Raw genomic sequence first — 57016 nt, forward strand, 5'->3', positions numbered from 1 at the left:
CTTGACGTTGCCGGGCAGCGCACCACCCCAGAACCCCACATCCACATGCGCCTTGGACCGCGCCACATCCTGCTTCACCCGCAGATTCCCCACCGTCGTCGTCGGCGGCAACGAATTCAACGGCATGTCCAAAAGCGTCGTCACACCCCCCGCCGCAGCCGCCCGGGTAGCCGTCCAGAACCCCTCCCACTCCGCACGCCCCGGATCATTCACATGAACATGCGTGTCCACCAGCCCCGGCATCACCACATCGCCACCGACATCCACCACACGGGCCCCGGCCGGCACCACCGCGTCGTACGGCAGCACCCCCTCGCGGAGTACCAGCTTCACGTCCACACCGGGCACCTGTGCTCCTTCACTCGGGTTCAACGATTTGTTGAAGGAGTCTTCACTCGGCAAAGCCGCCCGTCAAGACCCCTCCTCCGCCGCGCGACGACCGGTCGAGCACACCCGGCACCTCTTGGATATTTCCACGAAGTAAAAGTTCATTTTCGACAGACGGAACGTAGAATGGACCAGGAACGGCATCGCCGCGCTCCTGGCCGAACACGGGCCGGAGCGCCGACACCGGGACAAAACAGGTCCTGACCGGCAAGGACGCCGCACCGGGAGCAGTGGGCCGATCGGGAACAGCCCGGTAGGCTGCTGCCTTGCCTCCGCTTCGAAAGGACCGTTGACGTGCCGCCGTCCCACGCCAGCACATCCGACTCCAAGCCCGCCGGTCCCAGCGGCGGCGTGCAGTCCCTGGAGCGCGCCTTCGACCTGTTGGAGCGCATGGCGGATGCCGGGGGCGAGGTCGGGCTCAGCGAACTCTCCGCGAGCAGCGGACTCCCGCTCCCCACCATCCACCGGCTGATGCGCACCCTGGTCGTGTGCGGCTACGTGCGCCAGCAGCCCAACCGTCGTTACGCGCTGGGCCCTCGGCTGATCCGTCTCGGCGAGTCCGCCTCCCGCCTCCTGGGCACCTGGGCACGGCCGTACCTCCAGCGCCTGGTCGAGGAGACCGGTGAGACGGCGAACATGGCGCTGCTCGACGGGGACGAGATCGTGTACGTCGCCCAGGTGCCGTCGAAGCACTCGATGCGGATGTTCACGGAGGTCGGCCGACGGGTGCTCCCCCACTCCACCGGTGTCGGCAAGGCGCTCCTCGCGCACACCCCGGCGGACGAGGTACGCGCGCTGTTGGCCCGCACGGGCATGCCGGCCGCCACCGAGAAGACGATCACCACGCCGGACGGTTTCCTCGACGCCCTGGAACAGGTGCGGAGGGCGGGCTACGCGGTCGACGACAACGAGCAGGAGATCGGCGTCCGCTGCCTCGCGGTGTCGGTGCCCGACTCCCCCACCTCGGCCGCCATCTCCATCTCCGGGCCCGCGGGCCGGGTGACGGAGACCGCGACCGAGCGGATCGTGCCGATCCTCCAGGAGATCGCGAAGGAGCTCTCGGTGGCCCTGGCGAGCAGCGGGCCGACCGCCTGAGGCCGGCGACGGACACGACGGGACCGTCGAGGGGGCTTCAGGCCGGGGCGTGGGCCGTCAGCCGGCCGTCCCGCATCGTCACCGTCCCGTCCACGCGGTCGAGATGCGCCCGGTCGTGGGTGACCAGGACCGTGGCCGTCGACCGTTCGCGGGTCAGTGCGGCCAGCAGGTCCAGGACCGCGGCGCCCCGTTCGTGGTCGAGTGCGCTGGTGGGTTCGTCGACGAGCAGCACGGCGGGCTCGTTCATCAGGGCACGTGCGATGTTGACCCGCTGACGCTGACCGCCGGACAGTTCGTGCGGCCTGCGGTCGGCCTTGTCGGCGAGACCGACCGCGTCAAGGAGCTCCCGGGCCCTGGCCCGCGCGGCGCGTGCCGGTCCTGCGGACAGGTGCGCCATTACCAGCACCTGCTCCACGGCGGTCAGCGACGGCAGCAGGTTCGGCTGCTGGAAGACGATGCCGACGCGCTCCCTGCGCAGGGCGGCCTTCTCCGCCCCACCGAGCCCGGTGGTTTCCGTTCCCGCGACGACGACCCTTCCCCGGTCGGGGGTGACCAGCGTCGCCGCGACGGCGAGCAGGCTGGACTTGCCCGAGCCCGACGGCCCGACGACCGCGGTGAGCGTGCCCGCGGCCACGTGCAGGGAGACCCGGTCCAGAGCGGTCAGCCGGGTGCCGCCGTCGGGGTAGGTGAGGGTGACGTCGGTGAGGGTGAGGGTCATCGTGCGCTCCCGAGTGCGACGAGGGGGTCGACGGCGGTGATCCGCCTGATGGACAGGGCGGCCCCGAGCACGCCGAGGACGATCATGACGGCGGCCGGCACGAGGACGGTGGACGCGTCGAGGACGAACGGCACGGCACCCTCCCCGCCGCCGAGCAGCGCGCCGATGCCCGCGGCGAGCGCGGTGCCGACGCCGGTTCCGGCCGCCAGCATCACGACGGCCTGCCCGAGGGCGTCCCGCAGCAGGTACGGGGTGGAGGCGCCCAGCGCCTTGAGCACGGCGACGTCGGCGCCGCGTTGGATGGTCCAGACGGTGAAGAAGGCCCCGACGACGAGGGCGGAGATGGCGAAGAGGAAGCCCCGCATCAGCTGCAGTGAGCCGTTCTCCGCCTGGTAGGAGCCGATCGCGGTGAGCGATTCGTCCAGGGTCAGGGTGCGCGTGCCGGCCGCCTCGTCACCGGCGGCGAGGTCGGCGCCGTGCGTGCTCAGCGCGATCACGGTGGCCCTCCCCCCGTCCGGTCGGTCCCGCTCGCTCCCGCCGAGGTGCTGCCAGTCGTCGAGCGAGGTCCACACCACCGGGGTGTGGCTGTACGAGGCGTCGCCCGCGACCGCGCCGACGGTCATCTCCGAGCCGCCGAGCCGCACCGTGTCCCCGGGTGCGGCACCGAGGCCGTCGGCGGCCGGCCGGGAGAGCACCACGCGGCCCGTGGCCACCGTCCCGGGCGCGAGCCCACCGTCCGGCCGGACACCGAACGCCGAGACGGCGGCCGTGCGGCGACCGTCACCGGTGGCGGCGTCCAGCGTCCGGATGCCGACGGGCTCGGCGGCGGTGACTCCGGGCCGGCCTGCCCAGGTCCGCCAGGCACGCTCCCCCACGGCGGAGTCGGTGAACGACACCGGACGGCCGTCCGGCGGGGCGGCGAACGCGAGGCGATCGGCCTCCAGCCCGGTGACGGCCGAGGTGTTCTCCCTGGCCAGCCCGGCCGTCAGACCGGACAACAGGCCCACGAGCAGCGTGATCAGCACCACGACCGTGCCCATGAGCGCGAAACGGCCCTTTGCGAACCGAAGATCTCTCCATGCGACGAACATGACTCCAGGCTCGGCCCCCGGCCGCGCGCGGACATCGCCCTCGGGACGGCCGAGACATCAATCCTTCGGTTGACCGGCCGCGCACCTCGCGCCTCTACGCTGGACGGACCATGGATTCGCGTTCGCACACCCCCGTCACCACCGCGCTGCGGCTCTGTCTGCACGCCCTGCTGGTCGGACTGCTGGCACTCACCGCGCTCCGCCCGACGAGCGGCACCGAGGTCGTCGTCCTGGCCGGGCTGATGGCCGCGCTGTACGGCGCGGGCGCCCTGGCCCCGTCCGTGCAGCCGCACACCCGGGCCGCCGGGGTCTGGCTCGTGGCGCTGGGCGCCGTGTGGCTGGCCCTGCTCGTCCTGTCGCCGGATGCCCTCTGGGTGGCCTTCCCGCTGTACTTCCTGCAGCTGCACCTGCTGCCGGTGCGACGGGGGCTGCCCGCCGTGGTGGTCACCGCCGCCGCCGCCATCGCCTGCTTCGTGCTCCACCACCAGGCGGTCACCCCGGGCACGTTCATCGGCCCGCTGCTCGGGGCGGCGGTCGCCGTCGCGACCGTACTCGGTTACGACGCGCTGTTCCGCGAGAGCGAGCGGCGTCGTGAGCTCATCGAGGAGCTGGTGTCCACACGGGCGGAGCTGGCCGAGGCGGAGCGTGCCGCGGGCACGCTGGCGGAGCGGGAGCGGCTGGCCCGCGAGATCCACGACACCCTCGCGCAGGGCCTGTCCAGCATCCAGCTGCTGCTGCGGGCCGCCGAGCACACCCTCCCGGTGGACGCACCGGCCACCGCCCATGTGCGCCGGGCCCGTGAGGCCGCCCAGGACAACCTGGCCGAGGCCCGCCGCTTCGTGCGGGCGCTGAGCCCGCCGGACCTGGAGCACGGCTCCCTGGCGGCGGCGCTGTCCCGGCTGGCGTCCCGCACCTCGACGCCGGAACTCACCGTACGGTTCGCGGTCAGCGGTACGCCGGTGGGACTGCCCACCCCGTACGAGGTGGCGCTGCTGCGCACCGCGCAGTCCGCGCTGGCCAACGTGGTGCGGCACGCGGGCGCGCGGCGCGCGGGGATCACCCTCAGCTTCATGGAGACATCGGTGTCCCTGGACGTCGTGGACGACGGGTGCGGTTTCGACCCGGGTGCCACGGACCGGGGGCGGCGGAGCCCGGGGAGCGGGGGCTTCGGGCTGCCGGCCATGCGTGCGCGGGCGCGTTCGCTCGGCGGCACGCTCAGTGTGGAGACGGCGCCGGGGCAGGGCACCGCACTGGCTGCCACCCTCCCGCTCCCGGTCGCCGCGGAAGGGCGTACCCCCGGAGAGGGACGTGCCACCGGCGCAGGGCCTTCCACCGGGGAACGCGGTTCCGTCGCGGGAGAGAGCGGCGGGAAGCTCTTCGAGGGAGAGGAGGCGGTCGCATGAGCGCCCCGATCAGGCTGCTGCTGGCCGACGACCACCCGGTGGTCCGGGCGGGCCTGCGCGCGGTCCTCGACGCCGAACCGGACTTCGAGATCGTCGCCGAGGCGGCCACGGCGGAGCGGGCCGTCGCCCTCGCCGCGACCGGTGCCTGCGACGTCGTCCTGATGGATCTGCAGTTCGGCGAGGGGATGCACGGGTCGGAGGCCACGGCGGCGATCACGGCGGCGGCGGACGCACCGCGCGTCCTGATCCTCACCACGTACGAGTCGGACGCGGACATCCTGGCCGCCGTCGAGGCGGGGGCAGGCGGCTATCTGCTCAAGGACGCCCCGCCCGAGGAGCTGGCGGCGGCCGTCCGCACGGCCGCCGCGGGCCGCTCCGCCCTCGCCCCGGCGGTCGCCCACCGTCTGATGGACCGGATGCGCACGCCCGCCCAGGCCCTGACCAGACGCGAGCTGGAAGTCCTCCAACTGGTCGGCGAGGGCCTGTCGAACCAGCAGATCAGCAAGCGGCTCTTCCTGAGCCAGGCGACGGTGAAGTCCCATCTGGTGCACATCTACGCCAAGCTGGGCGTCGACTCACGCACCTCGGCCGTCGCCGCCGCCACCGCGCGCCGGCTGATCCGCCGCTGACCTCAGGGGCGGCGCGGTGGCTCCCCGAACAGGTCGACGGCGCTCCGCACGTCCCGCAGGCCGGGCGACAGCGCGCTGACCGAGCCGATCGCCCCCGCGACGAGCAGCAGCGAACGCCGCAGCCGGGGGCTCTCGGGCCGCCCTCCCGCCGCCATGGCGTCCAGAGCCGCCAGCTCGTCCTCCGCGATCCCCCGGTCCGGGAACTCGGCGGGGTGTCCGGCGAGTTCGCGGCGCAGTCGTGAGACAGCCGTACGCAGCTCCGTCACCCTCGGGTCCTCGCCGCTTCCCGTCAACCGCTCCCGCCCCACGCTTCGCAACAAAGCACTCCCCCTCGCACGCCGCTGTGCCGGCTTCGAACTGCCCCCGGTCGGTGGTCAAGTGCCCGGGGACGTCCGCGGATCAGCGCCGTCAGAGGTGGCGTGCGCCACTGTGCGGACAAGGAACGAGGGTACCCCTGAGGGGTGACAATCAATCCGCCGGTGCGGATCCGGCGGTGGTATCCAGGGCACATGGCTCACACACAACGGATCCCCGTGGTCGCCGGTGTCCTGCTCGCCGCAGGTGGCGGCCGTCGTCTCGGCGGGCGGCCGAAGGCCCTGCTGGAACACCGCGGCCGCCCCCTCGTCGAGCACGCGGTGCGCGCGCTGCGCAACGGCGGGTGCGGCCCCGTCCACGTCGTCCTGGGCGCGGCGGCCGAGGAGGTGGGGGAACTGGCCGAACTCTCCGCGTGCGAGGTGACGGTGAACCCGTCGTGGGAGGAGGGCATGGGCTCCTCGCTCCGGGCGGGACTCGCCTCCCTCTCCGGTTCGGACGCGGACGCCGCACTCGCCCTCCTGGTGGACCAGCCGGGCATCGGTGCGGAGGCGGTGGCCCGCGTCCGCTCGGCGTACCGCTCGCGGTCGAGTCTGGCCGCCGCCGCGTACGACGGGGAGCGCGGGCACCCCGTGCTGTTCGGGGCGGACCACTGGGAGGCCGTCGCGGCGGGCGCGGTCGGGGACCAGGGGGCACGGGCCTACCTGCGGGCGCACCGCGACGCGATCACGCTCGTCGAGTGCTCCGACGTCGCGCGGGCACACGACATCGACACGGCGGCGGACCTGAGACACCTGGAGTGAACGGAACGTATCGGACCTGGCACGCCGCGCCACCGTGACGGCGCGTCCCTCGACCCGGAGAATCTCGACATCAACAAACCATTGAACTTCCACCATGAGGAAACTAATATCCACTGATCAGAAGCCCATGGTTCCGCTTCCGGTCCTCGGCGGTGCCCATGGCCGTATCCCGGAGCCCTGGCATCCCGTGCCGTCCCGGGCGACCCGGCGGCCGTGGACGCCGTCGTACCACCCGCTGAAGGAGTGACAGCTCATGTCCGCACCAGCGCCGTCCCCGCTGGCCATCGTCGATGCCGAGCCCCTGCCGAGGCAGGACGAGGTCCTGACCGATGCGGCCCTCGCGTTCGTGGCCGAGCTGCACCGGCGGTTCACGCCCCGGCGCGACGAGCTGCTCGCCCGCCGTGGCGAACGCCGCGCCGAGATCGCCCGCACCTCCACGCTGGACTTCCTGCCGGAGACGGAAGCGGTCCGCGTGGACGACACCTGGAAGGTCGCCCCGGCCCCGGCCGCGCTGGACGACCGCCGGGTGGAGATCACGGGCCCGACCGACCGCAAGATGACCGTCAACGCCCTGAACTCGGGCGCCAGGGTCTGGCTCGCCGACTTCGAGGACGCGTCCGCCCCCACGTGGGAGAACGTCGTCACCGGCCAGCTCAACCTGATCGACGCCTACACCCGGAACATCGACTTCACCGACCCGAGGTCGGGCAAGTCCTACGCGCTGAAGCCCGCCGAGGAGCTCGCGACCGTCGTCACGCGTCCGCGCGGCTGGCACCTCGACGAGCGGCACCTCCAGCTCGACGGCACCCCGGTGCCCGGCGCGCTGGTCGACTTCGGCCTCTACTTCTTCCACAACGCGCAGCGGCTGATCGACCTCGGCAAGGGCCCGTACTTCTACCTGCCGAAGACGGAGTCGTACCTGGAGGCCCGCCTCTGGAACGACATCTTCGTCTTCGCCCAGGACTACGTCGGCATCCCGCAGGGCACCGTCCGCGCGACCGTCCTGATCGAGACGATCACCGCCGCGTACGAGATGGAGGAGATCCTCTACGAGCTCCGCGACCACGCCTCCGGGCTGAACGCCGGCCGCTGGGACTACCTCTTCTCCATCGTGAAGAACTTCCGTGACGGCGGCTCGAAGTTCGTCCTGCCGGACCGCAACCTGGTGACGATGACCGCCCCGTTCATGCGGGCGTACACCGAACTCCTCGTCCGCACCTGCCACAAGCGCGGCGCGCACGCCATCGGCGGCATGGCGGCCTTCATCCCCTCGCGGCGCGACGCCGAGGTCAACAAGGTGGCCTTCGAGAAGGTCAAGGCGGACAAGGACCGCGAGGCCGGCGACGGCTTCGACGGCTCCTGGGTGGCCCACCCGGACCTGGTGCCGATCGCGATGGCGTCCTTCGACGCGGTCCTGGGCGCGAAGCCGAACCAGAAGGACCGCCTGCGCGAGGACGTCTCGGTGGCGGCGGGCGACCTGATCGCCATCGACACCCTGGACGCGAAGCCCTCCTACGACGGGCTGCGCAACGCCGTCGCCGTCGGCATCCGCTACATCGAGGCGTGGCTGCGGGGCATGGGCGCGGTCGCCATCTTCAACCTGATGGAGGACGCGGCCACCGCCGAGATCTCCCGCTCGCAGATCTGGCAGTGGATCAACGCGGACGTGGTCTTCGAGAACGGCGAGCACGCCACCGCGGACCTCGCCCGCAAGGTCGCCGCCGAGGAACTGGCCGCGATCCGCGCGGAGATCGGCGACGAGACCTTCGAGGCCGGCAAGTGGCAGCAGGCCCACGACCTCCTGCTCCAGGTCTCGCTGGACCAGGACTACGCGGACTTCCTGACGCTGCCGGCGTACGAGCAGCTGGGCTGACCGGAACGGAGGCGCCGCGCCCCGTCCTCACCGGACGGGGCGCGGCGCCTCCGTGCGTGCGGGCGTCGGGCGCGCGACCGCTCAGGAAGGCATCGGGCGCAGGGTGAGGATCTGCTGGGCGTGCCCGACGGGGCCCGCCGTGTCGTGCAGGACGGTGCTCGTCACACCGCTCCCGTCGGGGCCGAAGGTGACCGAGGTGTCGAGGCCGGTCCACCGTCCTCCGGGCCGCCGGTGGAGGTGGATGGTCAGATCGACGTTGGGGAACATCCAGGCGGTGGGCGGCTGCCGTACGGCGATCCCGTTGGCGGTGTCGACCAGCGCGACGTACGAGGCGAGCGGGCTGCTCCGCTCACCGGCCACGAGGTCCAGGCCGGTGGAGATCCAGGCGACGGCCCGCCCCGGCCGCGGGGGTGAGACCGGACGGACGTCCAGGGACCTGATGTAGCCGCCGGGCCACTCGGAGGCCAGTGGCCAGGACGCGAGGGTGTCGGGAGCCGGGAGGGGGCCGGTGTCGCCCCCGGCGACGGCGGTGGTGTCGCCGGAGGCCAGGAGCCAGATGCGGGCCCTGACGACCGGGCGGCCGGCGATCAGTGCGACGGCTTCGAGGAGTTCGATGGTGCGGCCGGGCCGGATCGTCTCGACACGGATCTCGCATTCGTCGAGGGCGAGCCGGCCGAGGATGTCGAAACTGATCCGGGACATGATCAAGCCGGTCCCGGGCCGGTCGGCCAGGTGCCGCTCGACGGCGTGCACGACGAGGCCGCCGAGAGGGCTGAAGTGCTGCTCGTCCGGGTCCCAGGCACCGCCGGCGTGCACGGTGGGCTTGTAGCGGTGGGTGTCGACGGGTTCGTAGTAGCTGCCGGCGCTCAACGGACTTCCCTCTCGGTCTCACGGACGTGCGGTGGGCGGCCGGCGCGCCACGCGGGTGGAGGGGCCACCGAGGGCGGGGCCTCCCGGGGCGCACCGGGCATACCCGCAACCAGCGTACTGGCGTGCGATTTCGAGCCGGCCGCCGCTATGATCACGCGTGGCAAGGCTGTAGCGCAGAGGTCGTCGCGCCCACGCATCAAGCTGGAGGACGCCGGTTCGAATCCGGTCGGTCTTGCCACCTTTTCTCGGAGGGATGGCGTCGGCACGCCGGGTGGGCGGTTGGGCGTGGTCGTCCTCCGCGGCCGGAGTACCGGCAAGGGACTGGAGAGTTGTGATGTCGCAGCCGATGCCCGTGCGCTGCCCGGCGATCGAGCACCCTGACATCCCGCTCGCCGACCCCGCCCTGCTGGAGCCGCTGCTGAGGCGGCTCGCGGTGGAGCGGCCGGTCGGGGCGGACGAGGTGTTCCCGCTGGGGACCCTGCGGGGTGACGGACGTGTCGATCTCTGCAAGCAGGGGCTCGGGCCGGCCGGTGCGGCCGGGGTGATGCCCGCGCTCGCCGGCTCGCCGCACGCCGTACACGCCCTGCTCGGCACCAACTCCCTCGGCGACGAGGGGGCCCGCTCGGTCGCGGACACCCTGCGGGAGGGCGGCCACGGGCTGCGGACGGTCTATCTCGGCTGCAACCGCATCGGGGCCGAGGGCGCCGCCGCACTCGCCGGGGCGCTCGCCGGGGACGGCACGGTCCGGGCCCTGTGGCTCAAGCGCAACCCCCTGGGCGACGCGGGTGTGCGGGCGCTCGTGCCGATGCTGGCCGGCGACACCGTCCTGCGCACCCTCGACCTCGTCAACAGCGGGATCACGACGGCCGGTCTGAAGGCCCTGCTCGGCGTGCTCTCCAGGCGCGAGCGGCCCGTGGAGAGGCTGTTCCTCGGCGGCAACGGGTTCGGCCCGGAGGCCGCCCCGCTGCTCGCGGCGCTCGTGCGTGACGCCGGGGTGCGGGAGCTGTATCTGCCGGCCAACCACCTCGGCGACGAGGGGGCCTCCCTGCTCGCCGCCGCGGCGGACCCGGCGCGTCCGGTGCGTCTGGGCCTCGGCGGCAACGGGATCGGGCCGGCCGGGGCGAACGCGCTGGCGGACGCCCTCGGCGGGATCGAGGCGCTGGACCTCGGGCGCCCGATGTCCGAGCGCAGCCTCGGGGCGACGGGCAACGCCACCGGCGACGCGGGGGCGCACGCGCTGGCCGCCGCCCTGCCCGGCAGCCCCCTGCGCCGCCTCGAACTGGCGCACACGGGCCTGACCGGCCGGGGCGCGAAGGAACTCCTGGGCGCCGTCGGAGCGGATTCGCGGCTGGAGTACGTCGGTCTCGGCCCCGGGCTGCCCCGCAGGGTCAAGCGGTCCTTCGCCACGCGGCTGCGGCCCGACACCGGCGCCCACGCGGACCTCCGGGCGATACGGAGCGTCTACCGGTGAGGCCCCGGTCCACGAACGGTGTCCTAGAGGCGGAGGAGGCGTCGAGCCTGCTCAGGACCCGCCGGTACGCCGTGCCGCGCGGGATGATCGAGCGGGCGACGGAGCGGCGACTGGCCGGTGACTGGCGCGGCGCCCTCGCGGCGGCCGGCGTCGACCCCGCGTTCGACCTCGCGGAGGTGACCGCCGCGTACGGTGCGCGGGTGGCCGGAGCTCTCGCCTCGGACCTGCGCCATCTGGTACCCGACCTGGTGCACTGGCACCTGCCCCGGCTGCTCGGAGGCCGCTCGACGATCGCCACCGACCGCACCGTGGTCCTGGCCGGCTACGCGGACGGGCTGCCCCTCGCGCCGTATCTGCATCTGCGTACGCCCCCGATGTTCGACGGGCCGCAGCGGCTCGTGCTGCGTTTCGGTGCCGTGCCCGGCGAAGAGGCGCCCGGCGTCTTCGGCGCCGGCACCGAGGACTGGCGGGCCGATCGGTGGCTGTGGGACGCGAGGCACACCGACGGTCTCCGGGAGGCCGTAGGCGCCGCCGGCCGGATTCCCTTCTTCCACGACGACGGTACGCCGCTGACGCCGCAGGAACTCGCGGCGGCCGATGACGCGGCGGCCCGGGCGGAGCGGGTGACACAGCTCCTCCAGGAGGGCCGGGTCGCAGACGCCTTCGCCGCCGCCGGCATCGCGTGGGATCCGGTCCTGCCGCCGTCCCGACGGTCGTGGCGCGGCGCGGACGTCGAGGAGAGCGTACGCAGGATGGCGCTCGACATCCCCCGCCTGGAGGCGGCGGTGCGGCGCGCGACCGCCACGATCGGCAGGGAGCACTTCCTGGTCGCCGTCGGCTGGCGGATCCACGTCCTGTTCGACCTCACGGACCACAGCACGGGTGGGCGGCTGCGGGCCCGTGCCGTCGAGAGGGAGAACCCTGACGCGGTGGCCGCACGGCTCCCGGAGGCGGCCTGGCGCCGTCTTCCCGACCTCGACCTGCTGAGGACCGGTGCCATGCCGCCGCGGTGGCTCCATCCGCTGGTCGCCCGGGCCCTGTTCCCCGCCCTCGAAGGGCCGTTCGGGCCCCCTGGGCCTTCGGCGCCGCGCCCCGTGCGGGTGAGGTGCCGGGGCGAGTGGCACGAGGTCGTGTTCCGGGACGGCGCGCTCCGCTCCCCGCACACCGAGGAGGAACGGCAGCGCGAGCGTGCCATGCGGGCCTTCGGCGGGGCCGTCTCCGGCTGCTTCGCCGTGGAGCACTCCTGCACGTCCGGCACGGGGCGGCTTCCGAAGGAGCTGCGCGCACAGGTCCGCGAACTCTTCCTGCACGCCCAGCACGGGGACACCCCCGCGGTCCTGGAGCTGATGGCCGCCGGTGTGGACCTCCGGGTGAAGGACGCGAGGCGGCGGGGTCTCCTGCACGTCCTGCCCCTGCTGGATCACGAGGCCCTGCTGCCGGGACTCCTGGCGGCGGGCCTCGATCTGGAGGCCAGGGACCACCTGGAACGGACCCCGCTGGGCGTCGCGGTGAGCGAGAGGGGCTCCGCCGCCCTGGTACGCGCGCTGCTCGACGCCGGGGCGCGGATCGACGTGACCGACGCGACCGAGCTGTCGCTGTCCCAGCTGGTCCGCCGGTACAAGCGCGAGGACCTCGCCTTCCTCGCGGAGCGCGTGGAGAGGGAGCACCCGGGCATCGGGTCCGCCTGGTACGACAAGTGGTTCCCCGAAGCCACGGAGGACGAGGAACAGTGAGCACCACCATCCGGTCGGCCTCCGTCGCGCCGGGACCGCTGGAGGCGGCCGACGAGCTCAACCGCCGCCTGCGCACCACCCGTACCGAGCCCGCCCTGAGCCCTCAACTGGAGGCACTGGCACTGGCGGTGACGGCCAATCAGCCCGTGCTGCTGTGGGGCGAGCCCGGGATCGGCAAGTCCGCCGGTATGGAGCAGCTCGCAGCCGGTCTGGGGCTCGAACTGGAGACGGTCATCGCGAGTGTCCACGAGCCGTCGGACTTCGCCGGGCTGCCGGTCGTGGGGGACGACCCGGCGGTGACCGGGGTGCCGATGGCGCCGCCGGACTGGGCGGTCCGGCTCGCCCGTACCGGCCAGGGGCTCCTCTTCTTCGACGAGCTGTCGTCGGCGCCGCCCGCCGTGCAGGCGGCGCTCCTGCGGGTCGTGCTCGAACGGCGGGTGGGCAGCCTGCGGTTGCCGGAGGCCGTACGCGTCGTGGCGGCGGCCAACCCTCCGTCGAGCGCGGCCGACGGGTGGCACCTCAGCCCGCCGCTGGCCAACCGCTTCGTCCACCTCCCGTGGACGCACGACCCGCGCACCGTCGCCCGCGGCATGGCGGGGACCTGGCCCGCACTGGGTGTACCGGTCGTCGACCCGGCCCGGGTGCCGGGTGCGGCGGCGCGGGCCAGGGGGGCGGTCTCCGGGTTCCTGACGGCACGTCCCGGCCTGGTCCACCACATGCCGGCCGACGCGGAGAGCCGGGGCCGCGCATGGCCGTCCCCGAGGACCTGGGACATGGCACTGCGGCTGCTGGCCACCGGTTACGCGGCAGGCGCAGGGCGGGAGGCCGTCGCGTCCGTCCTCACCGGAGCGGTCGGGGACGGTGCGGGCATCGAGCTGCTGTCCTACCTGGAACACCTCGACCTGCCCGACCCCGACCGGGTGCTCGCGGACCCGGACGCGTTCGCGCTGCCGGGGCGCGGGGACCGGCAGCTCGCCTTCCTGATCGCGGTCGTCGCCGCGGTGCAGGGCGACCTGACCAGGGAGCGCTGGGAAGCGGGGTGGGCCGTGCTCGCCAAGGCCGTCGACGCCGGTGTCCCGGACGTGGCCGCCCGGGCGGCCGTGGACCTCGCCGCGATGCGGAACCTCGACTGGCCGGTGCCGCCGGGCATCGACGGCTTCCTGGACCTGCTGCGGCAGTCCGGGGCCCTTCCTCGGGGCGACTGAACTGGACACCACGAAGCTGCTCGCGGCGCGCTACCGTGCGGCCGCCGACCGCCCGTACCTGGCCTCGGCCCTGTACGCCCTCACGGTGGTGGCGAGCGACGAGGTGCCGACCATGGGCGTGGACCGGTACTGGCGCTGCTACGTCTCGCCCGGGTTCGTCGACCGGACGCCGGTGGCGGAGCTGGCGGCGGTGTGGGTGCACGAGGTGGCGCATCTCCTGCGCGACCACCACGGGCGGGCGGAACTGCTGCCCCCGGCCGACCGGCGCGACCGGCACCGGGTGAACGTCGCACAGGACTGCGAGATCAACGACGACCTGATAGCCGACGGTCTCCCCCTGCCGGCGGGACGGATGGAGCCGCGCCTCTTCGGCCTTCCGGAGGGGCAGTTGTTCGAGGCATACCTGCCCGCGCTGCCGCCCTCCCCCGTCACCCACGACTGCGGGTCGGGCGCCCACGGGCAGCCGTCCGACTGGGAGTCGGGCGACCGCGCGGGTCCGGCGGGCGTCGGCGCGGTCGAGGCGGAGGCGCTGCGGCGCCACACCGCGGAGGCGATGCGCGCGCACGCACGCGCCAGGGGAGCCCTTCCCGGCGGCTGGAAGCGCTGGGCGGACGAGGTCCTCGAACCCACGGTCGACTGGCGGCGGGCGCTCGCGGGCGCCGTGCGGGACGCGGCAGCCTGGGCCTCCGGGGCTATCGACTACACGTACCGCCGGCCGTCCCGCCGGAGCGCGGCGCTGCGCGGGATCGTGCTGCCGAGCCTGCGGCGCCCGCTGCCCAGGGTGGCGGTGGTCATCGACACCTCGGGCTCGATGGGCGAGACCGAGATCGCCGCCGCGCTCGGCGAGGTGACGGGCGTGCTGCGCGAGGTCGGTGTCCGGGGCAACCGGGTGACGGTCCTGGCCTGCGACGCCGACGTCCAGGCGGTCTCCCGGGTGACGGCCACCGGGCAGATCACGCTGGGCGGGGGCGGTGGCACCGACATGCGGGTGGGGATCGCCGCGGCCCTGGCGGGACCGGAACGCCCGTCCGTCGTGGTCGTGCTGACGGACGGACTGACCCCGTGGCCCGACGAGACCCCCTCCTGCCGGCTCGTCGCCGCCCTCGTCGGCCCGTCCGCCCCGGCCCCTCCCCCGTGGATCGAGACGGTGCGCGTCACGTAGGACGGCCGCTGCCCTCACCTTCGGCGTGGGCACCGCACCGGGGAGGATGAGTGCGGCTACTCAGGCTCCGGGCGGTTCCCCGGCCGAGGATGAAGACCGCCATCAGATCGAGTTCAGGAGTCCTGACATGCTCAGCCGCCTCGCCGACGTCCTGGTACCCGCCTTCGGCCGCCTCACGGTCACGGCCGACGCGGGCGCCGTGCTGGCCCCGGGCAGCATCATCGCCGCGAACCACACCTCGCTCGCCGACCCCGCCGTCGTGCTCGCCGCACTGCACCGCCTCGGGGCCCGTCCGGTCGTGATGGCGGCCGCCGGACTGTGGCGTGTCCCGGTACTCGGCGGTGCGCTCGCGCGGGAGGGACACATCCCCGTCCACCGCGGCGACCGGCGCGCGGCGGACGCCCTGGACGAAGCCGTGGAGGCGCTCGGCCGCGGACGGCTGGTCCTCATCTACGCCGAGGGCGGCCTCCCGCGCCGCACGGACGCGGCGGAAGCGGCTCCCGAGGCCTTCCGCAGCGGCCTGTCACGGCTCGCCCGGAAAAGCGGGGCCCCGGTGGTTCCGGTCGGCCAGGCCGGCGCACGCCGGGTGACCTCGGGAAGCGTGCCCAAGCAGCTCGCGGGCCTGTTCACGGCGCCGCTGCGCCGGCCGGACCTGCACGTGCACATCGGAGCACCGCTGGATCTGTCGGCGGAGGGCATCGACCGGACCGAGCGGGCCCGCACCGCGGTGACGGCCGCCTGGCGGACGGCCGCCACACGGCTCGGAGAGCCCGCCGCGCTCGCCGCCTGAGGCGCGGTCCCACCCCGGGCGCCCGTCCTCTCTTCCTCCACGGCCCCGGCGACACCGCCGGGGTGAGGGGCCGTCAGCCGGGCAGGACCACCGTGCGCTGGGCCGAGAAGTCGCCCCACTTCCCGTCGGGGAGCTTGGGCCGGATCTTGAGCGAGTAGCGGGTGCCGGGCGGGTCGGTCAGGGTGAGCCGGTAGGTCGCGCGGCCTTCGGGCGGCGTACCGCCCCAGACGATGGTGGTGGTCAGCCTGCCGTTCAGGAACAGCTGGTAGGCGGGAATCGTTCCGCCGGTGTCCGGCTGGTCCCAGGAGAGGTCGACCAGGGACTCCTCGCCCCGCACCGTCGTCTCCGTCCGCAGCCCGGTGGGCGCGGTGCTCGCGGGGGCGCCCGGCGCGGACGGGGTGGTGAGGTCGAGCGCGTTGCTGTCGGGTGAGGAGCGGTCGGCCGCGTCGCGGGCGCGGACGGTGAAGGTGTACACGGTGCCGGGCCGCAGCCCGGTCAGGCGGGCCGTGGTCCGCGTGCCGGAGACGCTGTGGATCCTGGAGTCCTCCTGGTAGATGTCGTAGGAGGTGACTCCCACGTCGTCCGTGGAGCCGCCCCAGGACAGGGAGACCGTCCGGCCGCTGTCGGCCCTGCCCCGCAGCGCCGTCGGCCCGCTCGGCGGTTCCTTGTCCGCGGGTGCGGCCGCGGGTGTGGTGACGGGGACGGCGGCGCTCGGCTCGGACCGGTTCCCGGCGGCGTCCCGGGCCCTGACCGTGAAGGTGTACGCCGTCGAGGCGGTGAGACCTCCGACGTCGGTCATGAGCTTCGCCGCGTCCACCGAGGCGGCCTTCTCGCCCTCGCGGTAGACGTCGTAGCCGGTGATGCCCTCGTCGTCCGTGGACCGCTCCCACATGACGTGTACGGAGGTGGCGCTGCCGGCCTGCGCCGTCACTCCCTCGGGGGCCGCCGGCTTCTCGGTGTCCGCTTCCGCTGATGCGCCGCACACGGTCAGCGCGGCGAGGAGCAGCGCGGCGGAGCAGGCCGACGCGGTGCGTACGTGGGGGCGTTGCACGGTGATGCCTTCCGTCCGACAGCAATGGTCCAGACCTATATGCCACGTGGGCGGGGTCCCCGACAAGGGGGTGGACGGGAACGCTCCGCGATGTCCGCGACGGGTTCCGGACGCGCGGAAGCACGCCCGGCGGCGATGAGTTCCGGCCGCGGGAAGGGTCTGAAGGATATGGACACTTCTGACGGAACCACGCCCGGTCTCGACCTGGAGCCGGCCGCGCGGCCGATCCGCGAACTGATCGGAGCCGTCGACGACCGGCAGCTGGCCGGCCCGACCCCCTGCCCGGACTACTCGGTACGGGAGCTGCTGGGGCACATCCTGGGGCTGACCGTCGCCTTCCGCGACGCGGCGCACAAGAAGTCCGGCCCGACGACCGGCACCCCTCCGACGGCGGCCCTGCCGGTACTGCCCGAGGACTGGCGCACGGCGCTGCCTCCCCTGCTGGACGAGCTGGTCGCGGCCTGGCGGTCCCCGGACGCGCTGGAGGGCATGACCCGGGCCGGCGGCGTGGAGCTGCCCGGGCAGGTCGCCGGGCTGGTGGCGCGCAACGAGCTGGTCGTGCACGGCTGGGACCTGGCCAGATCCACGGGGCAGGAGTTCCGGGCGGACGAGGCGAGCCTGCGTTCCTCGGAGGCGCTGCTGGCACCCGGGGACGACGACAGGTCCGGCCCCGACGCGATCTTCGGTCCACCGGTCCCGGTGCCGGGCGACGCCCCGCTGGTCGACAGGGTGATCGCGCTGAGCGGGCGCCGGCCGGACTGGCGGCCGGGCGGCTGACGGCCCCCGGTCGCCCTCCCCGCGCCGCCGGAACCGGCTCTCCGGGCTCGGCGCCCTCGGCTCAGGCCCCTTCGCCCGGTTCCCGGAGCGCCCGGAGCACCTCGCGCGCCCGCTCCTGGAAGCGTTCGTCCGCGGACGCGGTCGTCCCCTCCACGCGCGAGGCCGTGACGCGCAGATCCCGCTCGGCCAGCTCGGTCAGACGGCGGCGGTGGCCTCCGGTCATCGCCGCCGGGCCGAGTCCGATCAGCGCGTCCAGCGCCGTGAAGGGGTCGGCGTCCTGTTCCACCGAGTCCAGCAGCAGCCCCGCTGTCACTGGCCCGTCCAGCGTCTCCGGGGCGACGGCGCACAGGGCCAGCACGGCCACCGGTGTCTGGACCGGTTCGGGCAGCAGCCGCAGCAGCGCCTCCGTGAGGGGCCGGCCCGCGTCACCGAGCTGCGCGGCGACGCGGGCGGCCCGGGAAACCGTCCACCGCATCCAGCTCGGTCCGGCCCCGGACAGCGGGCCCCGCAGCAGGTCGACGGCCTCCTCGGCCCGGCCCGCGATCCGCCACAGCGCCTCCGCGACGGCGATGTCGGCGTCGAGCTCCGGGGTGGTGCGGTCCGCGGCGGGGTCGCTCACGGCAGCGGACAGCGCGGGCAGCAGGACCGCCGCGCGTGGCCCGAGGCCGGCGGCGAGCGACGCGGCCTCCCGCCTCCCGTGCGGGTCGCCGTCCTCCAGCCGCTCGGCCAGCACGGTCAGCAGGGGCTCGGCCTCGTCGGTGAGTTCGTGGAGGGCCTCGGCCGCGCCGAGTCTTCCCTCCCGCCGCCCCGAGCGGGCTTCCCCGCGCAGGGCCTCGCCGGCCGCCGCCCGGTCCTCGGGGGTGCGGACCACGGCCAGCGCCCTCGTCATCTGCTGAGGGAACGTCCCGAGCGCGGCCAGCACGTCGGGCAGCGCGGACGCGGCCTCGCTCCCCCATGACTCCAGCAGTGCCGCGAAGCGGTAGGGCTCCTGGCCACCGAGCGCGCCGGGCTCGGCCAGCCGGGCGCGCACGGCCGCGAGCAGGTCGGCGTCGCAGGGCACACGGGGTGTGCCGAACGCTCCCCCGCAGGCGGCGTCGAGGGCCCGGGGCCGGCGGGCCAGATCCCTGGCCAGGAGCGGCACGGCCAGCCCGGGATCGACGTAGACCAGCGCCGCGAGTGCCTGGTCCGCCCGGTCGTCGTCCCGCGCGGCCATCTCCGCCAGCACGGGACCGGCCTGGGCCGCGTGTCCGCCGAGCAGCCGGAGGAGCGGCAGCACCGCCTCGGTGATCTCCGGGTCCCGGAGGACCGCGTCGCACAGCGGGCCCGCGAGCCGCTCCCGCGCACTGCGCGAGATCTGCACGGCGGACTCGGAGGCCCAGGCGGCCTCGGCGAGCACCTCGGGCCGCCCGGTGCGCAGCGCGGCGGCCAGCAGCGCGTACGCGCCCTCCCGGTCCGCGGGGGTGTTCCGCAGCAGCAGGGACGAGACGACGTACTGGAGGGGCTCGCTGCGGTCGAGGTCGACACGGCCGGTGACCAGGGGGTCGGCGGGCAGCAGCGCGAGCATGGCGTCGTGGTGGCCGGGTCCCCAGTCCGCACCGGCGTCCACGCATCCCATCAGGGCTGCGACACGGACCTCGGCCGGCTCGCCGGGTCCGGTGGCCGCGGTGGCGAGGGCGGCCGCACGCGCGGGATCCAGGTGGACCAGACCCCCCAGAAGTTCGGCCCGGACCTGCGGATCGGTCTCCACCGCGAAGCGGTCACGGAGCGTCCCGTACGCCTCGTCGGCCGCGCCGGTCATGGCGGCGGCCCAGGCCGCCGCCTGGCGTACGTCGCTGTCCTCGGCCTCCACCGACGCCAGCAGCAGCGGAAGTTCGGCGGTCACGGCACGACGGGCGGCGGCCTCGTCGCCGTCCCCGTCGTCGGCGCCGCTCTCCGCGATGCCGCCGAGGAAGGCGAGGACGTCCGCGGCCCGGACCCCGGCGGCGGCTGTCCGTGCGAGGAACGGCACGGCGTGTGCCGTGGCCTCGTACACCGACCCCTGGTGCAGGATGCTGCCGTACAGCTCGGAGAGGGCTTCCGCGGCCTTCTCGTCGTCCTCCCCCGCCAGCGCCCGCAGGCAGTCGGGCACATCGGCGGCACTGCCGTAGGCGTGGGTGAGGGCGGCCCACGGACGGGCGTCGACCTCGGCGGAGAAACGGATGGGGTCCATGCCGTGGATCATGGCACCCGCCACTGACAGCGCCCTTGGGTGCGCGGGCGTCAGCTGGTGAAGAACTCGCTGATCTGCTGGGCCACCTGGTCCGGGTGTCTCTTGTGCACGTGGTGACCGCCGCCCAGGGTGATGAGCCGGCAGTCGGGGATGAGCGAGGCCATGTCGGACAGCCTCGCCTGCGGCATGGTGCTCTCCGGCCCACCCGCGATCATCAGCGTCGGAGCGACGATCTGGCCGAGCTCCTCCGCCCACCGGGGATCGGGGTCGGCGACCTGGGCCCTGACCTCGTCAACGGCGTTCTCGTCGTAGTCCACCGGCCCGCCAAGCGGGCCTTCGGCGGCCGGTTGTCCCGGGAACGGCGGCGGGGTCTCAACCAGCACCAGCCGCTCCACGCGGTCCGCGTGCTCCTCCGCGAGGAGGTAGGCAACCACCCCGCCCATCGAGTGGCCGACCACACCGACCCGGTCGAGCTCGCAGGCGTCGAGGAACTCCAGGACGTCGCCCCGCATCTGCTCGAAGCCGTACTCGTCGGGCCAGTCGCTCTCGCCGTGCCCGCGCAGGTCGATGGCGTACACCCGCCACTCCTCGCCGAGCAGGGTGGCCACCGCCTCCCAGCTCAGGGACGAGCCGCCGAGGCCGTGCAGGAGGACGACGGGCGAGCCGAAGGGGTCCCCCCAGGTCCGGTACGCCAGCCGCACATCGCCGACGTCCACAACAGACTGATCTTCCATGCACCGAACGCTACAGGCGCCGCAGCCCGGGAGGCTCCCGGGCCCCGCCCCCTTCCGGCCTGGCAGGCTGGGCGCGTGCAGCACAGACGTCTCGCCCTCGCCGCGGTCGCGGCCCTCGTACTGACCGGCTGTTCCGGTTCCGGTTCCCCCGAGAAGGGGCTCGACGACCCCGCGAAGAAGGACATCGCCATGCAACTGGTGTCGAGCGCGGAGAACTCCACACTCGACTGGAAGGCCCGGTACGGCTACATCGAGGACATCGGCGACGACCGCGGCTGGACCGCCGGGATCATCGGATTCTGCTCCGGCACCGGCGACATGCTGAAGGTCGTCGAGCGCTACACGGCGAGGCGTCCGGGCAACGCGCTGGCGGTTTTCCTGCCGGCCCTGCGCGCGGTGGACGGCAGCGACTCGCACGAGGGGCTGGAGGACGCGTTCACCACCGCCTGGGCACAGGCGGCGGCGGATCCCGCGTTCAGGTCGGCGCAGGACGCGGAGCGGGACGACTCGTACTTCGACCCGGCGGTCGAGCGCGCCGAGGCCGACGGGCTCAGCGCGCTCGGGCAGTTCATCTACTACGACGCCTACGTGATGCACGGGTACGCCGACGCCGTGGGGACGGTCGGCTTCCGGACGATCCGCGCCCAGGCCTTGGCAGAGGCCGGACCGCCGTCCGAGGGCGGTGACGAGGAGGCGTACCTCGACGCCTTCCTGGACGCCCGGGTGGCCGCGATGCGCACGGAGACCTCGCACGGCGACACCAGCCGGGTGGAGACCGCCCAGCGCGTGTTCGTGCGTGAGGGCAGGCTCCAGCTGGAGACCCCGCTGGTGTGGAAGGTCTACGGCGAGAGCTACCGCATCGACGGGAGCTGACATCCTTCGCACCGCGATCCGGGAGGAACCGGGCCGGTCCGTGCACGGGGGGTTACCACCCGCCCCGAGCTCTGGTAGGAAAGTTTCCTAACAGAACATCGGAACGACGAACTCCTTCTGGAGGACCGGTGCATCACCCCCACACCAGCACCTCGCGTCGCACCACCCGGCTCACCCGCACCGCCGGACTCGCCGTACTGGCCCTCGGGCTGACCTTCACGACGATCCCGGCCACCGCCCAGCCCGGCGTCCCCACGTCGTCGGCCGCACACCTGGAGGCAGCCGCGACCGGTCTCGACGACCCCGCGAAGAAGGACATCGCCATGCAACTGGTGTCGAGCGCGGAGAACTCCACACTCGACTGGAAGGCCCAGTACGGCTACATCGAGGACATCGGCGACGGCCGCGGCTACACCGCCGGGATCATCGGATTCTGCTCCGGCACCGGGGACATGCTCGACCTGGTGGAGCTGTACACCGAGCGCGAGCCGGGCAACGCCCTGGCGTCCTACCTGCCCGCCCTGCGGGAGGTCGACGGGACCGACTCGCACGAAGGGCTGGACCCCGGATTCACCGACGCCTGGGCCGAGGCGGCCTCGGACCCCGCGTTCGAGCAGGCCCAGAACGACGAACGCGACCGGGTGTACTTCGACCCGGCAGTGCGTCAGGGCAAGGCCGACGGCCTCGGCACGCTCGGCCAGTTCGCGTACTACGACGCCATCGTGATGCACGGCGGCGGCACCGACGCCACGAGCTTCGGCTCGATCCGGCAGCGCGCCCTGGCCGTGGCGTCGCCGCCCTCGCAGGGCGGCGACGAGACCGCCTACCTCGACGCGTTCCTGGACGCGCGCGTCTGGGCGATGAAGCAGGAGGAGGCCCACTCGGACACCAGCCGGGTCGACACGGCGCAGCGGGTGTTCCTGCGGAACGGCAATCTGGACCTCGATCCGCCGCTCGACTGGAAGGTCTACGGCGACAGCTTCCACATCGGCTGACCCCGGCCGTCCCGAGGCGCGCGTACGGGCCCCCTTCCGGGGTGCCCGTACGCGCGGAGGCGGTTCAGTGGGCGACGGGCAGGGCCATCGGATCCTTGGGCTGCTCGCCGTCCGCGGCCTCCGTCTCCGGGTCCGACGGCACGTCAGGCGTGCGGCCCCAGTGGTTGAAGGCCAGGTTCAGCACGATCGCCACCACGCAGCCGGTGGAGATGCCCGAGTCCAGGACGACGAGCAGGTCCTCGGGGAACGCGTGGTAGAAACCGGGCGCGGCGATCGGGATGAGGCCGACGCCGACGGCCGCCGCGACGATCAGGGCGTTCTCGCCCTTCTCCAGGGCGGCGGTGGCCAGGGTCTGGATGCCGCTCGCGGCGACCGACCCGAAGAGGACGATGCCGGCGCCGCCGAGTACCGGGAGCGGCACGAGGGCGATGACGGACGCGGCCACCGGGACGAGACCCAGCAGGACGAGGATGACGCCGCCCGCGGCGACCACGAAGCGGCTGCGGACCCTGGTCATGGCGACCAGCCCGATGTTCTGGGCGAACGCGCTGCACATGAAGCCGTTGAAGAGCGGGCTGACGGCACTGCCCAGGGTGTCGGCGCGCAGCCCGCCCTCGATGGTCCGCTCGTCCGCGGGGCGGCCGACGATCTTTCCGAGGGCCAGCATGTCCGCGGTGGACTCGGTCATGCAGACCAGCATCACGATGCACATGGAGAGGATGGCGGCGATCTCGAACTGCGGTGCGCCGAAGTGGAACGGCGTCGGGAAACCGACCACGTCGGCGTCGCCCAGTGCCCCGAAGTCGGTGATCCCGGCGGGGACGGCGATCAGGGTGCCGACGACCAGGCCGAGCAGGATGGCGATCTGCTGGAGGAATCCCCGCAGCAGTTTGCGCAGGGCGAGCACGATCACGAGGGTCACGGCGGCCATCGTGATGTTCGTCGTCGAACCGTAGTCGTCGGCCGTGGCGTTGCCGCCCTGGGACCAGTTGAACGCGACCGGCAGGAGCGAGACACCGATCAGGGTGATGACGGTGCCGGTGACGACGGGCGGGAAGAACCGCACGAGTTTGCAGAAGTACGGTGCGAGGACGAAGCCGAGGAGCCCGGCGACGATGATGGCTCCGAAGATGACGGCGATGCCGTCGTGGCCCCGGTCCTTGCCTATCGCGATCATCGGGGTCACCCCGGCGAACGAGACACCGTTGACGAACGGCAGCCGGGCGCCTATTCGCCAGAAGCCGAGGGTCTGGAGCAGGGTGGCTATCCCCGCGGTGAAGAGGCTCGCCCCCATGAGGAAGGCGGTCTCCTTCGCGCTGAGGCCGACCGCGGGCCCCACGATCATGGGCGGGGCCACCACGCCCGCGTACATCGCGGCCACGTGCTGCAGGCCGCTGGTGAACATCCTGAGGGGCGGGAGCTTCTCGTCGACCGGGTGTTTCCGGTCCGGCCCTCCGACGGCCCCGCCTCCTTCGTGCGCGCGTGCTCCGGGTACGGGTGCTTCGGGTGCGGTCCCGTCGACTGCGTTCTTGCGAAACCTGGGCGTAGCTGCCACGGCTTCCTCCGGTCGGGTACACGTCGGGCGACGTGGGTGTCAGGGAGGTGGTGCTGAGTGGTGCGTTGGTGCAGGTCGTGCAGCTGGTGCGGGCAGCTTGGAGCTTCACCCGTGCCGGGTGTGCGCACGGAAGCGCGCACACCGGGCACGGGCTGCCGTGGACCCGTGGGTGCACGGCGGCCGGCCGAGGGCCGTCCCCCTCGGCCGGCCTGTCAGGGGGTGCGGAGCGTCAGGCGCCGGCGGCGATCCGCGCCAGTCGCCTGGCCTCGTCGCGGGTCGCGCGGGCGATGGCGTCCTCGTCCACCGTGGTGAGGTGGTTGTCCTCGACGACGGTTCTGCCGTCGACGAGGGAGAGGGTCACGGGGGCCGCGGCGCCGAACACCAGGGCGGTCACCGGGTCGGCGATGGAGGCGTGGGCGAGGGTGTCCAGCTTCCAGAGCACGAGGTCGGCGAGCTTGCCGGGTTCCAGGGAACCGATCTCGTCGGCCCGGCCGAGGACCCTGGCGCCGCCGTGCGTACCCAGACGCAGGGCCTGACGGGCGTTCAGGGCCTTCTCGCGGTGGGCGCCGAGCCGGTTGACGAGGAGGGCGTTGCGCAGTTCGGTGTGGAGCTCGCCGGACTCGTTGGACGCGGTGCCGTCGACGCCGAGCCCGACCGGGACGCCGGCCGCGAGCATGTCGGGGACGCGGGCGATGCCGGCGGCGAGGCGGGCGTTGGAGGACGGGCAGTGCGCGACACCGGTGCCGGTGCGGGCGAAGGCGGCGATGTCGGAGTCGTTCATGTGGACGCAGTGCGCCATCCACACGTCGTCGCCGAGCCAGCCGGTGGACTCGAAGTAGTCCGTCGGGCCCATCCCGAACAGCTCCTTGCAGAACTGTTCCTCCTCGACCGTCTCCGAACCGTGGGTGTGCAGCCGTACGCCGCGCCGGCGGGCCAGTTCCGCTCCCTGCCGCAGAAGTTCGGTGGAGACGGAGAACGGCGAACAGGGCGCGACCGCGATCTGCGTCATCGCTCCGAACGAGGCGTCGTGGTGCTCGTCGATGGTCGCCTCGGTGGCGGCGAGCGCCCCGTCGAGGGTTTCCACGGCGAAGTCCGGCGGCAGTCCCCCGTCCTTCTCGCTGCGGTCCATGGAACCGCGGGCGAGAGTGAACCGTACGCCCGTGTCGCGGGCCGCGCCGATGATCGCGCCGGACAGGTCGCCGGAGCCCCGGGGGTAGACGTAGTGGTGGTCCATGGCGGTGGTGACCCCGCCGCGGGCCATCATCGCGAGGGAGCCCTGGGCCGCGGCGCGGGCCATCGGCTCGTCGATGCGCGCCCAGGTCGGGTACAGGGCGACCAGCCAGTCGAAGAGGTTGTGGTCGGTCGCCAGCCCCCGGGTGATCCACTGGTAGAAGTGGTGGTGGGTGTTGACGAGCCCGGGGGTGGCGAGGTGCCCGGTGCCGTCGACACGGCGCACGACACCGGTGAGGCCCTCCGGGGCGGTGCCCGCGCCGACGGACTCGATGCGGTTGTCCGCCACGACGATGTGCCCCGAGGCGTACTCGGTGTCGTGGGCGTCGACGGTCGCGATCGAGCAGTTCTCGATGACGATGCGCCGGGTGGTCCTTGGATCCGCCGAAGCTGCCATGGTGCTTCCCTCTTCTGTCTCTGGCGATGTGGGCACGGCAGGACCCTAGGAGGATTTGAGTGCCACAGCGTGACGGCTGTGGGTGCCGAGATGGTGGAAGAACAGATTGAGCAGGACCGCTACGAGCGCTCCCGCACTGATCCCGGATCCGAGCACGGTCTGCGCCCAGGACGGGAATCCGGCGTAGAAGGCGGGTGCCGCGAGCGGGATGATGCCCGCGCCGAGTGCCACCGCGACGAGGACGATGTTGGAGCTGTCGTCCAGCCCTGCCTCGGACAGCGTCCGGATGCCGCTCACCGCGATCGAGCCGAACAGGACGATGCCGGCGCCGCCGAGCACGGGCATCGGGACCAGCGACACGACCGCGCCGAGCACGGGGAAGGCGCCGAGGACGAGCAGCGCACCGCCCGCCGCGGCGACCACGTAGCGGCTGCGGACCCGCGTCAGGGAGACGACACCGACGTTCTGGGCGAAGGCGCTGGTCGGGAAGCCTCCGAAGACCGGGCCGAGGAGGGTGGCGATGCCGTCGGTGCGCAGTCCCCGGCTGAGGGTGGGGCCGTCGGTGCGCCGCTCGCAGATCTCGCCGAGGGCCAGCATCCCGGCCGAGGACTCCGTCATCAGCACCAGCATCACGATGCACAGGGAGAGGATCGCGGCGGGCTGGAACTCGGGGGCGCCGAAGGCGAAGGGCGTGGGCAGGGCGGCGACGGGCGCGGAGCCGAGCGCGGAGAAGTCGGCGAGGCCGAAGGGCAGGGCGGCCAGCGTGCCGACGAACATGCCGGCGAGCAGGGCGGTCTGTCTGACGAAGCCGCGCCCGAAGCGCTGGATGAGCAGGATGACGACGAGGGTGAACGCGGCGAGCGCGAGGTACTTCATGGCGCCGAAGTCGTCCGCGGTGGCGTCGCCTCCCTGGGCCCAGCCCACCGGCACCGGCATCAGGGTGACACCGATGAGGGTGATGACCACCCCGGTGACCAGCGGCGGGAAGAAGCGCAGCAGCCGTCCGAAGAACGGGCCGACGGCGAGGCAGAAGACACCGGCGACCATCACGGCCCCGTAGATCGTGGGGAGTTGGTGACCGGGGGCGCTGGTCTCGGCGATCGCGAGCATAGGCGCGATGCCTGCGGAGGAGGCCGCGTTGACGAACGGCAGCCGGTTGCCGGCGAAGCGGCGGAGCCCGATGGTCTGGAGCAGGGTGGCGAGTCCCGCGATGAGGAGACTCGCGGCGATCAGGCGGGTCATGCCGGCCGTGTCGAGGCCGACGGCCTGCCCGATGATGAGCGGAGGGGTGACGACGCCCGCGTACATGGCGGCGATGTGCTGGAGTGCGGCGGGGACGAGCCGCGCGGTCGGAAGCTTCTCGTCGACCGGGTGAACTGCCGTGTCGGCAGCGGTCGGTGAGGCGGTACATGGGCCTTCTGCCGGCCCCGTTGCAGGCTGTGCCATGGGGGTTCCCTCCGGGATGACCGGTCCCCGCCCGTCCGGGGGCGGACGGGGACCGGTTCAGCTCCGCGTCAGAGGTTGGTCATGTCGACCGGGATCTTCGGCTCGACGCCGTCCCGGAGCACCGTCGCCTCGATGAGGCCGTACGGGCGGTCCGCCGCGAAGTACACGGCACCGTCGGCCGTGTCGTTCTCCAGGCCGAACGGTTCGAGGTCCACCAGGAAGTGGTGGTTGTTCGGCAGGGAGAAGCGGATCTCGTCGATCTCGCTGCGGCTGTTGATGATGCGCGAACCCATCTGGTAGAGGGTCTGCTGGAGCGAGAGGGAGTAGGTCTCAGCGAAGGCCTGGAGCATGTGCTTGCGCGCCTGCTCGTAGGACTTCTCCCAGTTGGGCATGCGCTGTTCGTCGCCGGTCCAGTTGTAGCGCCACCGGGCGGAGACGTCGGTCGCGAGGATGCGGTCGTACGCCTCCTTCAGCGTCGTGTACCTGTCCTTGACGTAGCCCCAGAACTCGGAGTTGGTGGAGTTCATCACCGTGAGGTCCTTGAGGCCCGAGATGACCTCCCACTTCTCACCGTCGAAGGTGATCTGTGTGGTGCGCGTCTCCTGGCCCTTGCGGACGAAGGAGTGCTTGACCTCGTCGGCGCCGATGAACTTCGAGTTGCCGTCGGAGGTCGCGATGCGCTCCCAGGCGTACTCCTCGATCCTGATGCGCGCCACCTCGATCGGCTCCTGCGAGGTCACGAAGTGCCGGGCCAGGTGGATGCCGAACTGCTCGGCGGACTCTATGCCGTGTTCCTTGGCGAAGGCGTACACCGTGTTCTTGGTGGTGTCGGTCGGCAGGACGTTGGCGTTGGAGCCCGAGTAGTGGACGTCGTCCATGTCGCCGGAGAGGGCGACCGAGACGTTGAGGTCCTTGATGTGGTGGGTGTCGCCGTCCCGCGTGATCCTGACGACGCGGTTCTCTGCTTTGCCGTACTGGTTCTGGCCGAGAATCGTGGGCATTGTCTGCTAGCTCCCTCGGTAAACGGAGTAGCCGAACGGGTTGAGCAGCAGCGGTACGTGATAGTGCTCGCCCGGGGTGACGGCGAACGCGATCGCCACCTCCGGGAAGAACGCGCCGCTGTCCCTTACGCGGGGGGCGTCCTGCTGCGCCTCGGCTTGCTTCTTCGCGGTGAAGTACGACTCGGTGTCGAAGACGAGCCGTACGTGGGTGGTTCCTTCCGGCAGGGCCGGCAGGTCTTTGCAGCGCCCGTCCGCGTCGGTCGCGGATCCGCCGAGCGCCGCGTACTGTGCGTCGCCGCCGCTGCGGGCGGCGAGGGAGACGGTGACGGCTTCGGCGGGACGGCCGGTGCTGGTGTCCAGGACGTGGGTGGACACCGATGCGGTGGTGTCGGTGCTCAAGACCGTCACGCTCCTTGTTCTCGGAAGTGCAGTACGGGCCTCAGGAGTCCTGTACGAGGCGGGTCAGCCGGATGCGGTTGATCTTGCCCAGTTCGGTGCGGACGATCTCGCGTTCCCGCTCGGGCGGGTTCCCGATCCGGGCCTGCACCGCGTCGCGCATCTGCTCACCGGTGGCTCCGGTGGCGCAGATCAGGAAGACGTGTCCGAACCGCTCCTGGTAGGCCAGGTTGAGTTCGAGCATCTCCGCCTTCAGCTCCTCGGACGCGCCGGCCATCCCCCGCTGCTCACGGGCGGAGGCCGGGTCCCCGGGCGCGGGGCGGCCGATCGGCGGGTGGCCGGCCATGGCCTCGGCCAGGTCCTCCGCGGAGAGCTCGGCCAGGGCGGCGTCGCTCGCGGAGAGCAGGGCTTCGGTTCCGGCGTACGGCCGGTGGGCGAGGACGAGGTCTCCCCACGCCGCGCTGGCACAGACCTCGTGCAGCGCCGCTGCGGCCTCGGGGGCCGCCAGGGTGTTGAACCGGGTGAGGCCCGGTGTGGAGCTCGTAGTCACGGGAGCCTCCGTGGCTTTTTCGCTGTGCGTTGTCGGGCTGCGGATAGCTAACGCCCTTCGCAACACCACGTCAACAGTTTGTTGAAATTCCACGAACAGATGATGCCGCCGCCCGAGTTCCCGGACGACGGCATTGGACCCGCATTGCTCTCAGCTACTCACCCTTGGATGGATTGTCCCGGTTGAGATAGTTGTAGACGGTGAAACGGCTGACGCCGAGCGCGCCGGCCACGGTCTCCACCCCGTGTCGCACGGAGAAGGCACCGCGTGCCTCCAGGCTGCGCACCACCTCCTGCTTGGCCTTGCGGTCCAGCTCGGCCAGCGGCATTCCGTGCCGCCGCTCCATCGCGGTCAGGATGTGGTCGAGCGATTCGGAGAGCTGCGGGAGCCGCACCGCCATGACGTCCACGCCCTCCCACGCGAGCACGACGTCCTCGGTGGTGGCCTGCCCCGGGTCGAGCAGTTCGGCCCCCATGGCGTCGACGAGCGGCTTCACGGCGGTGACCAGCGGGTGGTCGGCCGGTCCGGTCACGGGGTGTCCTCCCCGATCACGTTGAGCTGGAGGGAGACGCGGGTGGCTCCCGAGGCGAGGGCCCGGCGCAGCAGCGAGTCCACCGCGGTGAGGACCTGGCCGGCGTCCCCCTCGGCGGTGTTCCCGAAGGGGCCCACGTCCACGGCGTCCAGATCGGCGGCCTGGATGACGTCGCGGGCCACCACCGCGTGGGCGGGTGCCTCGTCGAGATCGAAGGGCTCGGTGGTGAATTCCACCCTCAAGCGCACGGTGCCTCCCTCATGTCCCGCCGCGTCGGTCGGCTCGCACGGCTCGCCCCGACCCTAAGCCACCGGCCCCGCGACCCGGCGGGGCCCGGCGGAGCCCGGGCGACCGGGGCCGCGCCTCACGCCCCGGCCTGGATGTCCCCGCGGGTGGACGACGCGATCGGATCGCCGTGCGCGAAGTCCCCGGGCGGGATTCCCGGGTGGTGCCCGTCCCTGACCAGCGGGGCGGTGGCGGCGGCCGGGCCGAGCGCCAGCCGGGAGACGATCCGGTAGCGGTCGCCCCGGTAGAGCGAGTGGACGTACTCCACGGGCAGCCCGGCGGTGTCCGAGGTCAGGCGTTCGAAGAGCAGGGCCGGCGACAGCTCGGGGACCTCCAGGAGTCCGGCCTCGGCGCGTGTGACGACGGTGGGCTCGATGGCCTGGACCGCCTCGCGCACGTGCACCCCGTGGGTGTGCCGCAGGTGTTCGTAGAGATCGCCGTCCTCCAGCTCCTGCGCCGACAGGCCCGGCACCAGAGCCGCCCTGATGTGCAGGTGCTCGACGGCCATCGGGGCGCCGTCGACGAGGCGCAGCCGGGCGACGTACACGATCTCCTCGGCGGGCGACATCCGCAGCTTGCGGCCGACCCGGGCTCCGGCCGGGAGGGTCGTGAACTCCAGCAGCCTGCTCGACCACGCTCCGGCCGCCTGCGGCACGCTCAGGGAGAGGTCGGCGGAGACGAGTTCCTGGGTGATCTTCTCCGGCGCCACGAACATCCCGCGTCCGTGCTCCCGGACGAGCAGTCCGGCGGCCACGAGTTCGTCGACGGCGGCGCGCACGGTGGGGCGGGACACGTCGAGCAGGGCGCACAGGGCCCGCTCGGACGGGATGGCGTCCCCGGGGCTCCGGCTCTCGATCAGCTCGAGAACCGCGTCACGTGCCCGCTCCCGCTTGAGCAGGGTCCCCGGTACGTCGGCTTTCATGCTCGTCCCTCCGCGCGTCCCACCACCTTTACCAGTTGAGTCACTGGTCAGGGAGATTCTAACCACCTCCATCGAGATGAACAGAGGCCGGATGGCTCCGTTTCGCCCAAATTCCCTTTGTGCGCGCGGGGTTGACGGCCCCATTGGTCTATGCCACCTTCATCCACCACCGAGAGGTGAGCTGTCCAGTGGACTTCACTGGTCAGGTGGTCAGGTCTCTGCTCCCGTTGAGGTGAACCGTGAAGTACCGCTTGCTTGCCGGTGTGTCCGCGCTCGTGACGGCCGCCGCTCTCAGTGCCTGCAGCTCCGGTGGCGACGGTGCCGGCGAGGCCGGGGGCGCGACGACGGTCGATGTCTGGCTGATGCGGGACAGCGTCTCCGCAGCCTTCCAGAAGGAGTTCACCGAAGGCTTCGAGGCCGCGCACCCGGACATCGACGTGAAGATCCAGATCCAGGAATGGGACGGCATCGGCCAGAAGATCACCGCCGCCCTGGCCGGCAACGACGCCCCGGACGTGATCGAGGCGGGCAACACCCAGGTGGGGCAGTTCGCGGAGAGCGGCGGGCTGCTGGACCTCAGCGACAGGAAGGACGAGCTGGACGGCGGCGACTGGCTGAAGGGGCTGGCCGAGCCGGGTGCGTACGACGGGAAGCAGTACGGCATCCCGTACTACGCCGCCAACCGGGTCGTGGTCTACCGCAAGGACCTCTTCGAGAAGGCCGGCGTCGACCCCGCGGAGCTCACCACGCGCGAGGAGTGGATCGCCGCCACCACGAAGCTGAACAGGGGCGGCACCCAGGGCATCTACCTGCCCGGACAGCTCTGGTACGCGCTGGCCGGCTTCGTCTGGGACGAGGGCGGGGACCTGGCGACCGAGTCAGGCGGCCGGTGGAAGGGGGCGCTCGACACCCCGGAGGCGCTGCGCGGCATGGCCTTCTACGCGCGGCTCCAGGCGCTCGGCAAGGGCCCCCGGGACTCCGACGAGGACGACCCGCCCCAGGCCGAGGTGATGGCCCAGGGCCAGGTCGCCCAGGTCATCTCCACCCCGGGCGGCGCCAACGTGGTCGTCGAGAACAACCCGGAACTCAAGGGGAAGCTCGGCTTCTTCCCGATCCCGGGGAAGACGGCGGGCACGCCGGGCGCGGTGTTCACCGGCGGCTCCGACCTGGTCGTCCCGGCGGCGGCCGGGCATCCGGACGCGGCGCTGACCTTCATCAAGGAACTGACGGGCGACGCCTGGCAGAAAAAGCTCGCGGTGGCCATGAGCTACGTCCCGAACCGGACGTCGCTCGCCCCGGCCGTGGCGGACGACCCGGGCGCCTCGGCGATGGCCGTCGGCGCGGCGCACGGACACGCGACACCGAACACCCCGGGCTGGGCGGCCGTGGAGGCCGAGAACCCGGTCAAGGACTACATGACCGCGGTCCTCACCGGTGGTGACGCGAAGCAGGAGGCGGCCAAGGCCTCCGCCGACATCACGCGCGCCATGAACGCCGGTTCCTGATCCGGCCCCGTCCATGTCCCGTCACCGAGAGGAGGCCCGCCGTGCCGGCTGTCCGTGAAAGACCCGCGCCACGCGTCCACCGCCCGCCGAAGGCGCCGCCGGGGCGGCGGGCCGGAAGACCCCCGCGCGACCTCTGGCCCTACGCCCTGATCGCGCCCGCGATCGGCGGCATGCTCTATCTGCTCGTGTACCCGCTGGTGCGCGCCGTGGTGATCTCCCTCCAGGACTTCCGGCTCCGCCAGCTGATCAGCGGGGGCGCCGAGTTCGTGGGACTGCGCAACTACCGGACGCTGCTGTCCGACCCGCGCTTCTGGGAGGTGACCGGCCGCACCTTCGTCTTCATGGCCGTCGACGTCGTCCTGATCATGGTCATCTCGACGCTGGTCGCACTGATGACGGAGCGGCTGCACCGGGTCGGCCGGACTGTCGTCCTCTGCTCGCTGGTGCTCGCCTGGGCCATGCCCGTGGTCGCGGCGACGACGGTCTTCCAGTGGCTGTTCCACTCGGAGTTCGGCATCGTCAACCAGACGCTCACCGGCCTCGGTTTCGGGTCCTTCGACCGCTACCCGTGGTTCGCGAACGGCACGGCGTCCTTCACGATCCTGGTCCTGCTGATCGTCTGGCAGTCGGTGCCGTTCGCGGCGGTCACCCTCTACTCCGCCCTGACCACGGTCCCGGCCGAGCTGTACGAGTCGGCGCGCCTGGACGGCGCCTCCGCCTCCCGCGTCTTCCGCTCGGTCACCTTCCCGATGCTGCGGCCGATCTTCATGCTGGTCCTCTCCCTGGAGGTGATCTGGACCTTCAAGGCCTTCGTCCAGATCTGGGTGATGACCCGCGGCGGTCCCGGCGACGCGACCACCATCCTGCCCGTGTACGCGGTCCAGACGGCGCTCTCCAGCCAGCGCTACGACCTGGGATCGGCCGCGTCGATGATCACCGTGGTCCTGATGTCCGGGGTACTGGTCCTCCACTTCCGCCAGATGTTCCGACAGGAGGACGACCCGCGATGACCTCACCGCGCTTCCGGATCCGGCGGATCCCGCTGAACGCCGCCGCCGTCGTGACCGTCGTGGTGTGCCTGTTCCCGGTGTACTGGATGATCTCCACCGCGTTCAAGCCGTCCCGGGACATCCAGTCGGCCGAGCCACGGCTCGTCCCCCGCACCTGGACGCTGGACCACTTCCGCCGGGCGGTGCAGGCGGACGGCTTCGAACTGTTCTGGCGCAACAGCGTCCTGGTCACCCTCGGGGCCGTGCTGCTCTCCCTGCTCGTGGCGCTCGGCGCGTCGTTCGCCGTCGCACGGCTGCGGTGGAAGGGCCGGCGGCAGTTCATGCTGCTGGTCTTCGTCGCCCAGATGGCGCCCTGGGAGTCGCTGATCATCCCGATCTACATCATCTCGCGCGACACGGACATGCTCGACCGGCTGCCCACCCTCACCCTCGTCTACTTCATGATCACGCTCCCTTTCACGATCGTGGTCCTGCGGGGGTTCCTCGCGACGATCCCGCCCGAGCTGGAGGAGGCCGCCCAGGTCGACGGCTGCACGAGGACGGGGGCGTTCGTACGGGTGGCCCTGCCGCTGCTCGCCCCCGGACTGATGGCCACCTCGCTGTTCGGATTCATCACCGCCTGGAACGAGTTCGCCTACGCCAACTTCCTGATCATCAAGCAGCAGGACAACCGCACCCTGCCCGTCTGGCTCTCGTCGTTCCAGAACACCTTCGGCACGGACTGGGGCGCCACCATGGCCGCCTCGACGCTCTTCGCCCTGCCCGCGCTCGTGATCTTCCTGCTGCTCCAGCGCCATGTGACCTCCGGCTTCGCGGCCGGCGCGGTCAAGGGCTGAGCCCGCCGGGCACCCCGCGGACCCGTCCACGCGAACCGCCCGACTCCCCGAACCCGGAGGCACCCGTGCCCGCATCACGTCCCGAGCTCTCCCTCGTCCCCCGGCCCCGCACGCTCTCGCCGCGCCCGGGCCGCCTCACCCTCGGTAAGGGCACCTCCGTACGGGCCCTTCCGGGCGCGGAAGCGGCGGCCGGGCTGCTGCGGACGCTCCTCGGCCCGACGACCGGGCTGCCCCTTCCCCCGTCGTCCGAGGGCCGCGTCGTCCTGGCGCTCGACCCGCAGCTGGGCGGGCTGGGCGACGAGGGGTACGGCCTCACGATCGGACCGGAGACCCTGCTGCTGAGGGCCGCCCGGCCCGACGGCCTGCTCCGGGGTGTCCAGACGATCCGGCAGCTGCTGCCGCCCGACGCGCTGTCGGGCGGCGCGTCCGACCGGTCCTGGGAGCTGCCGTGCGTCGAGATCAGCGATGTGCCCCGGTACCGCTGGCGCGGCACGATGCTCGATGTCGCCCGGCACTTCCAGCCGGTCTCCTGTCTGCGCCGTTACGTGGACCTGATGGCGCTGCACAAGCTCAACGTCCTGCATCTGCATCTGACGGACGACCAGGGCTGGCGGATGCCGGTCGACGCCCTCCCCCGGCTGACCTCGGTGGGCGGGCACCGGGCGCAGTCGCTGTCCGACGGTGTACCGCACGCGGGGGCGTACACCAAGGCCGAGCTGCGCGACCTGGTCCGTCACGCGCGGGAGCGGGGGGTGACCGTCGTGCCGGAGATCGAGATGCCGGGACATGTGCGCGCCGCTCTGGCGGCCTACCCCGCGCTCGGCAACCGGCCAGGGCGCCAACTGGACGTCTGGACCAGGTGGGGCGTCTGCGACACCGTGTTCGGCGTCCACGAGGAGGTCTTCGACTTCTGCCGGACCGTGCTCCAGGAGGTCATGGACGTCTTCCCGTCCCCCTACATCCACCTCGGCGGCGACGAATGCCCCACGGGCGAATGGGAGGACAGCCCCGCGGCCCGGGACCGTGCGGCGGCCGCGGGGCTCTCCGGCCCCGGCGGCCTGCACGGCTGGTTCATGGGCAGGGTCGGCTCGTTCCTCGTGGAGCAGGGACGCCGGCCGGTCGGCTGGGCCGAGACGGGGGGCGAACTGCCGCCCGAGTTCACGGTGATGACGTGGCGCGACCCCGCGCTCGCGGCGGCGCGGCGCGGGCACCAGGTGGTGGCCGCGCACCACCGTGCCACGTACCTGGACTACGCCCAGTCCACGGATCCGGACGAGCCCCCCGGCCAGCGGGGCGCCCTCGTCCCCCTGCACGCGGTGCACGCCGGCGACCCGGTGCCGCGGGGCGCGGGACCGGAGGAGGCGTCCCGTGTCCTGGGCACCCAGGCCCAGTTGTGGACCGAGTACGTGAGGACGCCGGAGCAGATCGAGTACCTGGCCTACCCCAGGCTGTGCGCGCTGGCCGACCGCGCCTGGTCCGGCGGGCGCAGCGACTGGCCCGGCTTCGTCGAGCGGCTGCGCGACCACACCGCCCGGCTGGACGCCCTCGGCGTCCGGTACCGGCCCCTCACCACGCGGTCCCTGGCGACCGCGTCCGCAGGTACAGCGCGACCCCCTCGGTAAGTCATCCCCCACCGTTCCGGAGAGGAACACCGCCATGAGCACATTCCGCAGGAGCCGTATCCGCGCGGCGGCGGCCGCCGCCGTGACCCTGGCGCTGGGCTGCACGGCCCTCGCCGCCCTGCCCGCGACCGCCGGTGCCGCGGCGGCCGGCGGGCTCGTCGTCCAGTACCGCACGAGCGCGTCCGGGGCCACGGCCGACCAGAGCGAACCGTGGCTGAAGGTCCGCAACACGGGCAGCACGAGCGTGCCGCTCGCGGACGTCAAGGTGCGCTACTACTTCAAGGGCGACTCCGCCTCGGCCGCGTACCGTTTCGCCTGCTCATGGGCGGTGAAGGGGTGCGCGAACATCACCGGGACGTTCGGAACCCTGCCGAACCCGACCGCCACCGCCGACCGGTACCTGGAGATCGCCTTCACCCCGGGTGCGGGCAGCCTCGCTCCGGGTGCCGACACCGGGGACATGCAACTGCGCTTCCACCGCGCGGACTGGCAGACCCTGAGGCAGAGCGACGACTACTCGTTCGGCGCCGAGCGGAGCACCTACGCCGACTGGTCCCGGGTCACCGCCCGGCTGGGCGGGGTCACGGCCTGGGGCGAGGCTCCGGGCGGTGACGGCCCGACCGATCCGACCGATCCCCCCACCGACCCGCCGGCCGACGGGCCCACGCTGTTCGACGACTTCAACTACACGGGTCACGCGGACCCGAGGATCGCGGCGAACGGCTGGAGTGTCCGTTCGAACTCCGGTGGCCCCGGTGTGCCGGGAGCCGTCTGGGCGCCCGAGAAGGTCACGTTCGCGAGCCGGGACGGCAACTCGATCATGAATCTGGAGACGTCGACCGCCGGTACGGGCGCCTCCACGGTGCAGACGGAGATCCTCACGAAGTCCATGAAGTTCCGCAACGGCACCTATGCGGCCCGCGTGAAGTTCAGCGACGCCCCGAGGTCGGGCCCGGACGGCGACCACCTCGTCCAGACCTTCTTCACGATCAACGACCTGAAGGCGCCGATGGCGGACGACTACGCGGAGTACGACTTCGAGTACCTGCCCAACGGCGGGTGGGGCGAGCCGTCGAACATCCTTTACACCACGTCCTGGGAGACCTACCGGCCCGATCCCTGGGAGGCGGTCAACCAGCACAGTGAGGCGCGCGTGAGCTATGCCGGGTGGCACGACCTGGTGGTGACGATCGACGGCGGCGCCATCACGTACTACGTCGACGGGCAGCTCTTCGGCACGCACGGGGCGGCGTACCTCCCGGAGCGGCCCATGTCGATCAACTTCAACCAGTGGCTGATCGACCTGGCCGGTCGGACCAGCACCACCCCGCGCGCGTACGACCAGCAGGTGGACTACGTGCTGCACGTGAAGGACCAGGTCCTCACCCCGGCCCAGGTGTCGGCTCTGGTGAGCGGTTACCGGGCGGCGGGCACGACCTTCCGGGACACGGTGCCAGGGGTCTGACCAGGGAGATGTGAACGGGGGCGGGGTGGAGGCCGGGGTGGCCTCCGCCCCGCTCCCGTCCGCCCCGGAATCGGGGCGGCCTCTTGACAGCCCCCTCACCGGCCGGGCAATCTTCCGTTGAGCAGAAACCAACTTCCGCAATACGGAAGGAGCGCATGATGGGCTTCTCGGACCAGCGCTTCGATGTGAACCTCTCGATCCTCTTCACCGAACTCCCGCTCCTGGAGCGCCCGGCGGCGGCAGCCGCCGCGGGGTTCACGGCGGTCGAGCTCTGGTGGCCCTGGATCGAGACCCCCACCCCGGCGCAGACCGAGCTCGACGCCCTGAAGAAGGCGCTCGACGACGCGGGAACGCAGCTGGTGGGGCTGAACTTCTACGCGGGCCGGCTCCCCGGCCCCGACCGCGGGGCGCTCTCCCTGCCCGGCGAGGAGTCGGACCGCTTCCGCGCCAACATCGACGTGGCCGCGGACTTCGCCGCCTCGGTCGGCTGCAAGGCGCTCAACGCCCTCTACGGCAACCGCGTCGAGGGCGTGGACCCGGCCGTCCAGGACGAACTGGCCCTGGAGAACCTGGTCCTGGCCGCCCGCGCGGCCCACCGGATCGGGGCGACCCTGCTGATCGAGACCCTCAACGGCACGGAGTCGCCGCTCTACCCGCTGGTGAGCGCACCGGCCGGCGTCGAGGTCGTCGACCGTGTCAACGAGGCGACGGGCCTGGGCAACGCCACCTTCCTGCTGGACCTGTACCACCTGTCGATGAACGGCGAGGACCTCAGCCAGGTGATCAAGACGTACGCCGCGAGGACCGGCCACGTCCAGATCGCCGACAACCCGGGGCGCGGCGCGCCCGGCACCGGCTCGCTCCCGCTGGAGCGGCTCCTCGACGAGCTGACCGAGGCCGGTTACGACGGCCGGGTCGGCCTGGAGTACAAGCCGGGCGACCGCCCGAGCGCGGAGGCCTTCGACTGGCTCCCCGCCGAGGCCCGGCCGGCCCGCTGAGGCCACCCGCCCCACGTACACACGCTCAACGGAAGGCACCCTCATGAGCAGCAATCTCCCCACGGTCGCCTGGATCGGCCTCGGCATCATGGGCTCGCCCATGTCCGAGAACCTGGTGAAGGCCGGTTACCAGGTGACCGGTTACACCCTGGAGCAGGACAAGGTCGACCGGCTCGTCGCGGCGGGCGGCCGGGGTGCCGCCTCCATCGCGGAGGCCGTCCGTGACGCCGACGTCGTCATCACGATGGTCCCGGCGTCCCCGCAGGTCGAGGCCATCGCGTACGGCCCGGACGGCATCCTGGAGAACGCCCGCGAGGGCGCCCTGCTGATCGACATGTCCTCGATCACGCCGCAGACCTCCGTGGACCTGGCGTCCCACGCGAAGGAGAAGGGCATCCGCGTGCTGGACGCCCCCGTCTCCGGCGGTGAGGCCGGAGCGATCGAGGCCGTCCTGTCCATCATGGTCGGCGGCGAACAGACCGACTTCGACAGCGCGAAGCCGCTGCTCGACGCACTCGGCAGGACCATCGTGCTGTGCGGGCCGCACGGCTCCGGCCAGACGGTGAAGGCGGCCAACCAGCTGATCGTCGCGGTCAACATCCAGGCCTGCGCCGAGGCCGTCGTCTTCCTGGAGAAGTCGGGCGTCGACCTGTCCGCCGCGCTCGACGTGCTCAACGGCGGACTCGCCGGCTCGACGGTCCTGACCCGCAAGAAGGAGAACTTCCTCAAGCGGGACTTCGCCCCGGGCTTCCGGATCGACCTTCACCACAAGGACATGGGCATCGTCACGGACGCCGCCCGCAACGTCGGCGCGGCGCTGCCCGTCGGCGCGGTCGTGGCCCAGCTCGTGGCCTCCCTGCGCGCCCAGGGCGACGGCGGCCTCGACCACTCGGCTCTGCTGCGCTCGGTCGAGCGGCTCTCCGGCTCCCAGGTCTGACACCCCGGCCCGCCCCAGGGCCCCCTGAACTCCGGGTCGCGGCGGCGCTGACACCTGTCCTGTCGCGCCCAGGCGTCGCCGCGTCCCGGAACCCTCTCCTCCAATTTCAACAAACTGTTGACGCGCTGATCGTGGCGAATCTACTCTCCTGAAACCGTCAGCAGCTCCGTACGGAAGGCCTCCATGTCCCAGCGTGTGCTCACGACCGAGTCAGGCGCCCCGGTCGCCGACAACCAGAACTCCGCCACGGCCGGCGCCGGCGGGCCGCTCCTCATCCAGGACCAGCACCTGCTGGAGAAGCTCGCCCGCTTCAACCGTGAGCGCATCCCGGAGCGCGTGGTCCACGCCCGCGGCTCCGGCGCGTACGGCTACTTCGAGGTGACGGACGACGTCACCGGGTTCACCCGCGCCGACTTCCTCTCCGAAGTGGGCCGCCGCACCGAGACGTTCGTCCGCTTCTCCACCGTCGCCGACTCGCTGGGCGGCGCCGACGCCGTGCGCGACCCCCGCGGTTTCGCGCTGAAGTTCTACACGAACGAGGGCAACTACGACCTCGTCGGCAACAACACGCCGGTCTTCTTCATCAAGGACCCGCTGAAGTTCCCCGACTTCATCCACTCGCAGAAGCGCGACCCCTTCACGGGGCGCCAGGAGCCGGACAACGTCTGGGACTTCTGGGCGCACTCCCCCGAGTCGACGCACCAGATCACCTGGCTGATGGGCGACCGCGGCATCCCCGCCTCCTACCGTCACATGAACGGCTTCGGCTCGCACACCTACCGGTGGACGAACGCGCAGGACGAGGCCTTCTTCGTGAAGTACCACTTCAGGACGAACCAGGGCGTGCGCTCGCTCTCCGCCGAGCAGGGCGCCGAACAGGTCGGCAAGGACGCCAACTCGCACCAGACGGACCTGCTCCAGGCCATCGAGCGGGGCGTCAACCCGTCCTGGACGCTGCACGTCCAGGTGATGCCCGCCGCCGAGGCCGCGGACTACCGCTTCAACCCGTTCGACGTCACGAAGGTGTGGCCGCACGCCGACTACCCGCTCCAGCGGGTCGGCCGCCTGGTCCTGGACCGCAACCCGGACAACGTCTTCGCCGAGGTGGAGCAGGCGGCGTTCTCCCCGAACAACTTCGTGCCCGGCATCGGCCCGTCCCCGGACAAGATGCTCCAGGGCCGGCTGTTCGCCTACGCCGACGCGCAGCGCTACCGCCTGGGCGTCAACCACACCCAGCTCCCGGTCAACGCTCCGAAGGCGGCGACCGTCGACCACTACGGCCGCGACGGGCTGCACGCCACCCGCTACGGCTCGCGCCAGGACAAGAACTACGAGCCCAACTCCTACGCCGGTCCCGCGCAGACCGGGCAGGCCCTGGCGGCCCCGCTCGCGGTCGACGGCTGGACGGGCACGCACGAGGCGCCCGCCCACACCAAGGACGACGACTTCTTCCAGGCCGGCGAGCTCTACCGGCTGATGTCGGCGGACGAGAAGGACCGTCTGGTCGCCAACATCGCCGGTGGGCTCTCGCAGGTCACCCGTGACGACGTCATCGAGAAGAACCTCGCACACTTCCACGCCGCCGACGCCGACTACGGCAGGCGCGTGGAGGAGGCCGTCCGCGCCCTGCGCGAGGACTGAGCCTCCCACCGGACCCTGCCCGTGCCACGCACCCGGATGAGGGGTGGCGCACGGCACCGGCAGGACGGGGCCGCGGCGGCGGACGACGCCAGTGCGGTGGCGAAGGGCCGGGCGGCCCGGTTCCGGACCTGAGGGAACCGCTCCGCCCGCCGCCCGCGTCCACCGTCGCGGTCGCCGTGGAACACAGGGCAGCAGGGGTGCGGTGCAGGCCGGTTCGGCCTGCACCGCACCCCTGCTTTCATGTGCGCCAGCCGCCGGCCACGGGGAGCGGGGTCACCCCGTGTCCGGGAGATCCTCTCCGGGGAGGTCGAACAGGCGTTGTGTGCGCTGCCCGTTGTGGTGCCGCAGGGCCGTCACCCACGGCCAGTGGTCCTCGGGCTCCAGACACGGACAGGCGATGCGGTGCGGGATGCGGCACATCGCGCCGGGCAGCGGCTCCGCGTCCCACAGGTTCATGGCGGTACCCGTCGAGGTGATGATCCACCGCCGCCGGGGCGGGACGGTGTGGGCCGGGACGAGGATGCGGGGCTCCAGCAGGATCCAGTGCCCCGGATAGCCGGTGGCGTACCGGTCCTGCGGGAGTTCGCAGAACGGGCACTCGGGTGGCGCGGGTGGTCGTGGGGCGGTGGCACCTTCGAGGAGCGCGTGGAAGGCTGCCGTCAGATGGTCGGAGTCGCCGTCGGGCCGGTCCGGGCAGGACGCGTGGTACTCGGTGTCCCCCATGGGCCAAGGATCCGGGCGGGGACCACGGTTCGGGTAGGACGCGATCCGGCCGCACCGCGTGGGACGGATGCCCCGCGGTGTGCCGGAGGACGCCCCGTGAGGCACCCGCGGACACCGGAGCCACGGAGAGCGGGGCCGGACCCCGCCCCTGCCGGCTCCACGACGCGCGCGGACGACACCGGGGCCCGGCCCGCGCACGCCTCCCGGTCGGGAGGAGTGGGCGGGCCGGGCCCCGGTGGGCTTCCGGCGGTGGCCCGCGAGGTCAGGAGACCGCCAGCGGGCGGATCGCGGTCGGGGCGTGCCCGGGCTCGGTCGCCACGTCCTCGAACTCGTTGACGGACGCGATGTCCGTCCCGCTCATCGAGATGTTGGTGACCCGCTCCAGGATCGCCTCGACGACGACGGGCACCCGGTGTTCCACCGCGAGCTTCTTCGCCTCCTCGAAGGCGGGCAGCAGCCGGTCCGGCTCGGTGACCCGGATCGCCTTGCAGCCCAGCCCTTCGACGACCTTGACGTGGTCCACGCCGTAGACGCCCAGCTCCGGGGAGTTCTGGTTCTCGAACTCCAGGTTGACCTGGAAGTCGATGTCGAAGGTGCGCTGCGCCTGCCGGATCAGCCCCAGGTAGGAGTTGTTCACCAGGACATGCACGTACGGGATGCGGTGCTGGGCGCCGACGGCGAGCTCCTCCAGCATGAACTGGAAGTCGTAGTCGCCGGAGAGGGCCACCACGGAGCCGTCCGGGTCGGCCGTGGCGACGCCCAGCGCGGCGGGGATCGTCCAGCCGAGCGGTCCGGCCTGGCCGCAGTTGATCCAGTGGCGGGGCCGGTAGACGTGCAGCATCTGCGCGCCCGCGATCTGGGAGAGGCCGATGGTGGTGACGTACCGGGTCTCGGGGCCGAACGCCCGGTTCATCTCCTCGTACACCCGCTGGGGCTTCAGCGGTACGTCGTCGAAGTGCGTACGGCGCTGCAGCGCGGCCCGGCGCTCCTGCGTGGACGCGGCCCAGACCGAGCGGTCCTTCAGCTCGCCCGCGTCCTTCAGCTCCCGTGCCACCTCGACGAGGAGCGCCAGCGCGGCCTTGGCGTCGGAGGCGATGCCGAGGTCCGGGGCGAAGATCCTGCCCAGCTGGGTGGGCTCGATGTCGATGTGGACGAAGGTGCGGCCCTGCCGGTAGACGTCCAGCTTGCCGGTGTGACGGTTGGCCCAGCGGTTGCCGACGCCGAGGACGAAGTCGGACTCCAGGAAGTTGGCGTTGCCGTAGCGGTGCGACGTCTGGAGGCCGACCATGCCCGCGTTCAGGTCGTGGTCGTCGGGGAGGATGCCCCAGCCCATCAGGGTGGGGACGACCGGGACGCCGGTCAGCTCGGCGAACTCCACCAGGAGTTCCGAGGCGTCGGCGTTGATGATGCCGCCGCCCGCGACGAGCAGCGGCCGCTCGGAGGCGTTGAGCATCTGGATCGCCCGCTCGATCTGCTTGCGGCTCGCGGCGGGCTTGTGGACGGGCAGCGGCTCGTACAGTTCCGGGTCGAACTCGATCTCGGTGAGCTGCACGTCGATCGGGAGGTCGATGAGGACCGGCCCGGGCCGTCCCGTGCGCATCAGGTGGAAGGCCTGCTGGAAGACGCCCGGGACCTGCGCGGCCTCCAGGACGGTGGTCGCGGCCTTGGTCACCGGCGCGGCGATCGACGCGATGTCGACGGCCTGGAAGTCCTCCTTGTGGAGGACGGCGGTCGGCGCCTGCCCCGTGATGCAGAGGATCGGGATCGAGTCGGCGACGGCCGAGTAGAGGCCGGTGATCATGTCGGTGCCCGCCGGCCCCGACGTACCGATGCAGACACCGATGTTCCCGGCGCGGGCGCGGGTGTAGCCCTCCGCCATGTGGGAGGCGCCCTCGACGTGCCGCGCGAGTGTGTGCCGCACCCCGCCGGAGGCCTTGAGGGCCGCGTAGAACGGGTTGATCGCCGCACCCGGCACGCCGAACGCGTTGCTGACACCTTCGCGCTTGAGGATCTCAACTGCCGCTCGGGCAGCGGTCATACGAGGCATGAGAGCTCCTGCTCGGACTTGGTGGAGTCGGGCTCTGTCGCGCCACCTGAGAGCACCAATTCCGTATTACGGAAAAGTAGTTCTGCTATACGGAATCAACTTAGGGCGGCTCCGCACGGCCGTCAAGGGAGGGGGGTCAAAGGGGCGGAGAGGGACTGCTCAAACATGCGATTCACTCCCCCGGGCGTCGCTCCTGGTGGACGATGGACACACGGAACGCAGTCGCCGCCGCGAGGCGGAGGAGAGGGGCAGCACGTGGAGTCCGTACCGGTGCGCTGCCCGGTCTGCCACCGCGACCACGCCTACGTCACGCCGGTCTACCCCTGCCCGTGCGGCGCCCCGACCGCCCCGCCGCTGATGCGCGGAGCGCCGGCCGTGGTCATCACGCACCGCACCTGGAACGACGACTGGGTCAGCGTGCGGTGCCATTCCTGCGGGCGCCGCGACCAGTGGCCGCACCCCGAACTCTGCTGCCCCTGCGGCTCCGTACTGCGGGTTCCCGTACGGCCGGTGGCCACCCAGGGGACCACCGCGCCGTCCCCCACCGGGGGTGCGGCGGGCCCGCCCCACATACCGCCGCCACCCACGGCCGCACACCCGCGCCCGTCGTTCCGGCCCCTGGTGATACGCACGGCCCGTGACGCGGTGAACACCGCGGCTCTCTACCTGAGATGGCTGGGCTTCCGCGACGTCGTCCAGCCCGAGGTGCGGACCGGCTCCAGGATCGACCTCCGGGCGGACGGACTCATCGCCCAGGTCGACGCGACCACCCGGCCCACCGTCCTGCGCGACGTCGAGTGCCTCTGGCTCAACGCACTCAACACATCGGTGTCCGGCGCGCTGTTCTCCCTGGCCGGCTACACGGACGAGGCCCGTTCACGCGCGGACGGCCTCGCCATCCCGCTGTTCGCCCTCGACCTCACCGGCACACCGCAGCCGGTGAACGGCCCGGCGGACGAGTTGGTCAGCACGGGCCCGTGACCGCCGGGCGCCTTCGCATGATTTCGGTCACCTGTGCCCTGCCAGCCGCATATGTTCGAGCTGTTGTCAGTATGAGGACGTACAGTGAAGGCATGGTCTTAACTCCTCGGCTTCCCACCCACTCCGGCTCGGTTTTCCTGACCCAGCCCGCCCACCCGTCCGCCGTCGAGGCCAACGAGGCGATCCGCGCGCTCGTCGACTCGCGGGCAGGCCAGGACTGGACGCCGATGGAGGCAGCGGAGTACGAGGTGCTGCTCATCGAGTGGGCGGCGGCGACCCAGGGCATAGGCTCCGGCGTCATCGAAGCAGCCTGACCCCGCGCCCTCCGGCTCGGGCTACGCCCCGTACCCCTCCCGCAGTTCGACCTTGCGGACCTTGCCGCTGACGGTCATCGGGAAGGCCTGAAGGATCCTCAGTTCACGCGGAATCTTGTAGTGGGCGAGCCGCTCGCGGCAGTACACCGTCAACTCGTCGAGCGTCGGCGGGTCGGCCGGGTCCAGGGGAATGACGCAGGCCAGGATCTCCTCGCCGTACCGCGCGTCGGGCACCCCGACCACCTGGACGTCCACGATCTTCGGGTGGCCGTGGAGGAACTCCTCGATCTCGCGCGGATAGACGTTCTCCCCGCCACGGATGATCATGTCCTTGATCCGGCCGACGATCTGCACGTACCCGTCCTCACGCATCACCGCGAGGTCCCCCGTGTGCATCCAGCGTCCCGCGTCGACGACTTCGGCGGTCCGCTCCGGCTGGTCCCAGTAGCCGAGCATCACGCTGTAGCCCCGGGTGCACAGTTCACCGGCCTCACCGCGCGGCAGGGTCACTCCGGTCACCGGGTCGATCACCTTCACCTCGATGTGCGGCATGACCCGGCCGACCGTGCCCGTCCGGCGCTCCAGGTCGTCGTCCCGGCGGGTCTGGGTGGAGACGGGCGAGGTCTCCGTCATGCCGTAGCAGATGGACACCTCGTCCATGTGCATCTCGGCCACGACCCTCTTCATCACCTCGACGGGGCAGGGCGAGCCGGCCATGATCCCGGTGCGCAGCGACGAGAGGTCGTACGAGGCGAAGCCGGGGAGTGCGAGCTCCGCGATGAACATCGTGGGCACGCCGTAGAGCGAGGTGCAGCGTTCCCGCTCGACGGCGGCCAGCACGGCGGCGGGCTCGAAGGCCGGTGCGGGGATCACGATGCAGGCACCGTGCGAGGTGATGCCGAGGTTGCCCATGACCATGCCGAAGCAGTGGTAGAAGGGCACGGGCAGACAGACCCGGTCCTCCTCGGTGTAGGCGACCATCTCGCCGACGAAGTAGCCGTTGTTCAGGATGTTGTGGTGGGAGAGCGTGGCTCCCTTGGGGAACCCGGTGGTCCCGGAGGTGTACTGGATGTTGATCGGGTCGTCGCACGACAACCCGGCTTCCCGCAGAGCCAGTTCCTCCGCCGTGACGGTGTCGGCGGCGGCCGTGAGCTCGTCCCAGGAAGGGTCGCCGATGTAGTGGACGGACCGCAGTGCGGGGCAGTCGGCGCGGACCTCTTCGACGAGCGCGCGGTAGTCGCTGGTCCGGTGGGCGAGCGAGGCGACCAGCAGGGAGATCCCGGCCTGTTCGAGCACGTAACTCAGCTCGTGGGCCCGGTAGGCCGGATTGATGGTGACCATGACGGCGCCGATGCGGGCCGTGGCGTACTGGACGAGGACCCATTCCGGGCAGTTGAGGGCCCAGATGCCGACCCGGTCGCCCTTGGCCACACCGGATGCCATCAGCCCGCGGGCCAGTTCCTCGACGGCCGCACCGAACTCGGTGTACGTCCAGCGGCGTCCGGACACCACGTCGACCAGTGCCTCACGCTCCCCGAACGCCTCGACCGCCCGGTCCAGGTTGCGTCCGATGGTGTCGCCGAGCAGCGGGGTGTCGCCGGTGCCGTGTGCGTAGGACAGGCCGCTCATCGCAGGTCCCCCTCGTCGAACTCGGTGCCGGTCCCCTGCGCCGTGCGCTCGCGCAGCTCGATCCTGCGGATCTTCCCGGAGACGGTCTTGGGCAGCTCGGCGAACTCCAGCCGGCGGATGCGCTTGTACGGGGCGAGGACCGACCTGGAGTGCTCGAACAGCACCTTGGCGGTGTCGGGCCCCGGCTCCCAGCCCTCGGCCAGCACCACGTACGCCTTCGGGACGGACAGCCGCACCGGGTCGGGCGCGGGCACGACCGCGGCCTCGGCGACCGCCTCGTGCTCCAGCAGGGCGCTCTCCAGCTCGAACGGGGAGATCTTGTAGTCGGACGCCTTGAAGACGTCGTCGGCCCGGCCGACGTAGGTGATGTAGCCGTCCTCGTCCCGCGCGCCGATGTCACCCGTGCGGTAGTAGCCGCCCGCCATGGCCTCGGCCGTGCGGTCGGGGTCCCCGTGGTATCCCGTCATCAGCCCGACGGGGGCGGCTGCCAGGTCGAGGGAGATCTCGCCCTCCGCCGCGCCCGGTTCACCGGTGACCGGGTCCAGGAGCTCGACAGCGAAACCGGGGCTGGGCCGCCCCATGGAACCCGCCTTGAGGAGCTGTCCCGGTGTGTTGGCCACCTGCACGGCGGTCTCCGTCTGCCCGAAGCCGTCCCGGATCGTGACGCCCCAGGCCCGCCGCACGCTCTCGATCACCTCGGGGTTGAGCGGCTCGCCGGCCGCGACGACCTCGCGCGGCGGCGTCCTCAACTGCGTCAGATCGGCCTGGATGAGCATTCGCCACACCGTCGGCGGGGCGCAGAAGCTGGTGACCGCCGAACGGTCCATCTCCGCCATGAGCCGGGCGGCGTCGAACCGGGTGTAGTTGAAGATGAAGACGGTGGCCTCGGCGCTCCACGGAGCGAAGAGGTTCGACCAGGCGTGCTTCGCCCAGCCGGGTGAGGAGATGTTCAGATGGACGTCCCCGGGCTTGAGGCCGATCCAGTACATCGTCGACAAGTGGCCCACGGGATAAGAGACATGGGTGTGCTCGACGAGCTTGGGGCTGGCGGTGGTGCCCGAGGTGAAGTAGAGCATCAGGGGCTCCCCGGCATCCGTCTCCCGGTCCGGGGTGAAGGTCTCCGGCGCCTCGTCGGCCCCGCTGTAGGAGAGCCAGCCGTCGACGTCGTCGCCGACGGCGATCCGGGTGTAGTCGCCGGGCACCTCGTCGAACTTGGCGGTGTCCGCCGACCGCACGAGGACGTGCCGGACCTTGCCGCGCCCGACCCGGTCGCGCAGGTCGGCGGGCCCCAGCAGCGGAGTGGCGGGGATGACGACGGCGCGCAGCTTCATCGCGGCCAGCGCCGTCTCCCACAGCTCGACCTGGTTTCCGAGCATGACGAGGATCCGGTCGCCCGCGGCCACGCCCTGGTCCCGCAGCCAGTTCGCGGCCCGGTCGGAGCGGGCCGCCATCCGGGCGAACGAGACCTCGGTGCGGCCGCCGTCCTCCTCCACGATGTGCAGGGCGGTGCGGTCGTTGTCCGCGGCGATGACGTCGAACCAGTCGAGCGCCCAGTTGAAGTAGTCGGGCCGGGGCCAGCTGAAGCCCGCGTACGCCGTGGCGTAGTCCTCACGGTGCTCGATCAGGAAGTCCCGGGCCGCCCGGAACGTCTCCGTCGCACTCGTTGCCGGCATGTGCCCTCCTCGTCGCGAACCCGTCCTTTAACATCATGTGAACAGTGACCCAGATCTCACCACCCCCGAACGGGGGTGGGCCGACAGGAGCGGGGAGTCATCGGCGTGCCGGAACCGGGCGAGGCCACCGAGCTGCGGACGGCCCTGCTCAGGCTGCGCCGCACGAGCGGGCTGCCGGTCGTCTTCGGCGGGCTGTCGTCCGACGCCCGGCACGCCCCGATCGCCGAGCTGAGCGGGGCGCGGACCTCGGCCCTGCGCGGGCTCGTCATCTCGTCGGGGAGCGGTCTGGGCGGCAAGGCGATCGCCCTGGCGCGGCCGTGCGCGGTCTCGGACTACCCCTCGTCGCGCCACATCAGCCACGAGTACGACACGGCGGTGGCGGCGGAGGGCCTGCGTTCGGTCGTCGCGGTGCCGGTCGTCGTGCGCCGGACCGTGCGCGGTGTGCTGTACGGGGCCCTGCGCGAGCCCCTCACCCTCGGCGACCGTACGTTCGACGTGGCGGCCTCCGCCGCCCGGGACGTGGAACAGGCCCTGGCCGTCCGGGACGAGGTGCAGCGGCTCCTGGCGGCCACCCGGGAGCAGGTCAGTGACCCGGGCGCGGGTCCCGGCACCTGGGAGGACGTCCGCGAGGCGCACCGCGAGCTGCGCGCCCTGGCCCCGCGGATCGTGGATCCGGTGCTGCGCGACGAACTGCTGGCGGTGTGCGGGCGGCTCGCCTCGGCCTCGGGGCCGGAGCGGGGTCCGGCGGCCGGGCGGTCACGGCTGGCGCCCCGCGAGGTGGACGTGGTCGCCTGCGTCGCGTCGGGTGCGACGAACGCCGCGGCGGCCGAACGTCTGGGGCTGCGGCCGGAGACGGTGAAGAGCTATCTGCGCTCGGCGATGCGGAAGCTGGGGGCGCACACGCGGCTGGAGGCGGTGGTGGCGGCACGCCGCGCGGGGCTGCTGCCGTAGGCACGCACGCACCGGCCCGCCGGGGGCGGTGCGGCTCAGTCCTCGAAGTCGACGAACGTGGCGAACCGGACGTCGTACGCGGGCGCCGGTGACATCACCGTCAGCAGCTCCACGGCCTCCCGGGTGATCTCCTCACGGGTGGCCCGGTCGAGCCGGCCCAGGGCCTGGACGGTGACGACCGCGGTGTCCCCGGTCGCGTCGAGCCGCCAGAGCGCGGCCAGGAAGCCGTCGGCGAGGACGGTTCCGTAGGACTGGTTGCCCACACCGTTGCGCCCCTTGAAGGCGGGTGGGATCACCCGGGTCCGGTCGGCGTGCCCGAGCAGCAGGTTGTCGAACTCGGGCAGGAAGCGCGCCGGTGCCGGTGTCCCGGGGTCCGGGCGCGGGGCGTCGGGCAGGTCGAAGAGTTCGACTCCGTGCTCGTCGCGGAAGGTGACGAGACCGGGCCGCAGGCGGTCGAACACCTCGCGCATCCGGGTGAGCCCGGCCCACGTCTGCATGTCCTTCACCGAGGCAGGTCCGAACGCCCGGAGATAGCGCAGCACGGTCGCGTCGGGGGTGGCCGCCGGCTGCGGAGGGCGGTCCAGCCAGTGCTCGGCGGTCGTCAGCGCCACCTGCCCGCTGCGGCCCCAGAGCCCGCGCGGGGTGACCTGGACCAGCGGCAGCCGGCACCGGGCGGCGACGGCGAGTGCGCGGGGGTCCGCGTCGGGCCAGTGGACGAGCAGTTCCTCCCGCAACTCCTTCATGGTGCGAGGCCGTTCCTCGACGAGCTCCCGGGCGAGCGAGGCGAGCCGGTCCAGGTCCACACCCGTGAGCCCGCTCCGGAACATGTGCAGTTCCCTGTCCCGCGCGGGCTGCACCAGGGGGCGCAGGGTGAGGGCGTCCTCGGCGGTGTGGGTGTGGATGGTGGACCGGAGGGTGACGATCCTGACCACCTCGCGCGATTCCATCAGCGCCGAGAGCGCGGCCGGGTCGAAGCCGTCCAGCCGGGAGAAGAGCTGGAAGTACGGAGGCCTGGTGTTCTGGGCCTGCAGGCCGACCAGCCGGCCGACGGCTTCCCGCACCGGGACGGCGGCCCGGCGCAGCAGCAACTGCCGCTCCAGTGTGGCCCTGTTGAGCGCACGGGTGGAGAGCACGGGAGTGTTCGTGGCGGCCATGGTCCGCAGCGTACGCGGGCTCCCGCGGCACGGTGGCGCTACCGGCGACACCCCCACGGTCCGCGGCACCGCGGACGGGAAGGGTCCGGCCCCCATGATGGGGCGGTGATCAGTGTCCTGTTCGCCGTCCTGACCGCTCTCAGCAACGGCACCGCCTCGGTGCTGCAGCGCCGTGCCGCCCTGGACGTGCCCGACAGCGCGGCGATGCGCCTGTCGCTGATCGGGCATCTGCTGCGGCAGAAGGTGTGGCTCGCCGGCATCGGTCTCGTGATCGTCGCGGCGGTCTGCCAGGCCGTCGCGCTGGCGACGGGGCCCATCGCCGTGGTCCAGCCGATCTTCGTGATCGAGCTGCCCGCCGCTCTGGTCGTCGCCGGGTTCGTCATGCGGGTCGGGGTGACGCGCCAGGTCTGGTACGGGGTGGCCGCCGTGACGGCGGGTCTGGCCCTCGGCATGGCCGCGGCCGCGCCGGTCGGCGGCAGCGAGGACGTCGAGGGGACGGTCTGGATCCCCGCGCTGGTGGCGACGGGCGCCTTCGAGGCCGCGCTGATCGCCGCGGCGCTCGGCACCAGGGGCAACGCCCGGGCCGCCCTGCTGGGGCTGGCCGCGGCGTGCGGGTACGCGCTGACCGCGGCACTGATGAAGGACGCCATGTCCCGGCTGGACGCCGACGGCGTGGTCGGTCTGATGACGGCGTGGCAGCTCTACGCCACCGCGGCGGCCGGCGTCGGGGCGCTGTTCCTGCTCCAGAACGCGTTGCAGGCCGGTTCGCTGGTGGCGGTGCAGCCGATGCTGACGCTCGGGGACGCGCTGATCAGCATCACCTACGGGGTGACGCTGTTCGGCGAGGAGCTGCGGACCGGGTGGTGGCTGCTGCCCCAGCTGACCGGCGTGGCTCTGGTCACCGTCGGCTGCGTCGTCCTCGCCCGGACACCGCTGGCGACGGCCCAGCCTGCGCCGTCACGGGTGAGGTGACCTCTCAGGGGCGCCCGCGCGCCGGGACCTCCTCGCCCGGCGGCACCGGGCCGGGCGGCGTGCCGTCGCCGAACGGCCGGCCGCCCAGCTGCTCCCGGTGGTGCGGGGTGAGCCACCCCGCCAGGTCCGGGCCGAGCGGCACGATGCCGGTCGGGTTGATACCGGTGTGCACCTGGTAGTAGTGCCGCTTGATGTGGTCGAAGTCGACGGTGTCGCCGAAGCCGGGGGTCTGGTACAGGTCCCGGACGTACGCCCACAGGACGCGGTCCTCGGCGAGTTTCGAACGGTTGCACTTGAAGTGGCCGTGGTAGACGGCGTCGAAGCGGACCAGCGTGGTGAACAGCCGGATGTCGGCCTCGGTGATCGTGTCCCCGACCAGGTAGCGCTGCCCGGCCAGACGCTCGGAGAGCAGGTCGAGGCGGCGGAAGACATCGACGTAGGCGGCCTCGTACTCGCCCTGCCCGGCGGCGAAACCCGCCCGGTAGACCCCGTTGTTGACGTCCTTGTAGACGCCTTCCATCACGCTGTCGATCTCGTCGCGCAGCCGCTCCGGATACAGGTCGGGGGCACCGGGGCGGTGCAGCCCGGTCCATTCGGTGGCCAGGTCCAGCGTGATCTGCTGGTAGTCGTTGGTGACCAGGGACCGGGTCGGTACGTCGACGATCGCGGGCACACTGACCCCGCCGGGGTAGCCGTGTTCCCGTGCCTCGTAGGCCTCGCTCAGGTAGCCGATCCCGAGCACCGGGTCCTTGCCGTCCTCGTCGAGGGTGAAGCGCCAGCTGCGGTCGTCCTGGAGGGGATCCGCGACGGCCAGGGAGAGGGACGGCTCCAGTCCGAGCAGCCGTCGGGAGACCAGGGCCCTGCTCGCCCAGGGGCAGGCCCGGCTGACGACCAGGCGGTAGCGCCCGGCCTCGACGGGCCAGCCGTCGCGGCCGTCGGCGGTGATGCGGTCGGCGAAGTGGCTGCGGGAGCGCTTGAAGGGCTTGCGGCCGTACGAGCGGTTCCCGTCCTGGTCCCCGGTGTCGCTCATGGTGTCCTCCTGAGGGCTTCGGTGGCTTCGGACGTCTCAGGACGTCTCCTTCCCCGTCTGCCCGCCGCGACGTCCGCGAGAGCCACGATCAGCCCCGCGAGGACGAACGCGACGGAGACGAGGAGCCCGTGGTCGTAGGCCGCCGCCCAGTCACCGGGCCCCAGCCGGGCGAAGAAGACGGAGCCGACGGCGGCGATCCCGATGGACGAGCCGACACGCTGGCTGGTCTGGAGGGTGCCCCCCGCGCTGCCCGCGTTGTCGACCGGTACCTCGGAGAGGGTGAGGGTCTGGTTCGGCGCGATGACGAGCCCGCTGCCCAGGCCGGCGAGCAGCAGGGGAGCCGCCATCGCGAGCCCCGCGCCCCTGCCCGGCACCAGGTGCGCGGCCAGTGCGGTGAGTCCGAGTCCGACGGCCACCATGGTGAGCCCCACGACGATGAGGGGCCGCCCGAAGCGGCCGACGAGCCGGCCGCCGATGGTCGCCGACGCGCCCGCACCCAGGGCGAACGGGGTGATCGCGAGACCGGCCTCCAGGGCGCTGTAGTGCAGACCGGCTTGGAGGTAGAGCGTGCTGATGAAGAAGATCGAGGTGAAGCCGGCGAAGTACAGCAGGATCATCAGACAGCCCAGCCAGAAGGACCTGAGCCGGAAGAGTGACAGGTTCAGCACCGGCTGGACGTTCCTCCGCGCGCAGCGGGACTCCCAGGCGACGAACGCGGCGAGCAGGACCGCGGCCACCACCAGGAGCAGCCACTTCCCATCGCCCGGCCACTGCTGGGCCTGGACGAACGGCAGCAGCAGCGCAAGGACCCCGGCCCCGAGCAGCAGGACGCCCACGGGGTCCAGGTCGCGGGGGCGCACCCGAGTCGCCGACGGTGTGTCGGGGAGCAGCCGCCGGGCGAGCAGGAGGCAGACGACGCCGATCGGCAGGTTGACGTAGAACACCCAGCGCCAGCCTTCCTCCGCCCCGGCCACCTGGATCAGGACTCCGCCCAGGAGCGGGCCGACGGCGGTGGAGATGCCGACCACGGTGCCGAACATGCCGAAGGCCCGGCCGCGCTCCCGTCCGGAGAACATCTGCTGGATCAGCGCGGAGATCTGGGGCGAGAGCAGTCCGCCCGCCGCCCCCTGGAGGAGCCGGGCGACGACCAGCCAGAGGCTCGACTGGGCGGCACCGCAGGCCGCGGAGGCCAGGGTGAAGAGGACGAGGCCCGCCATGAACACCGCGCGCCGGCCCCGTGCGTCACCCAGGCGCCCGCCGGGGATCAGGACGAGACCGAAGGCGAGCGCGTAGCCGGACAGCACCCACTGGAGGTCCGACTCCGGGGTGTCGAGGCCCTCCTTGATGGACGGCAGCGCCACATTGACGATGGAGACGTCCAGCAGCGTCATGAAGCCCGCCACCAGGCAGACGCCGAGTGCACGCCAGCGACGGGGGTCGGAGGGGCCGGTGCCGGGCGCGCCCGTGGCCTGGTGCTCCGTGCTCTCTGCCATGCTCCGCACCCTAGTTCGCGTCCGTCCGGTCCTCCTCCCGGGCGCGCCGTGCGCCGGGCGGCGCGCCCTCGTCGGAGGCGGACGGCGTCGTTCCGGCGTGCCGTGTCCCATCGGGGGTAACGGTGGGACATGACTGTCGGGAAAACGAGCGTTCTGGTCCTGGACTGTGCCGAGCCTCTCGAGCTCGCGGACTTCTATGCGAACCTCCTCGACGCGGAGACCCGGATCGGCAGCGATCCGGACTTCGTCGAGATCGTCGGGAACACCGGTGTGCACCTGGCCGTCCGCCGCGACCACGGCTACGCACCACCGAGCTGGCCGCGCCCGGAGGACTCCCTCCAGGCGCATCTGCGCATACTGGTGGGCCCCGAGGACATGGACGAGGCCGAGCGCGAGGCGATAGGCCTCGGCGCCCGGCCCGTGGACACGGGGGACAGCAACGGCGGTGTGCGCGACGTCCGGGTGTACAACGACCCGGCCGGGCACACGTTCTCGCTGGCGGTGTATCCGGCTCCGCCGTCGTCGGCCCCGTAGCACGGCCCCCCGGCCTACGGGCCGGCGTGCGGGGCCCCTCCGGCGGTCGGCAACGGCGTGCCGTGGAACGAGGTGGGCGCCGCCTGCCGCGAGTACGCGTGCGAGCGGGAGCCGCTCCGTGGTTCCTGGGGCCTCGCCGAACCGGCCGGCCGGCGAGGAAGGCCCCGGTCCGCGGTGGAGTGCGGCGGGCCGGCGCCGGGGCCGAACTACGGCGCGAAAGCGGGGTAATGACGCCCGGAATTAACCTCCGGTCTCTTGCCACGACTGGTCTACGCGCATAGTTTTTGGCCTCTCACTACACATTTGGGGGCAGTTCCCGTGCACATAGCCAGACCCGGCTCCGCCCTGCTGGCCACCGCCGTCGCCGTGACCCTCTCGGTGACCGCGCTGCCCGCCGCCTTCGCGGCACCGTCCTCGTCGGCCGTCATCTCCGAGGTGTACGGCGGCGGCGGCAACTCCGGTGCGACGCTCACCCGTGACTACATCGAGCTGGCCAACGCCGGCGGGAGCGCCTTCGGCCTGTCCGGTTTCAGCGTCCAGTACCTGCCGGGCACGCCTTCCGCCGGATCGCTGTGGCAGGTCTCCGAGCTGTCCGGCTCCGTCGCGCCGGGCGGCCGCTACCTCGTCGCCCAGGCCGCGGGCAGCGGCGGCACGGTGGCGCTTCCGGCCGCCGACGCGACCGGCACGGTCGCGATGTCCGCGTCGAGCGGCACCGTCGCGCTCGTCTCCGGCACCACGCCGCTGAGCTGCAGGACCGCCGCGGACTGCGCCGCCGACAGCCGGATCGTGGACCTCGTCGGCTACGGCTCCGCGGTCGTGCGCGAGGGCAGCGGTCCCGTCACGGGCGCCTCCGCCACCGCCTCCGTGGCGCGCGGGGCGACGCTCGCGGACACCGACGACAACGCCGCCGACCTGGCCTCGGGCGCCCCGACCCCCGTCAACTCCGCCGGTCAGACCTCCGGCGGGTCCGGACCGGGCGAGCCCGGCGGGCCGACGGAGCCCGGCACGGTGCGCGTGCACGACATCCAGGGCACGACCCGTCTCTCCCCGCTCGCCGGACAGCAGGTCACCGGGGTCCCGGGCGTCGTCACCGGCGTGCGCACCTCCGGTTCGCGCGGCTTCTGGATCCAGGACACCGCGCCGGACTCCGACCCCCGCACCAGCGAGGGCGTGTTCGTCTACACCGGTTCCGCCGCACCCACGGTCGCCGTCGGCGACTCGGTGCTGGTCAGCGGCAAGGTCGCCGAGTACTACCCGGCCACCGGTGCCCAGTCGCTCACCCAGATCACCGCCCCGCTGACCACGGTCCTGTCGTCGGGCAACGCCCTGCCGCCGGCCGTCGTCCTCGACGCCTCCTCGGTGCCCGACGCCTATGTCCCGACGGCGGGCGGCGGTTCGATCGAGGCCCTGGCCCTCGACCCGTCGGCGTACGCCCTCGATCTGTACGAGTCCCTCGAGGGCACCCGCGTCACGATGGCCGACACCCGGGTGACGGGCGCCACGACCGCGTACGACGAGGTCTGGGTGACGGTGAAACCGCGGGAGAACCCGACCCGGCGCGGCGGCACCCTGTACGCCTCCTACGAGGACCAGAACACCGGCCGCCTCAAGGTGATGTCGCTGGACGCCTCGCAGCCGGTCCCGGACGCGAACGTCGGCGACGTGCTGTCCGGCCCCACCACCGGCATCGTCGACTACGCCTCGTACGGCGGCTACAACGTGCAGGCCACCGAGCTCGGCACGCTGAAGGACAACGGCCTGAAGCGCGAGGTCACGCGGAAGCAGAAGCGCAAGGAACTCGCCGTCGCCACCTACAACGTCGAGAACCTCGACGCGAAGGACGAGCAGGCCAAGTTCGACACGCTCGCCCACGGCGTGGCCGTCAGCCTATCGTCCGCGGACGTCGTGTCCCTGGAGGAGATCCAGGACGACAACGGTGCGGTGAACGACGGCACCGTGGGTTCCGAGGCGACCCTGAAGCGCTTCACCGACGCGATCGTCGCGGCGGGCGGCCCCCGCTACGCCTGGCGCTACGTGGCCCCCGAGGACGGCCGGGACGGCGGCGAGCCCGGTGGCAACATCCGTAACGTCTTCCTCTTCAACCCCGACCGGGTGGACTTCGTGGACCGCCCGGGCGGTGACGCGACGACCGCCGTGCAGGCGGTGAAGACGAAGAAGGGCGCCACGCTCTCCGTGTCGCCCGGCCGGATCAACCCCACGAGCACGGCCTGGGACAGCAGCCGCAAGCCGCTGGTGGGCGAGTTCCGCTTCCGTGGCGAGTCGGTCTTCGTCATCGCCAACCACTTCGCGTCCAAGGGCGGCGACCAGTCCCTGCACGGCCGCTACCAGGAGCCGGCGCGCAGTTCGGAGACACAGCGGGTCCGGCAGGCGGCGGAAGTGAACACCTTCGTCACCTCGCTGCTGAAGGCGGACAAGTCGGCCCGGATCGTCACGCTCGGCGACCTGAACGACTTCGCCTTCTCCCCCACCGTGAAGACGCTGACCGCGGGCAAGGTCCTCCGGCCGCTGATCACCACGCTGCCCGCGGGTGAGCAGTACAGCTACGTCTACGACGGCAACTCGCAGACGCTGGACCACATCCTGACCAGCCCCGCCGTCAGCCGCTTCGACTACGACGTGGTGCACATCAACGCCGAGTTCGCCGACCAGGCGAGCGACCACGACCCGCAGATCGTGCGCATCGACGTGAAGGGCAAGGGCCACCGGCACTGACCCGCCCGGGTGGCGGCCCCGGCCGGGGCCGCCACCCGGACCCGCGTCCGTTCGACCGGCCGTATCGCTACCCTCCCCCGCATGACTGCCGAGGCCGCTCCACCGGCCGGAACCTCCGGCCCCACGGGGCCGGTACGCCCGTCCCCCTCCGCACGGACCGCGCTGCGCCCCGTCGGCCGCGCCCGGATCACCGGTGGCTTCTGGGCCGCCAGACGCCGCACCAACGCCGACGTCAGCATCCCGCAGGGACCCCGCAGGCTCGAGGACGCCGGG

General features: G+C 72.3%; 52 protein-coding genes and 1 pseudogene (1 of these 53 cut by a window edge). 29 read left to right on the top strand and 24 right to left on the bottom strand.

The genetic code is table 11. From position 1 onward, the window contains the following. Positions 1-348: amidohydrolase family protein (locus IA22_RS0122400; RefSeq protein WP_421702124.1), on the bottom strand; the 348-nt coding region annotated here is incomplete at its 3' end. Between the two features lie 333 nt (positions 349-681). Between IA22_RS0122400 and IA22_RS0122405 the strand changes: the two genes are divergently transcribed. Further along, the gene (locus tag IA22_RS0122405; protein ID WP_014153158.1) at positions 682-1482 is read left to right on the top strand and encodes an IclR family transcriptional regulator; all 801 of its coding nucleotides are present in this window, start codon (positions 682-684) and stop codon (positions 1480-1482) included. Positions 1483-1519: 37 nt separating this feature from the next. On the opposite strand, the gene IA22_RS0122410 is transcribed toward IA22_RS0122405, so the two are convergent. Beyond that, entirely contained in the window at positions 1520-2200 is a 681-nt protein-coding gene (locus IA22_RS0122410; protein WP_030124632.1) for an ABC transporter ATP-binding protein, read from the bottom strand. Continuing rightward, positions 2197-3291: an ABC transporter permease gene (locus IA22_RS0122415; protein ID WP_030124633.1), complete on the bottom strand. Its 1095-nt coding sequence runs from the start codon at positions 3289-3291 to the stop codon at positions 2197-2199. Before IA22_RS0122415 ends, IA22_RS0122410 begins: the two co-directional genes overlap by 4 nt. 110 nt (positions 3292-3401) lie before the next feature. Between IA22_RS0122415 and IA22_RS0122420 the strand changes: the two genes are divergently transcribed. Further along, positions 3402-4694, top strand: a complete 1293-nt coding sequence (locus IA22_RS0122420) for a sensor histidine kinase (RefSeq protein WP_015579386.1) — start codon at positions 3402-3404, stop codon at positions 4692-4694. After that, a complete protein-coding gene (locus IA22_RS0122425; protein WP_014153162.1) occupies positions 4691-5323 on the top strand; it encodes a response regulator in 633 nt (210 codons plus the stop codon). Before IA22_RS0122420 ends, IA22_RS0122425 begins: the two co-directional genes overlap by 4 nt. A gap of 2 nt (positions 5324-5325) precedes the next feature. On the opposite strand, the gene IA22_RS0122430 is transcribed toward IA22_RS0122425, so the two are convergent. Then, positions 5326-5643 (bottom strand): DUF5955 family protein, encoded by a 318-nt coding sequence (locus IA22_RS0122430; protein WP_014153163.1) that lies wholly within the window; start codon positions 5641-5643, stop codon positions 5326-5328. Positions 5644-5832: 189 nt separating this feature from the next. Here IA22_RS0122430 and IA22_RS0122435 point away from each other — a divergent pair, with 189 nt between their 5' ends. Beyond that, positions 5833-6438: a nucleotidyltransferase family protein gene (locus tag IA22_RS0122435; protein ID WP_030124635.1), complete on the top strand. Its 606-nt coding sequence runs from the start codon at positions 5833-5835 to the stop codon at positions 6436-6438. A 253-nt stretch (positions 6439-6691) separates the two neighbouring features. After that, on the top strand, positions 6692-8311 hold the full coding sequence (gene aceB, locus IA22_RS0122440; RefSeq protein ID WP_030124636.1) for a malate synthase A: 1620 nt from the start codon (positions 6692-6694) through the stop codon (positions 8309-8311). Between the two features lie 81 nt (positions 8312-8392). Here aceB and IA22_RS0122445 read toward each other — a convergent pair whose 3' ends face one another. Beyond that, positions 8393-9181 (bottom strand): thioesterase family protein, encoded by a 789-nt coding sequence (locus tag IA22_RS0122445; RefSeq protein WP_030124637.1) that lies wholly within the window; start codon positions 9179-9181, stop codon positions 8393-8395. Between the two features lie 162 nt (positions 9182-9343). Between IA22_RS0122445 and IA22_RS0122450 the strand changes: the two are divergent. From IA22_RS0122450 to IA22_RS0122475, 6 genes and pseudogenes are all read left to right on the top strand, one after another. Further along, positions 9344-9419, top strand: a pseudogene (locus IA22_RS0122450). Between the two features lie 96 nt (positions 9420-9515). Then, complete coding sequence (locus tag IA22_RS0122455) at positions 9516-10652, top strand: leucine-rich repeat domain-containing protein (protein WP_030124638.1); 1137 nt, start codon at positions 9516-9518, stop codon at positions 10650-10652. Further along, positions 10649-12385 carry an ankyrin repeat domain-containing protein gene (locus IA22_RS0122460; protein ID WP_030124639.1) on the top strand — a complete coding sequence of 579 codons (1737 nt, stop codon included), beginning with the start codon at positions 10649-10651 and terminating at the stop codon, positions 12383-12385. The genes IA22_RS0122455 and IA22_RS0122460 overlap by 4 nt, the downstream gene beginning before the upstream one ends. Further along, entirely contained in the window at positions 12382-13590 is a 1209-nt protein-coding gene (locus IA22_RS0122465) for an AAA family ATPase (RefSeq protein WP_014153169.1), read from the top strand. Before IA22_RS0122460 ends, IA22_RS0122465 begins: the two co-directional genes overlap by 4 nt. 1 nt (position 13591) lies before the next feature. Then, positions 13592-14752, top strand: a complete 1161-nt coding sequence (locus IA22_RS0122470) for a vWA domain-containing protein (protein ID WP_030124640.1) — start codon at positions 13592-13594, stop codon at positions 14750-14752. A 127-nt stretch (positions 14753-14879) separates the two neighbouring features. Further along, positions 14880-15542, top strand: a complete 663-nt coding sequence (locus tag IA22_RS0122475) for a lysophospholipid acyltransferase family protein (protein WP_014153171.1) — start codon at positions 14880-14882, stop codon at positions 15540-15542. Between the two features lie 73 nt (positions 15543-15615). Here the strand turns inward: IA22_RS0122475 and IA22_RS0122480 are convergent, their stop codons facing one another. Beyond that, positions 15616-16593 carry a fibronectin type III domain-containing protein gene (locus tag IA22_RS0122480; protein WP_030124641.1) on the bottom strand — a complete coding sequence of 326 codons (978 nt, stop codon included), beginning with the start codon at positions 16591-16593 and terminating at the stop codon, positions 15616-15618. A gap of 168 nt (positions 16594-16761) precedes the next feature. Here IA22_RS0122480 and IA22_RS0122485 point away from each other — a divergent pair, with 168 nt between their 5' ends. Continuing rightward, a complete protein-coding gene (locus tag IA22_RS0122485) occupies positions 16762-17370 on the top strand; it encodes a TIGR03086 family metal-binding protein (protein WP_015579375.1) in 609 nt (202 codons plus the stop codon). Between the two features lie 61 nt (positions 17371-17431). On the opposite strand, the gene IA22_RS0122490 is transcribed toward IA22_RS0122485, so the two are convergent. Both IA22_RS0122490 and IA22_RS0122495 read right to left on the bottom strand, forming a co-directional pair. Then, positions 17432-19579: a hypothetical protein gene (locus tag IA22_RS0122490; RefSeq protein ID WP_240798472.1), complete on the bottom strand. Its 2148-nt coding sequence runs from the start codon at positions 19577-19579 to the stop codon at positions 17432-17434. A 50-nt stretch (positions 19580-19629) separates the two neighbouring features. Then, positions 19630-20313, bottom strand: coding sequence for an alpha/beta fold hydrolase (locus tag IA22_RS0122495; protein WP_030124643.1), 684 nt, complete (start codon positions 20311-20313; stop codon positions 19630-19632). Between the two features lie 75 nt (positions 20314-20388). On the opposite strand from IA22_RS0122495, the gene IA22_RS0122500 reads away from it, so the two are divergent. Together IA22_RS0122500 and IA22_RS0122505 are read left to right on the top strand one after the other, a co-directional pair. Next, positions 20389-21186, top strand: coding sequence for a chitosanase (locus IA22_RS0122500; protein WP_030124644.1), 798 nt, complete (start codon positions 20389-20391; stop codon positions 21184-21186). 128 nt (positions 21187-21314) lie between these two features. After that, complete coding sequence (locus tag IA22_RS0122505) at positions 21315-22181, top strand: chitosanase (RefSeq protein WP_030124645.1); 867 nt, start codon at positions 21315-21317, stop codon at positions 22179-22181. A gap of 64 nt (positions 22182-22245) precedes the next feature. Here the strand turns inward: IA22_RS0122505 and IA22_RS0122510 are convergent, their stop codons facing one another. The 9 genes from IA22_RS0122510 to IA22_RS0122550 form a co-directional block, all read right to left on the bottom strand. Continuing rightward, the gene (locus IA22_RS0122510; RefSeq protein WP_030124646.1) at positions 22246-23736 is read right to left on the bottom strand and encodes a nucleobase:cation symporter-2 family protein; all 1491 of its coding nucleotides are present in this window, start codon (positions 23734-23736) and stop codon (positions 22246-22248) included. Between the two features lie 229 nt (positions 23737-23965). Continuing rightward, a complete protein-coding gene (locus IA22_RS0122515) occupies positions 23966-25363 on the bottom strand; it encodes an 8-oxoguanine deaminase (RefSeq protein WP_030124647.1) in 1398 nt (465 codons plus the stop codon). Positions 25364-25408: 45 nt separating this feature from the next. Continuing rightward, positions 25409-26809 carry a nucleobase:cation symporter-2 family protein gene (locus IA22_RS0122520; protein ID WP_014153180.1) on the bottom strand — a complete coding sequence of 467 codons (1401 nt, stop codon included), beginning with the start codon at positions 26807-26809 and terminating at the stop codon, positions 25409-25411. A 68-nt stretch (positions 26810-26877) separates the two neighbouring features. After that, entirely contained in the window at positions 26878-27810 is a 933-nt protein-coding gene (gene pucL, locus IA22_RS0122525; RefSeq protein ID WP_014153181.1) for a factor-independent urate hydroxylase, read from the bottom strand. Between the two features lie 6 nt (positions 27811-27816). Next, positions 27817-28209, bottom strand: coding sequence for a hydroxyisourate hydrolase (gene uraH / locus IA22_RS0122530; protein WP_014153182.1), 393 nt, complete (start codon positions 28207-28209; stop codon positions 27817-27819). Positions 28210-28249: 40 nt separating this feature from the next. Continuing rightward, positions 28250-28756 (bottom strand): 2-oxo-4-hydroxy-4-carboxy-5-ureidoimidazoline decarboxylase, encoded by a 507-nt coding sequence (gene uraD, locus IA22_RS0122535; RefSeq protein WP_014153183.1) that lies wholly within the window; start codon positions 28754-28756, stop codon positions 28250-28252. A gap of 154 nt (positions 28757-28910) precedes the next feature. Next, on the bottom strand, positions 28911-29288 hold the full coding sequence (locus IA22_RS0122540) for a helix-turn-helix domain-containing protein (RefSeq protein ID WP_014153184.1): 378 nt from the start codon (positions 29286-29288) through the stop codon (positions 28911-28913). Further along, on the bottom strand, positions 29285-29536 hold the full coding sequence (locus tag IA22_RS0122545; RefSeq protein WP_014153185.1) for a YkoF family thiamine-binding protein: 252 nt from the start codon (positions 29534-29536) through the stop codon (positions 29285-29287). Before IA22_RS0122545 ends, IA22_RS0122540 begins: the two co-directional genes overlap by 4 nt. A gap of 116 nt (positions 29537-29652) precedes the next feature. Further along, entirely contained in the window at positions 29653-30495 is an 843-nt protein-coding gene (locus tag IA22_RS0122550) for a GntR family transcriptional regulator (protein WP_015579366.1), read from the bottom strand. A 239-nt stretch (positions 30496-30734) separates the two neighbouring features. Between IA22_RS0122550 and IA22_RS0122555 the strand changes: the two genes are divergently transcribed. The 8 genes from IA22_RS0122555 to IA22_RS0122590 all read left to right on the top strand — a co-directional run bounded on the left by IA22_RS0122555 (position 30735) and on the right by IA22_RS0122590 (position 40509). Then, complete coding sequence (locus IA22_RS0122555) at positions 30735-32000, top strand: extracellular solute-binding protein (RefSeq protein ID WP_030124649.1); 1266 nt, start codon at positions 30735-30737, stop codon at positions 31998-32000. A gap of 41 nt (positions 32001-32041) precedes the next feature. After that, positions 32042-33010, top strand: coding sequence for a carbohydrate ABC transporter permease (locus IA22_RS0122560; RefSeq protein WP_030124650.1), 969 nt, complete (start codon positions 32042-32044; stop codon positions 33008-33010). After that, positions 33007-33846 carry a carbohydrate ABC transporter permease gene (locus IA22_RS0122565; RefSeq protein ID WP_030124651.1) on the top strand — a complete coding sequence of 280 codons (840 nt, stop codon included), beginning with the start codon at positions 33007-33009 and terminating at the stop codon, positions 33844-33846. Before IA22_RS0122560 ends, IA22_RS0122565 begins: the two co-directional genes overlap by 4 nt. A 65-nt stretch (positions 33847-33911) precedes the next feature. Further along, a complete protein-coding gene (locus IA22_RS0122570; RefSeq protein ID WP_030124652.1) occupies positions 33912-35468 on the top strand; it encodes a beta-N-acetylhexosaminidase in 1557 nt (518 codons plus the stop codon). 34 nt (positions 35469-35502) lie between these two features. Next, positions 35503-36933, top strand: coding sequence for a cellulose binding domain-containing protein (locus IA22_RS0122575; RefSeq protein WP_030124653.1), 1431 nt, complete (start codon positions 35503-35505; stop codon positions 36931-36933). A gap of 158 nt (positions 36934-37091) precedes the next feature. Further along, positions 37092-37931 carry a TIM barrel protein gene (locus tag IA22_RS0122580; protein WP_015579361.1) on the top strand — a complete coding sequence of 280 codons (840 nt, stop codon included), beginning with the start codon at positions 37092-37094 and terminating at the stop codon, positions 37929-37931. A gap of 43 nt (positions 37932-37974) precedes the next feature. Next, a complete protein-coding gene (locus tag IA22_RS0122585) occupies positions 37975-38868 on the top strand; it encodes a 2-hydroxy-3-oxopropionate reductase (protein ID WP_015579360.1) in 894 nt (297 codons plus the stop codon). 183 nt (positions 38869-39051) lie between these two features. Further along, the gene (locus IA22_RS0122590; protein ID WP_030124654.1) at positions 39052-40509 is read left to right on the top strand and encodes a catalase; all 1458 of its coding nucleotides are present in this window, start codon (positions 39052-39054) and stop codon (positions 40507-40509) included. Between the two features lie 273 nt (positions 40510-40782). Here IA22_RS0122590 and IA22_RS0122595 read toward each other — a convergent pair whose 3' ends face one another. Then, a complete protein-coding gene (locus IA22_RS0122595; protein WP_030124655.1) occupies positions 40783-41232 on the bottom strand; it encodes a DUF6083 domain-containing protein in 450 nt (149 codons plus the stop codon). A gap of 262 nt (positions 41233-41494) precedes the next feature. Then, a complete protein-coding gene (gene gcl, locus IA22_RS0122600; protein ID WP_081889880.1) occupies positions 41495-43279 on the bottom strand; it encodes a glyoxylate carboligase in 1785 nt (594 codons plus the stop codon). A gap of 255 nt (positions 43280-43534) precedes the next feature. On the opposite strand from gcl, the gene IA22_RS0122605 reads away from it, so the two are divergent. Beyond that, positions 43535-44260 (top strand): hypothetical protein, encoded by a 726-nt coding sequence (locus tag IA22_RS0122605; RefSeq protein ID WP_030124657.1) that lies wholly within the window; start codon positions 43535-43537, stop codon positions 44258-44260. A 92-nt stretch (positions 44261-44352) separates the two neighbouring features. Continuing rightward, the gene (locus tag IA22_RS0122610; RefSeq protein ID WP_015579355.1) at positions 44353-44574 is read left to right on the top strand and encodes a hypothetical protein; all 222 of its coding nucleotides are present in this window, start codon (positions 44353-44355) and stop codon (positions 44572-44574) included. Positions 44575-44595: 21 nt separating this feature from the next. Here the strand turns inward: IA22_RS0122610 and IA22_RS0122615 are convergent, their stop codons facing one another. Together IA22_RS0122615 and IA22_RS0122620 are read right to left on the bottom strand one after the other, a co-directional pair. Further along, positions 44596-46203, bottom strand: a complete 1608-nt coding sequence (locus tag IA22_RS0122615; protein WP_014153199.1) for an AMP-binding protein — start codon at positions 46201-46203, stop codon at positions 44596-44598. After that, positions 46200-47876, bottom strand: a complete 1677-nt coding sequence (locus tag IA22_RS0122620; RefSeq protein WP_030124658.1) for an AMP-binding protein — start codon at positions 47874-47876, stop codon at positions 46200-46202. The genes IA22_RS0122615 and IA22_RS0122620 overlap by 4 nt, the downstream gene beginning before the upstream one ends. Before the next feature lie 105 nt (positions 47877-47981). On the opposite strand from IA22_RS0122620, the gene IA22_RS0122625 reads away from it, so the two are divergent. Then, positions 47982-48827 carry a response regulator transcription factor gene (locus IA22_RS0122625; protein WP_030124659.1) on the top strand — a complete coding sequence of 282 codons (846 nt, stop codon included), beginning with the start codon at positions 47982-47984 and terminating at the stop codon, positions 48825-48827. Positions 48828-48862: 35 nt separating this feature from the next. Here the strand turns inward: IA22_RS0122625 and IA22_RS0122630 are convergent, their stop codons facing one another. Then, positions 48863-49981, bottom strand: a complete 1119-nt coding sequence (locus tag IA22_RS0122630; RefSeq protein ID WP_030124660.1) for a winged helix DNA-binding domain-containing protein — start codon at positions 49979-49981, stop codon at positions 48863-48865. Positions 49982-50086: 105 nt separating this feature from the next. Between IA22_RS0122630 and IA22_RS0122640 the strand changes: the two genes are divergently transcribed. After that, positions 50087-50953, top strand: coding sequence for a DMT family transporter (locus IA22_RS0122640; RefSeq protein ID WP_030124661.1), 867 nt, complete (start codon positions 50087-50089; stop codon positions 50951-50953). A 4-nt stretch (positions 50954-50957) separates the two neighbouring features. Here the strand turns inward: IA22_RS0122640 and IA22_RS0122645 are convergent, their stop codons facing one another. Continuing rightward, positions 50958-51983 carry a glutathione S-transferase family protein gene (locus IA22_RS0122645; RefSeq protein ID WP_014153204.1) on the bottom strand — a complete coding sequence of 342 codons (1026 nt, stop codon included), beginning with the start codon at positions 51981-51983 and terminating at the stop codon, positions 50958-50960. Beyond that, complete coding sequence (locus IA22_RS0122650; RefSeq protein WP_014153205.1) at positions 51980-53476, bottom strand: MFS transporter; 1497 nt, start codon at positions 53474-53476, stop codon at positions 51980-51982. The genes IA22_RS0122645 and IA22_RS0122650 overlap by 4 nt, the downstream gene beginning before the upstream one ends. A gap of 129 nt (positions 53477-53605) precedes the next feature. On the opposite strand from IA22_RS0122650, the gene IA22_RS0122655 reads away from it, so the two are divergent. From IA22_RS0122655 to IA22_RS0122665, 3 genes are all read left to right on the top strand, one after another. Then, positions 53606-54010, top strand: coding sequence for a VOC family protein (locus tag IA22_RS0122655; protein WP_014153206.1), 405 nt, complete (start codon positions 53606-53608; stop codon positions 54008-54010). Positions 54011-54328: 318 nt separating this feature from the next. Next, a complete protein-coding gene (locus IA22_RS0122660) occupies positions 54329-56743 on the top strand; it encodes an endonuclease/exonuclease/phosphatase family protein (protein ID WP_030124662.1) in 2415 nt (804 codons plus the stop codon). An 81-nt stretch (positions 56744-56824) separates the two neighbouring features. Next, positions 56825-57016, top strand: the beginning of a protein-coding gene (locus IA22_RS0122665; RefSeq protein ID WP_030124663.1) for a glycoside hydrolase family 127 protein. It continues 1623 nt past the right edge of the window; 192 of the gene's 1815 nt are visible here — the first part of the coding sequence; it begins with the start codon at positions 56825-56827; its stop codon lies off the right edge, out of view.

Source organism: Kitasatospora papulosa (assembly GCF_000717245.1).
GTDB lineage: Bacteria > Actinomycetota > Actinomycetes > Streptomycetales > Streptomycetaceae > Streptomyces > Streptomyces papulosus.

Excerpts from the sequence above, each read along its gene's own strand:
- IA22_RS0122410 (WP_030124632.1), bottom strand. The coding sequence starts at position 2,200 with ATGACCCTCACCCTCACCGACGTCACCCTCACCTACCCCGACGGCGGC.
- IA22_RS0122415 (WP_030124633.1), bottom strand. The coding sequence starts at position 3,291 with ATGTTCGTCGCATGGAGAGATCTTCGGTTCGCAAAGGGCCGTTTCGCG.
- IA22_RS0122420 (WP_015579386.1), top strand. The coding sequence starts at position 3,402 with ATGGATTCGCGTTCGCACACCCCCGTCACCACCGCGCTGCGGCTCTGT.
- IA22_RS0122425 (WP_014153162.1), top strand. The coding sequence starts at position 4,691 with ATGAGCGCCCCGATCAGGCTGCTGCTGGCCGACGACCACCCGGTGGTC.
- IA22_RS0122435 (WP_030124635.1), top strand. The coding sequence starts at position 5,833 with ATGGCTCACACACAACGGATCCCCGTGGTCGCCGGTGTCCTGCTCGCC.
- aceB (WP_030124636.1), top strand. The coding sequence starts at position 6,692 with ATGTCCGCACCAGCGCCGTCCCCGCTGGCCATCGTCGATGCCGAGCCC.
- IA22_RS0122455 (WP_030124638.1), top strand. The coding sequence starts at position 9,516 with ATGTCGCAGCCGATGCCCGTGCGCTGCCCGGCGATCGAGCACCCTGAC.
- IA22_RS0122475 (WP_014153171.1), top strand. The coding sequence starts at position 14,880 with ATGCTCAGCCGCCTCGCCGACGTCCTGGTACCCGCCTTCGGCCGCCTC.
- IA22_RS0122485 (WP_015579375.1), top strand. The coding sequence starts at position 16,762 with ATGGACACTTCTGACGGAACCACGCCCGGTCTCGACCTGGAGCCGGCC.
- IA22_RS0122490 (WP_240798472.1), bottom strand. The coding sequence starts at position 19,579 with ATGGACCCCATCCGTTTCTCCGCCGAGGTCGACGCCCGTCCGTGGGCC.
- IA22_RS0122495 (WP_030124643.1), bottom strand. The coding sequence starts at position 20,313 with ATGGAAGATCAGTCTGTTGTGGACGTCGGCGATGTGCGGCTGGCGTAC.
- IA22_RS0122515 (WP_030124647.1), bottom strand. The coding sequence starts at position 25,363 with ATGGCAGCTTCGGCGGATCCAAGGACCACCCGGCGCATCGTCATCGAG.
- IA22_RS0122520 (WP_014153180.1), bottom strand. The coding sequence starts at position 26,809 with ATGGCACAGCCTGCAACGGGGCCGGCAGAAGGCCCATGTACCGCCTCA.
- pucL (WP_014153181.1), bottom strand. The coding sequence starts at position 27,810 with ATGCCCACGATTCTCGGCCAGAACCAGTACGGCAAAGCAGAGAACCGC.
- IA22_RS0122550 (WP_015579366.1), bottom strand. The coding sequence starts at position 30,495 with ATGAAAGCCGACGTACCGGGGACCCTGCTCAAGCGGGAGCGGGCACGT.
- IA22_RS0122565 (WP_030124651.1), top strand. The coding sequence starts at position 33,007 with ATGACCTCACCGCGCTTCCGGATCCGGCGGATCCCGCTGAACGCCGCC.
- IA22_RS0122575 (WP_030124653.1), top strand. The coding sequence starts at position 35,503 with ATGAGCACATTCCGCAGGAGCCGTATCCGCGCGGCGGCGGCCGCCGCC.
- IA22_RS0122580 (WP_015579361.1), top strand. The coding sequence starts at position 37,092 with ATGGGCTTCTCGGACCAGCGCTTCGATGTGAACCTCTCGATCCTCTTC.
- IA22_RS0122585 (WP_015579360.1), top strand. The coding sequence starts at position 37,975 with ATGAGCAGCAATCTCCCCACGGTCGCCTGGATCGGCCTCGGCATCATG.
- IA22_RS0122590 (WP_030124654.1), top strand. The coding sequence starts at position 39,052 with ATGTCCCAGCGTGTGCTCACGACCGAGTCAGGCGCCCCGGTCGCCGAC.
- IA22_RS0122595 (WP_030124655.1), bottom strand. The coding sequence starts at position 41,232 with ATGGGGGACACCGAGTACCACGCGTCCTGCCCGGACCGGCCCGACGGC.
- gcl (WP_081889880.1), bottom strand. The coding sequence starts at position 43,279 with ATGCCTCGTATGACCGCTGCCCGAGCGGCAGTTGAGATCCTCAAGCGC.
- IA22_RS0122610 (WP_015579355.1), top strand. The coding sequence starts at position 44,353 with ATGGTCTTAACTCCTCGGCTTCCCACCCACTCCGGCTCGGTTTTCCTG.
- IA22_RS0122615 (WP_014153199.1), bottom strand. The coding sequence starts at position 46,203 with ATGAGCGGCCTGTCCTACGCACACGGCACCGGCGACACCCCGCTGCTC.
- IA22_RS0122620 (WP_030124658.1), bottom strand. The coding sequence starts at position 47,876 with ATGCCGGCAACGAGTGCGACGGAGACGTTCCGGGCGGCCCGGGACTTC.
- IA22_RS0122630 (WP_030124660.1), bottom strand. The coding sequence starts at position 49,981 with ATGGCCGCCACGAACACTCCCGTGCTCTCCACCCGTGCGCTCAACAGG.
- IA22_RS0122645 (WP_014153204.1), bottom strand. The coding sequence starts at position 51,983 with ATGAGCGACACCGGGGACCAGGACGGGAACCGCTCGTACGGCCGCAAG.
- IA22_RS0122650 (WP_014153205.1), bottom strand. The coding sequence starts at position 53,476 with ATGGCAGAGAGCACGGAGCACCAGGCCACGGGCGCGCCCGGCACCGGC.
- IA22_RS0122655 (WP_014153206.1), top strand. The coding sequence starts at position 53,606 with ATGACTGTCGGGAAAACGAGCGTTCTGGTCCTGGACTGTGCCGAGCCT.